Source organism: Parabacteroides sp. AF27-14 (assembly GCF_003635425.1).
Classification (GTDB): Bacteria; Bacteroidota; Bacteroidia; order Bacteroidales; family Tannerellaceae; genus Parabacteroides; species Parabacteroides distasonis.
Window position 1 is genome coordinate 113476 of record NZ_QTLZ01000005.1, and the last position, 57671, is coordinate 171146.

Consider the following 57671-nt stretch of genomic DNA (forward strand, 5'->3'; position numbering starts at 1 on the left):
CTTTGTTATTTGTTTATCTACTTGCTCTATTTTCCCATCTAACTCCTCCATCCGTTTCTTTACAATAACTACATCATCTTTTATCCCCATCCAATTAAAAATTTGCCATCCAATAAGAATCGTTACCAAAAGAGATAATATCGCAACTATCCAACCATAAAAACCATTTGGATCAAATTCCGTAGTACCAATTCTAGCTGTAGAAATAGCTATAGCCGCTATAGATAGCGGTATAGAAACTATACCACATATTGTACAAACCCAGAAGACAAATTTGTATCGATACATCTCCTCGCAATTATTTGTTCAATATTTGTACAATACGTTCTTTCAAATTCAACTTAATTACATCCTCGGTATTAAGCTCCACTTCAACTAATACTTTTGCCTTTTTAGGAACAAAATCAAAATTTGCCTTATCACAATCTGTCTGATCTTGTTTTAGTGAATACAATTTGGCAAAGTCATAATCCAATGCCTCTGAAACATTATACAAAGTGTTTGTATCAATACTCGATCGACCTAAAAGATAATCCACACTCTGAGGCTTAACATCCAATCTTCTAGCAAGTTCTGCTTTTGTGATGTTTTGAGTTTTCATCACATCTGTAATGATCTCACCTATATGTATATCTAAATTCTTCATATATACTAAGTTACATATTCTAATTTTGCAAACAGGGATCTTGTTATCAAAATTTATATGATATACACCTAATATTTTATCATAATTTCTTTGTTATATCAAAATATATCTGTTTATTTGCACCTGTAATAATTAATAGTAGTTGCAAAAATATAAAGTACAACACATATATAATAATGTAAGGAGGCAAAAATGGAAAAATTAAACCTACAAGGTCATGAGACTGGTGCTCGTTCGTTCAGAGAGATCTACTTCTCCATGGACAACACGCCGCCCAAGAAGGCTTTCATCCAAAAGATAGCTACCATTACCAAACGATCTGAATCGGCCGTCAGATGTTGGGTAGCGGGAGTCTACCAACCGGATGCGTTAGCCCAAGAAGTGATAGAAAGAGAACTTGGCATTCCTGCCAGTGAGTTATTCCCAAAGGAGGATAAGGTATGCGCGCAATAGAATTCTATACCACCCCCTCCGGCGAAGTAACTATCAAAGAGCAGGGACAGCCGGAACGCCAACTGAAAGAGTCCGATACGGATTTCATTCAAAGTTTCCTTGAGATTTTGGAAGAGTTCTATCCGGAGGCTTATGCGGCACTCCGCAAGTATTACGCCCGCTACGACGGGAATAAATGCTACCGGGATTTCTTGGCTGTACGTAGGTTTATCAAATGCAACTTCGGGCTGTACGATAACATGATAGACGTGGATGAGAACTGGAATTTCAAATTCGAGTTTGTCGGCTGCCCTCTACGAGGAGAATGTGACGGGTTTAAGAAAATCTGTGAACCGAAGTTCAACAGTACATTATCAGACAGCCAGCTTCGGGTGATGGAGCTTTGCTACTATGGCAAGAAAGACGAAGAGATCGCAGAAACGCTTTTCATCTCGTCCCACACCGTAAAGAACCACCGGAAGAACGTTTTCCGGAAACTCTCAATACACTCCATGGCGGAGTTCATGCGATACGCGAACGAAAAGAATCTATTTAAGGGCGAATAATCATGCCAACCGAAAACACCTATCAAAGCATACCTTCTTTACGAAAGATCGAGATCGAATACCTTGCTTGGCAAATCACAAGGATGCAAGCGGGTATCCGGGAATTTATCGGGCAAAAGGAAGCGCACCTCCGTTTCGGGAGGCAGAACGTGGAAAGATGGGTCTCGGAAGGTAGGCTACAACGTTACAAGCGACCGGGCAAAATCGAGTACAGGCTGGAAAACCTGTATAAGTGCGCCCTGGATCCATACGACTATTAAATGAATCATTAACATAGCAAGGCACCTTGGCAAGGCGTTGCAAAAGGAAGTTTACGATACCCATCCAACTCGCTATTTCACGGACGGTAAACCGCATTGCTAATAAATCATTGACGTATGAAAACAGATTACTGGAAACTCGCCCAAGCGGTGAGGTGGGGATTTTACATCCTTTTCGGAACGCTCGCCATACTTGGAATCGTGGCTATTTGCCTAGGACATTTCCTGCATATCATCACGACGTCCGGATGTGCGGCAATGGCTTACATGATAGCTAAACATTGGTAACTAACATTTAAAAACATAACATCATGTCGAATCTAATTCAGATCAAAGTAGCTGAGTTGAATCAGCTAAACCCGCTCATGATAGCGGAAGATAACAGGGTAGAACAAAAGTTCATCCAAATGTATAACGCGATCTGGGGTACCGCCCAAGGAGCGCAAATCTACGAGAAAGAGAAATTCAACTTCCGGAAGATATTACAAGACAAGCCGGAACTGCAAAGATGCACACCGTTATCCCTCTATGGATGCTTTTTGGATATAGCGGTCAACGGCCTGTCACTTGACCCAACAGGACGGCCGCACTGTTATATTCTTCCCCGTAGCACGAAGACCGGTTATAAGGATAACAACGGTAGCGATATCTACGAACTACGTGCTTATCTCTCCATCACCGGATATGGCGAGTTAGTCATGCGGCAACGTGCCGGACAAGTCCGTTACGTGGATAATCCCGTGGTTTGCTATGAGGGCGATACCTTCTCCCCCGGGTTGATCGACGGCGTAAAGACCGTGACCTACCAAGCGGCATGCCCCCGAAAGTCCAACAAGGTGATAGGTGGTTTCTTACGTATCGTACGCTCCGACGGTACCGTGGACTGGCACTGGATGATGGAAGGCGATATCAAGCGATTGGAAGCGTACAGCTTTAAGAACAACCAGAAATGGAACCCGCAAACCCGGCAGAAAGAAGGGAAGGCCAATGCCCTTTATACCTCTAGCGAAGGAGGTATTGATCCGGGATTCTTGGAAAGCAAGCTTATCAAGCACGCTTTCGACGGATATCCCAAGGTACGCACGGGACAGTTCTCCTCATTCGAGACACAGGAGGAACCGCAAGAGATCGACTACGGACTGGAAGAAACAACCGTTATCCAGCCCAATCAAGCCGGACAGCAACCGCAAGCCCTCCAGCCCCAATCGGAAAATCCTTTACAAGGATTCGGAGAGCAACCGCAAGCGGAACCGGTTCCCGTATCTGGTATAACAGCCCAAATATCACAAGAAGATGAAGAAGCCGGATTTTAAGAGTTCAATATCAACATTCAAAATTTTATCGACATGGATACACAGAATAACAATTTACCTTTCAAGGCTAACGAGGTCATTAGCATCTTACAGACAGCCCCGGATATTCTCGCCCGCAATGAGGCGTCGGTCTCAGCTTGCACGAACGCAGGGAAAACCCTCTTGGACACGATTGAGGGAAATGGAGGTATCGGCACGGACGAGATCGACACTGCGGTACAAGAATACCTTGCGAAGTCAAAGAAGACCGTAGAGAACATGAACAACCGCCGGAAGCCGTTAACCCAAATGCTAACGGCCATATCCAAACGTTTCACGACACTAGAGGGTTCCATAGACGCCAAATCCAAGGGAACCATCCCTTATCTGCTACAGATGGAGCGTAACAAATACGCCGCCAAGAAGCTGGAAGAGCAAAAACGCCGTGAGGAAGAGGCCCGGCAAAAACAGTTGGCGGAGAACGAGAAAGCCCAATACCGGGCCGACATAACGGTCTTGCTTGATACCACGTACGCCGCCTACGTCGAGAAGCATATCAACGCCTTGAACGGGATTTTCAATCGTGCCTCCCTAGCCACGTATGGGGACGTATGCCGGCAGATCACGCAAACAAGCACCGGTTTCTCATGGACGGATTTCGTGAAAAACGTCGTGGATAACAAACAGACATTCTATATGGACGGTGAGACCCGCAAAGCGATCAAGAACGAGATAGCCATCCTAAAGAAAAAAGAATATTCCGATCGATACGCTTTCGAGATCGAGGGACTGAAACAATCCTTGGTCGACCGCCTCCCATCCCTCCGGAAACAACTGGAGGAGCAAGAGGAAATTCGCAAGACCAACGCAATCGAGGCGGCACGGCTGGAGGAGGAGCGCAAACGGAAAGAGGCGGAAGAACGTCAAAAGGCCGAACTGGAACGCAAGCGCAAGGAAGAGGAAGCGAGAGCCAAGGCGGAGGCAGAGAAAGCCACCGCGGAAGTACAGGCGGCCTTCGATTTCAGTGCCGCCAGTATGTCTCCTACCCCTACCAAGGCGAAGATAAAGAAAAAGATCCAAGTCACCAATCCACAAGGATTCATGCAGGTATACCAGATGTGGTTCATGCGTGAGGGTATCAATATGAGCATGGAGGATCTTGAGAAGATCCATAAGAAGATGATCTCCTATTGCGAGAAAACAGCCAATAAGGACGGTGAGCGAATCCAATCCGCATTCGTGAAATATGTCGATGATATAACGGCCAAGTGATATGAGAAAGCTATATCTGTCCTCATGGATAAACTTCGGGAAATACAGGCGTACACCGAGTAACCTAAAAAAGATCCTCGATACGGAAGAGGGCCGCAAATGGTTCCGGTGGCTGATGGATAACACTTACGATTTTGAATTTGACTTCGCAGTCATTGAATACTTAAAACTCAAGGAAGAAGATGCAAGATACGTATTACCTACGGTCTGAGGTCAGCAACTCAGACCTGACAGAACTAAAGAACCTCCTCTATCCCCGTACGCAATACGGGGATAAGGAGAAGGCGTTCAAGTTCGGGAGTCTGGTGGATGCGATGCTGACAGAACCCGAACGGGTAAGATATGACAAACATACGGTAGATGACGTATTGTATTCCGGGGAAGATTGGGAACTGGCACAAGCCATGATCAAGTCACTCCGTATGGAAGCCCGACACGATCCCTTATTGGCGCAAGTGCTTGCTAAAGCGGAGACGCAACGGTTCATGGTAAACAAGGGGCAACGTTTCCAATACGGCAACTTTGAATATACGCTCGACACTCGTTGCAAATGGGACTGGTGGCTTCCCACATTCGGATTCGGCGGAGACTTGAAAACTACCTTCGCCAGTTCCCAGAAACAGTTTGACGAGGCGATTGATTTTTTTGATTGGGATCGTTCCCGTGCCTGGTATATGGATATCGCCGGAAGCCGTCAAGATTTCATCTATGGTATCTCCAAGAAGAACCAAAAAGTGTTCAAGGCTTTCATCAGACGGAACGATCCGAGCTACCGGAAAGGGAAAGAGAAATACGAGGAACTAGCCTTCCGGTGGTGGATGCTAATAAGCTAATAGTATGAAGAGTCTAGTTTTAATCCTAATCGACTGGCTAAAGTGCAGGCTGGCAAAGAAATGCCCTATATGCGGAGCTTCCGTACTCGTAAAGAAATTACAGACGCATACGGGAAATACATTCAACGTATATCATTGCGGCAACTGTGGCAACGATTATATCTTAAAATAAAAATCATGAATCTCAATATCACACCGACAGACAAGATATCCAAGGAACTAGCCGCCATAGATGCCTTCCTGAATATCACAATGAGCGAAGACGTACAAGAAGCTGTCCTACGTGGAAACGACCTTGCCGTCTATATCGCCCGAACCGGGAAGCTGTTAGCGGACGCAAAATATCACCTGAACGTGAAAAAGAAATCGGAAGTATTCGACACATTACGGGAAACCGCTTCACGGGCCGGAGCGACCTCAAAGGCCGTAAACGCTATCATCGACAGCCTGTGCAAGGATGAGCAATACCTAGTCGACTGGTGTGATAGATTGAACCGGACTGCGACCCACCAATTGGAATGGTGTCGCACGATAATTAGCAAGGCGAAAACTGAAATGGCCTTAGCGCCTCAGAGTTATAACAATCCTAAATTTTAAAAGAGCATGGAAGAATTAGTAAAAGAGCAACCCGTGTACGAGATCCAGAAAGTGAAGATCAAGAACAACCAGCTCACGGCGGAGTATACGGAAAAGTTCGTGGAAGCGAACTACAAGAACAACATCCTAAAGGAATCGGAGCAGTTTATCCACCCCGATCTACTGTACGCGTTGAACCGGCTTAAGCCACACGTAGTGAAAATCTGTGAGATGCACGAGGCTACATTGGTCAATGTCGCCAATCCCTCCGACGATGACTTGAACGAGAAGCTAAAGAATATCATCGTCACCGGATACAGCAAAGGCGGTAATGATGAATCAGCCGGCGTATCAATCCAAGCGCAAAAGCTCCTGAAAAGCGGGCAGATCCTTAACCTCTCCGTCCCGTTCACCAAATATGAGGACGAGTCCGGTGACGGGTACCTTTACGGAGCCGAGTTGAAAGAGGCTATCGGTAGATGTAGTTACGAGGTGGACGCTTACCTGTTCGAAGGTAAATATGGCATCAAGCAAGAATCCTTCGATTTCGATACCCCGGAGGAATCGGATATCACGGGCGAGAAGGAAGAGAAGCCTAAGAAACGGGGACGGAAGAAAAAAGAGCAGATCAAGGAGATCGCCGAGGAGGTGAAAGCCTTCGACGAGTTCGCCTAACCAATAATAAAAACAACCGTTATGCAAATCACTTTACAAAACACGGAAAAGGGACAATGCTACGCGGTAAGGTTTGACAGGTACCGCCAGCAGGTCGTTGACAAGCTAAAGACAGCCATCAGCGTCCGCTGGTGGGACAAGTCTACCGGAGCGTGGATGATCCCGGCCAACAATAAGTGCAAGGCGGAGCTAGACCAGCTCACCTATTACGTGAGGCACTTCGAACCCGTCAACTGGGGAGGGAACGAGTCTAAGACCGACGAGGACATAGCCTATCAAATACCGGACATGCCCGAGTTGGACGAGGATCATGGCCTAAAGATACAACCTTACCCCTATCAACTGCAAGGAATCGCACGAGGCTTACAACTAAAACGGTTTATCAATGGGGACGACATGGGACTTGGCAAACAACAACCGGTCAGTAGTTACGTGGCTACTCCAAACAGTTTTAGGAGGATTGGAGAATTACAAATTGGGGACGAGATATTCGGCAGGGACGGAAATGTATATACCGTAAGTGGCGTGTACCCGCAAAAAGAACGCCGCGTGTTCAAAGTGACGTTCTCTGATGGCGTATCCTGTGAATGCGGCCCAGAGCATCTATGGTGTGTCCGGGATGCCAACCGTAGAAGAAAGGGGAAAGGATGGATCACCAAGACAACACAGGAGATCATGGATTCCGGCGTGACCTACAACCTAAAAGGTTTTGGCCATAACCATACAAGACGGAAATGGGAAATCCCAATGTGTGAACCTGTGAAGTACAAGGAGAGATTATACATCATTCATCCTTACATCATGGGGGTACTTTTGGGAGACGGCCACCTTTGCAATGGCAATGGGCGCCTGTCTTTCTCTACACCGGACATGGATACGGCTATTGCCGACAGGGTAAGAAAACTCTTACCTAGCGATATGCTGTTGGTACGGGACGATTACGCCACATGCCCGCGATACAACATCACAAAGAATCCGACAGTCCACGAAAATCGATTTTACCAAGAGATCAAACGACTCAAAGCTGACAAACCAAGTGTAGAGAAATTCATACCATACGAATACATGCACGGATCGGTAGAGCAACGCATCAACCTCTTACGCGGTTTGATGGATACGGATGGATCAGGAAAGAGAAACAGGATCACCTACAGCACCCTTTCCTATGGCATGGCGCGTGACATTGCCCTTTTGGTACGTTCCCTTGGAGGACAGGCGATCATACGCAGATACGATAGGCAAAACGAGGGTAAAGGCGTGGAATTTCAAGTAAACGTGAGGATCAAGGTTTGCCCATTCTATCTTGAACGGAAAGCCGCCGAATGGGACATCAAAAAAACAAACTATTGTTCACGGTATATCTCGTCTATCGAATATATTAGAGAGGAAGATTCCGTATGTATAAGCGTAACCGCTCCGGATCATTTGTATCTGACAAATAATTATATTGTAACGCACAATACACTTGAGAGTATCGCCACAATCAACAAGGCCGGCGCTTTCCCCTGTCTCGTTATCTGCCCCAATACGGTCAAGATCAACTGGCAACGTGAATGGCACAAGTTCACGGACAAGAAAGCCATGGTATTGACCGATTCGGTACGAACCTCATGGCCATTCTTCTGGCAAACGGGCATGAACCATGTGTTCATCGTGAACTACGAGAGCCTACGGAAGTATTTCGTACGCCGAATCAACAAATCGGAGAAATGGACGCTGAAAGACGTAGAGTTCCATAATACGATCAAGTTGTTCAAGAGCGTGATCATTGACGAATCCCATAAGGTAAAATCAACGGCTACCCAACAAAGCAAGTTTTGCAAAGGTATCACCGCCGGGAAAGAGTGGATCATCCTGTTGACCGGTACCCCTGTCGTAAACAAGCCCAACGACCTTATATGCCAACTCGCTATCATGGACCGGATGAACGATCTCGGAGGCTGGAAATATTTCACGAGCCGCTATTGCTCTGGGCCGCACGGGGCCTCGAACTTGAAAGAGCTCAATTTCATGCTCTGGAAGCATTGTTTCTTCCGGAGGGAAAAATCCAAGGTGCTGACTCAATTACCCGACAAGGTACGGCAGATCGTGACCTGCGAGATCACCAACCGCAAGGAATACCAAGACGCCGAGCGTGACTTGGTGGATTATCTGAGACGATACAAGGAGGCCGACGATGAGAAGGTACAAAAATCGCTGAAAGGCGAGGTCATGGTACGAATAGGCATATTGAAGGACATAACGGCCCGGGGTAAGTTGAGAGAGGTGATCGATTTCGTGAAGGATTTTCGGGAGAACGGAAAGAAGATCATCCTCTTCTGTAACCTGCATGAGATCGTAGACCGGCTCCTACAGGCGTTTCCCTCGGCGGTGTGTGTCACCGGACGGCAAGATATGCAACAAAAGCAAGCGGCCATAGACGCTTTCCAACGGAATCCCAAGACGGACGTCATCATCTGCTCCATCAAGGCCGCAGCGGCGGGTATCACGTTGACAGCGTCAAGCAATGTCGCTTTTATCGAGCTACCGTGGACATACGCAGATTGCGACCAAGCCGAGAGCCGGGCACATCGTATCGGCCAAAAGGACTCCGTGAATTGCTATTACCTGCTTGGCCGCAAGACCATCGACCAGAAGCTCTACAGGATCATCGAGGAGAAAAAACATATAAGCAACGCCGTGCTTGGCGCGGAGGACAATATACAAACAAACATCGTCGATATGATGGCCCGGATATTCGACGAGACCGAGGAGGAGGAATAACCATGGCAGAGGAACACATAGGAATCAACCGCTTGAAAGAACGGGAGGACGCTAATAAATATCCACGAAGGAAATGCGTAAGATGTATCCGTTATCCATGCTTCTCCGGACAAGGAATAGGTACGCACGCCATTAATCTCGCCGCTTATGGATGTAAGGATTATAAAAGTCAAACAAGATTAAAGAATATGTCGCACAATGTAAACAAAGGAGGTTCAGATGCTTAAAATATCATTGTTAATAATCGGAATGATCTCGCTAATATTCATTCTCACGTCTGGAATATCGATCCAGTTCAAGCCATTCCATATATCCCTAGCTTATCCATACTTTGGAACAGGGATGGTATTGATAGCCATTGGTTTCGCCTTGTGCTTCGGCTCGGCTTACTATCATGGAATATCAAATCATGAGTTTAAAGATGGTTTCAGTAAAGGATTCAACGCTGGTATTGAATACATTATCGATTGGGCTAAGAATAAAAAAGAAGGCTAAAGATAACATTTTTATAGCGAGAGATAAAGACTAACAAAGAGAATAAATAAAAAGGCAGCGCCTCACAGCGCCACCCCATTACAACCTGCGACAAATATATCAAATAAAGACAACTATGGCAAGTGAGGCATTGAATAAATATATTGAGAAACGTTACGACAGGTGGCTGGATTACGCTAAGTATCACTGCTCACTTGCCGGAATGAGTAGTGAAGCTATTGACGTATTGAACGAGGTAATGTGTATGCTACTTCAAAAGCCTCTGGAACACCTCTCCCGGCTTATGGAAGCCAAGCAAGGTAAATATACCGAACTTGACTGGTATATCCTGCAAATGATAAAGCTGAACGTTACCTCGGACACGTCTCCCTACCGGCATAAATACAAGCCTATCCCGGTAGATGAGAATGTGGATTGGCGAAGACTGAACATTATTGATGAGCCCGATGATAGTATTGACCGTACCGAGTATATCCGGGAACGTATGCAGGATATCCGGGATATGGTCGACCTGTTAGAGTTGTCCGAAAAAGCCAAACGGATCTTCGCTTGGAAATTCTTCGCCGGAGAGTCTTTCGCCGACTGGCCGGGGCCGGAAAGCCGGAAAGAGTTGTACGAAACCTACAAAAGTGTTTTCAATGCGGTGATGGATAAGAAGGAAGGGAGGTTGCTATTATAAACATATCGTGGATTGATTATCGAACTATATCAGTCCACGATATTACGCATACAATTTAAATACACTATCAAAAATGTTGTACAAAACTTTTGAAGCACCAAAATCGTTATGTATTTTTGTCCACAAACAATATGAATATCAACCATGGCACAATTATTATCTCAAATAAGAAAACAAACACTAACAATACTCCTTTCATTGTTTTTAGCACCTTTTGTCCTTATTCTAATCGGAGACATTATTGGTTCAAACATTCCTCTTTATACTTTTGGGCTTAGCTTAAAAGACTTTTTCACTATGTGGACTGCTATTTTTGGAGTATTTGGCATCGTTTATAATATATATCAAAATCAGAGACGGATCTCACAACAAGAAAAACAATTGGATGGACAGTCTAAACAAATTGAATATCAAAATATGCAACTAGAGCTACAAGCCAAGTCTGAGCGTAATTCTAGATTTGCTAAAGGTGTAGAATTATTGGGAAGCAACCAAGAATCTGCCAGAACTGGTGGAGTATACAACCTTATTTTTCTAGCAAAAGAATACCCCAATGAATTTAAAGAGACTGTTTTTAACATTCTATGTTCTCATATAAGATCAATTACAAGTATCAATGATTATAAAAAGGAATTTAATTTGAATCCATCAAATGAAATCCAAACATTGATGTTATTATTATTCAATAGTGACGATAATTTTTTTTCTGATTTAGAAGGTGACTTATCTAATGCATATCTAGCTGGTATAAAACTAACTGGAGCAAACTTATTCAGAGCAAATTTGTCGTATACCAATCTAATTAAAGCAGATCTATCCGAAGTAAATATGTCAGAAGCAGATTTGTCTAGGGCAAATCTTTCTAACGCATTATTAATAAATACAGATATGTCTAGAGCGAACTTACACTACACAGACATATCTAGAGCAGTACTAAGTCAGGCAAAATTGATAGAAGCTGACTTATATAAGGTCATACTGTTTAAGGCGGAAATGTTTGAAGCAAATCTATTAAAAGCGACGTTGGAAAATGCGAATATATCTGAGGCAAATTTAATCGAGACTATCTTCTGTCAAGCAGACCTAACCAATGCAAACCTAACAAAAGCAGACTTGTTTAAGGCTAACTTATCCAAAGCAAAATTAATCAAAGCCAACATGTACCAATCAGATCTATCACAATCAGACCTTACATTCGCAAACCTTAGTTATGCTAACTTGCAATATTCAAAGCTTGATTATTCAAATCTTAAAAAAACGGTCTTACTCAATACAAATTTACGGAATGTTGATCTAAAAAACGTAGATCTATCCGTTACAAATAGAGAACAAGCTATTCTGTAAATCCCCCTTCCAACAGATCTTTAACCCTAAAGTTCATCTACGTTTCTTTATCAACCAAACAATCACATAACCAATACTAACTATCAAGAATCCATATAAGATCCCTATCGCCCACCCTCCTACCTCAATCTTTATTTTCTCCCAACGAGATAGCTCTTTTTCCACAAAGACCGGAACCTCCACCTTACGATCCACGTAGATTTCTTTCGAAGGCAGATATAACGTATCTCTAGGAACTCTCATATTGGCGATCACGTTACCGAGACTATCCAGCTTGAACATGAGTTCCACGTTCTTCGTGTTAGCCATGTCCAGCCAACGAAGGACTACCTTACCGTTCTCATCGCATTCCATCAACGCACGGATAGAGGCGCTATCGGCTGGCATTGGGTAAGGTACCAACTTATCTATGTAGATCGAGTCTATACGATTCTCGATAGCGACAGGTTGAATCTTGGTTCGACACCCAAACAGGGAGAGGATACCTACCATTATTAATACAATGCATCTAGGTTTCATTATTATAAAAATTTGATTGTACCCGTATTTGGATGCCGCCCGGATACGAAAAAGGCGACTAAACCATGATGATGGGATAGCCGCCAAACTCTCCAATAAAATGTAAAGTTATATGCTATTTAGGAGGGTTCTTTTTTCTTAGACTCCTTAAATCCTTATCCAATTCTTTTATACTATTCAAATATTCTTGCTCCTTTTGAGCCTCTTTATATAAAGCATACTCGTTCTTTGCCTTTTTCTTAGCCAGTTCTTTTGATATTTTACCTAAATCAGTCAAGATGCTCTTACGGTTCATCGTTAAGATAATATTAAGGTTGTCTTCCCAATCTTTCATCCTCATCGGTATATGGTTGATAGCTTGGGCCTCTGCGAAAGATAGGTATTGCTCGACTATTAATTTCAAGTTGTCAAGCTCATCTTTCGTTAAGTAGTTCTTACCGATATTAATATCTGAAGACTTAACAATACCTTCTTTCTCCGTAGAGGTAAGTCCCATCATCGGTAACTTTGCGTTCGCCCTATAATAAATCAATTCCGCTGCTGTTTTTCCACTTACCGCCCAAAGAAGCTTGTTTTGTACGGACGCAAAGAAATCAAGTGTTGTCTGGTCATTTTTATCGTAATCTATACTTAACATATAGATATCCTTGATTTGCTGGTAAAACACTCTTTCGGATATACGTATCGACCGAATTCGATCTAACAGTTCCTTGAAATAAGTCAACGACTGGCCTTTTATGAATCTATTATCATCAAGAACATAACCTTTTACCAAGTATTCACGAAGTGTTTTTGTAGCCCAAATACGAAACTGGGTCGCACGTTTACTGTTAACTCTGTAACCGACGGCTATGACCATATCAAGATTGTAGAACGTCACTTCCTTCGTTTGAGTTTTCCCGTCAATAGCTCCATGCTCAGTGGTTATTGCATTTTTTGCAACAACCACTTTTTCTTCAAGCTCACCATCTTCAAAGATATTTTTAATATGCCTGCTTATTGTCGATACACTAACATCAAACAATTCGGACATTCCTTTTTGAGTCATCCAAATAGTTTCGTTAATGGCATCTATTTGCACTTTCACATCACCACTATCTGTATTAAAGATGACTATTTCACCTAAGTTTTTATTTTCTTCCATAACATATAACTTTCACATCACAAATGTAAAAATTATTTGTTATTGGCTATCCCATCCTGTCAAAGAACCCATTGTTAAAACCCTAATTCATCGGATATCATAACAAGCTCCACCCCGTTATCACATCCGACATATCAGCCTCTCTCCCATTCTCCACCTTGCTCATCCCGGCCACAATCCGGATCATTTGCTCACGATCGTTGATGTTGATCGGATCATCGGCAGGGATACCGGCATAATCAGATACGGCCTTAATGTAAGCGTTCGTATTATTCTCGTTTTCCGGCGCCCATCTTCCTATTATCTTGCGGATCGTATCCAGCTTATAGTTCCGGTAATAGTTAGACAGGATCTTGAAGATCGCCCTATACCCGTATGCCATCGATTTAAATTGCTTGAACTCTTTGTCTGAGCTTGTCTTCTCGCCTTGGAAGACATCGCTATTCCTTCTGATGTTCCCGGGGTTGTTGTTACGTAATCCCCGAGGTAAATTGTTATTTCTCATTCCTTATCCTCCCTCATTAATAACCGTTCTGCGGCTCACGATCGCCGCATTTCTTTTTCTCGCACCTCTTTAAAGCCAGTTCTAGCTTCACGTCCGAATAACTCTCCTTCAAGGTGAAAAGCTCGTCCTGCACCTGCCGGAGCCGTCCGGTCTGCTCAACGAACCGTTCCTCCTTCTCAGACAACTGCTTTTGCAAGAACTCGTTATACTCACGCAGGGCCTTGAACTCCTCCACGTCAGCTTGAGCATCCGCTATACGTGCGTTCGTCTTACGGTTCGCCCACGCACGGATGCCCCATTTTATCCCCTCAACCCCGCCCATCGCGCCGATTATCGCCAATATCGTATTCAAATCAACTCCCATAACTCGTTTTCTTTTAATATATACGGGGGCTTTTATTTGCCCGCCCCCGATAAGGCCTATAATATTTTCTATCTATTCTCCAACTCTTCCACCCTCTTCTCAAGTGCCTTGACCTTGGCGTAAAGCTCCTTGATCCCGTTGATCCCGAAGGCGGTCAGCATCTGGATATAATCGACTCCGTAATAGGAATCCCCGTTATCCGGTGTTATGAGTTGTACCGCCTCCGGAAGAACCTCTCGGACGGCTTGCGCCGACACGCCGATGCGAAGGAGCTTGTCCTCGTCCTCCTTCATCGTGTAGTAGAACGCGGAGATACCCTCCAGCTTATCCAGCACGTCCGGGATATCGAAGAAGACGCTCTTCAGGCGGATATCGGACGAGGTCAAGCCTTGGTAATTGGTGATATACACATGGGCCGTGCTCGCGGCGTCCTTGTTGATATACAGGTTGGCTATATTCCCGGGACTGTTCCAGCCATAGATACCGTTGCCGTTATCGATCCGTACCCCCAAGAACGGGTATCTCCCGCCCGGGGCGTTAAACACGACCCCCGTGCCCTCCCTGTACAACACTTTCTCTACCCCCATGTCGTAAAAATAGGGACCGAATCCCTCGAAGAACACACCGCCCCACGAGCTACGGTTTCCGAACTTCCCGGCGAACTGCGTGGTCTTCCCGATGGTCAGCATTCTCGGGAACGTTATCTGGGTACGATCCGCAACGGAAGTATCCACGTTCAGGTTCCCGTTCGTGATGGTGAAGTTTCCGATCCTTGCCAAGTTTGCAAAGATCTCCTCCACGTCAATCTCCGAGGCTGCTATCTTCCGTGCCATCAGCAAATCGGTCGCCACGCTGGAGAAGTTCGCCCCGAAGGTGTCCCAATAGGCGGTATTGGTCGGATGTTTCCCCTTGAAGGTAGGCTCGTTATCATCCACCTTAGCCACATAATACGAGCGGGTGCCATCGCTATTCTTGATCGATACGATATCGGTAATCTTGGAGCTGGCGTTATAGGTAGCGCTTGAGTCGTAATCGCCACGGTAGGTGCAGCGGGGGCCACGATCGCCACGGGGACCGGGATCGCCGTCTTTCCCGTCCTCGCCATCCGTGCCGTCTATCCCGTCCTTTCCCGGTTTGCCTTCCTCTCCCTTGATCTTGGATACGCTCCATGCGCTCCATACCCCGTTTCTCTTGGCGCTGGTGGCCATCCAGATCGTGTCCGTACTTTGGGTGTCGCTCCACTGGGTATTGGTATTAGGATGACCGTTTGGGGCCGACGGGTTCGCTACGGATGAGAACTCCACGTCGAAATCGGCCGTGTCCGTCATTTGCCTCGGGGTCGTCCACGCCGCTTGCTGTGGATCCTTCCCGTCTGACGAGAAGATCCGGGTGGAGGCCCACAAGATAGCCTCACCGGACGGGATTCCGTCGCTCCATCCCTCCGTGGTCGGTAACGGGGAGGCGTACGAGCCGCCAACGGGGACGGCGGGCGTGGCGTTCGTGCGGATGAACACCGTGCTCTTGAAACTGTTCGAGCCTTTCGCCACGAGTTTTTTCCAGTGCCTCGTGTCATCGGGGGTTATTCCGGGCGTGGTTTGGGATATACACTTATACACGTTACCATCGTAAGATACCTTGTCGCCGGGGTAATAGACGGACTTATCGGAGTAAGCGCCCCGATCCACCTCCGGATAATCGATCTCGCCGGAGGGCGATTGGTAGATACTGCCTTTCAACACGAGACCGTCTCGCTGGTCGTATGAGAGGAAAGCGTTGTCATCGCCGATCCGGAACGCCTTGGAGAGCATGTCCCAATATTGCGTGCCGTCCATGTTAATGATCTTGTTCAGCCGCATCCATCCCGGGCCTATCTCGCTGAAGCCGTAAAGAGTGGAGAAACTGCGCTGGCCATCCACCTCTGTACTCAAGGCTCCGCAAAGGAGGTTGTAATACGAGCCGTCATCCAAGTCCCTCGGCTCCTTGCTCAACAAGAACGTGCCCGCCGATCCCGACTTGGCGCAGCGGGCGTACAGGTACATGGCCTCCGTGTCATCCCCCAGATAGGGAGACGTATAGGCCGCCATGTTCCAGTACTTATACTCGGTCACCTTGTGGGAGGGGGCGAGAGAGTCTATACCCAACGTCATGTGCTGCAAGATCCCGGAGGGGGTGGCAAGCGTACGTCTCTGCCCGTCATACGTGAAGGCGTGATCCACCTCGGTGACCGTCTGCCCGTCCGCAGTGGGAATACGGTTGACGAAACGGAACTGCAACGACTCATGCCCCACCAATACCGACATGGTGCGAAGCCATGACATCGCCTGCCCCTTGCCGTAATCCTTGAAGGCCCGTTCAAGCATCCCCTGCATCTCCACCGCGTCACGCCAACGGCGAAGGGTGAACGATACGGCCTGCTTGTGCCGTGTCTCGTTCGCCACCTCCTCGCTCTCCAGCTTTCCCAGCTCATCGGACAGGAAACCGCCTACTGGTGTGTTGGATAGCTCAAGCTCCGGACTGTGGGGCCTATTGATGTAATCCCTCACCCCGGTGATCCGGATCAGGATACCGTCCGGCTGGAACTGGGGATCGCTGAAATCGACATAACCGCCGGGTACCAGCTTGGCGCCGATCGCCAACCAATTCCTCTTGGCCCATATGCCGTCCAGTTCTCCGCTGAACGCGAATTGCCGCTCCTCACGCTCGTACAGGTAGCGTACCGCCTCCCGGAACATGTCCCAGCTCGCCCCGGTCTTGGTGGCGTTGTCGCATACGTAGGCGGCGGGAAGGGATATGTTGAAAACGGCGTACTTGTCGCCGACCTCCGGATACAGGGAGGCGTTCGGCAGCGTCATGCCATCCTGCTCGGACGAGACGATCTCGAATTTACGACCGTCATGCACGTACTTCACGTCGAACTCACGGCCCGCAAGACGGCCTGTCTGGAAGATCACGGTCATGGTCTGGCCGGCGATCAGGCAATCCTCGAAATTGAGGTTGGCGGGAACCGATGAGTCATAGAAGTTGTAGAACGTGACATCGTTCCCGTCCGTGTCCTCGCCCGGCTCCGTGTCGGTCTCGCTCACCGTGCCGACCCGGGATGGATATATATCGCTGGCGTCGTAGCTGTCCTCATTATAAGAGGCAAGGGGCCTGTCCGCGCGAGTGACATACATCCCATCCGGATCGGTCTTGTACCGTCGGCCTTGGTACTCCAGCTCCTGTGACTTGGGTAACAACAATGTCTGGCTTCCATAGGCCGAGTAATCGATATTCCGCTCGCCGCCTTGCACGTAAAGGATCTCAACGGGGAGGTTGTCGCCTTGGTTCGCACGACCTACACCGGGAAGGAAACCGTTTCCCTTGCCATAGCTGAGAGCGACCGGTGCGTCCTTGAAGTACTCCACCTTGCGCAAGTGAACTGTCTTTCCGGCGATCTCCAGCTCGGTATCGAACTCCTGCGTGAGCCGTCCAAGGACAGCCCAGCATTTCTCGTGGTTGAACGACAGCAGTTTCTCCGGGGCCTCGATCACCGTACCGACCGTCCAGCCGGAATCATAAAGATTCAAGTTGTCCACCAGCAGCTCCATGAACATCCTCGGCGTGGCCGTCATGACGAACTTGAGCTTGTACGGCTTGTCGGACAACAGCTTGTACTTATATTTTTTCAGGATCTCCTCGTTACCGCCGAAGGTGACGGTATAGTCGAGGACCCTCGTGCCCTCCTTCTTGAAATCCGAAGGGTACCACAGCGTGTACCTTTCCCCCTGGTACTCGATATACGCCCCGGTGGGCAGCTCCACGTGATCCACTAGGGAGTAACGCAGCTCCACCTTCTTCGCTTGCGCTATCGCCCGGTAACGATAGCTGTCATCGTCCACCGGGATGTCAAGCAATACCTCGCCCGTCTTGTCGTAGATACGCATCTCGAACGGTATTTAAAGGGTGTTCGAGACGCTTTCGGGCATACCCAGCAAGGCACGTACCCTCGTCTTACAATCGCTTCTGTAACGCTCCAGCTCCGCGAACTCCGCCTCGAACTCGGCCATCCTTGCCGTATCCGAACCTAATTTATTGAGGGTGATCGCCTCCACCCTGTCAGCGGAATATCTCGCACGTACGAGCCCGGACACGAACCGCTCGTACGTGGCATCCGCAGCCTCTATCAGCGTGCCGCCATCCTCGCACGTGCCGGTATAGGCGTAAGCCACGCGGGGCTCCGGTTCCGGTTCGCCCCCGTGGCCCTCCGGAACGTGGTTCTCCAAGACCTCCTCGTTCAGGTATAGCAGGTAATGGTTGTCATCGTATTTTACGAATGTCTTTCTCTCCGTGTAAATCGCTCTTGTCTCCATATATTTAAATGTTTTTTAGCCGACCCGGGAGGATCGGCCAAGAGCGATCCCTACGGGTCAAGTGAACCTGAAAAATTTCTTACCGAACTTGTTGGTGAGCACCTTTATCACGGTATCCACCGGCAAGTCCTCGTGAGAGAAGTCCGTGAGCGCCTGATCAATCAAGACGGCGGAACCGGTGAAAGCGTAACGCTCCTCGCCTTTCCATCGGAAACGTATGGCGAGGCACTTCTTTGGCGTGCCGTCCTCGTTTTTCTCGATCTTGCTATCCTCGATTTTATAATCAATCAACTCTATGAGTTTATCATCCTCCAGCCCTCGTTTATCCTCCGGTATCCGGGTATCATAAAGTATATCCTCGAATCTCATTTTCCGGTCGGCCGGGAGATCCTCCCACGGACTTTTTTTATTCCTTATCACCTGTCCCAGTCTTTTCCTTGGTGTTTCCATTCCTAATTTATTTAATAGATTACTCGTATCAGCGTGTTGGATGAAGCCTATACGGGAAGAGGCCCTCTTCCTTATCTCCTCGTCCGGCAAACCCTTCTTTCTCAATCTAGCTATCTGGCGGCAGAGAGCCACCTTGTTACGTTTCCGGACACGGACGTGATCCGGGAAATGCACGTATCCCCCCGTATCGACACCGTCCGTCACGTGCCCGATCTTCCATCTCGGGTTAAGACCGATCCTAAGCTCGTTAGCGTAATAAAGACCGATCCACTCGATGACAAGGTGCAAAAATACGGTGTCCTCATGCAGTATCAAGACATCATCGGCGAGACGGTAACAGAAGTCCAGACGGTTCAGATATCCCTTGAACCTGTCCGAGAGATATTGAATCCCTTTGGATAACTCCTCATAATCATGTTCTGTTTTGGCCGTTGCGATACTTTCCTCGATATACCTTTTCGTGTAGTACTCAACCAAAGCCGGGCATTCCCCGACATGGAAGCACCGCTTCAAATCGTGATCGAAAAGATAAAGATAGACAAGCGAGAAGAACTGCGCCAGCTTCGTGCCGGGAAACATACCGGTATCCCCCTCGACGCTGTCAATGATCTCATCAAGCCTTCGCAATAAATGATTATCCTTGATACGTGTCCTGAGCTGGCTTTTCAGTACCGGGTGATTGACGGTCGGATAGAAGTGGTGGATATCGCACAGGAGATAGTCGGTGGTACGTTCCGGATATTTTCTTAAGACCTTCCGGATCATCCTCATGTAGGCGTGGGGACCGCGTCCTCTCACCCCTCCGTAGGTATACGCGGAGAAGGATCTCGTAAAATAATCCTCCACCTCATTGAGCATCGCCCAGTGCTGGACATGATCCGGAAAAGGGAGCATCCCGATAAGACGTTTTTTCGGCTCATGGACGGTCATGAAACGATACGGGGAGGTTACGAACGTCCCGTTTTCAAAAGAGTATAGGAGATCGGAAAGGTTCTTTTCCAAGTCCGCCTCGAACTTTGTTATGGCCTTTTTGCCATGCTTGTTCTTGCTGGCATGATCAAAAGCCTTGTAATAGTTTTCTTTCCGGGCTATATCCCCGGAAAAGTCACCTTTTCTCCTCATGGTGTCCCAAGTGTCTTTTAGTGTCCAGTGTCTGCAATCGCCATCAGGTCATGAGCCGTCGGTTTATCAACCTACCGGGACTATACCCTTAGCCTTGATTTTTTGTCCAGTGACAGGGTCTCTCCTCCACTTCTTCTTACTGAATAAATCAGCGGCGTATCCTAGGGGCGACGACCAGTTCACGTTAGCGTTCGAGACCGCATTGTTACCATTGAGGTACGCTAAGCCAGCATTAGCACCGTTGTTCGCATGACCACGACGGAACGGACAGCGAAGGCCGGAACAGGACGTCAGAGAAGACAACCCGCCCAATCAATAGGCGGAACAAAGGTAATATTTAATTTTTCAAGTGCGACCGCCTTACGGCGGGAAAAATAAAACAGGAACGGAAACAACATGTCAAAGAACTAAGATGCGGCACTTACGTGCCTTGGGTGCTCGGGCGCTTCGCACCCTGATGGACACAATGGACACCCGAACACAATGAACGCTAGTACTGCACGGGCACGGGGCTTACGTCCTCTGCAAAATAGCAGAGGGGCGACGACCAGTACACGTAAGCGTACGAGACCGCAAAGTAACCATCGAGGTACGCTAAGCCAGCATTAGCACCGCTGCTCGCAAGACCACGACGGAACGGACAGCGAAGGCCGGAAATAGCGTTGTCGTTATACCAACCGTCGCAATAATAGGTGCTGGAGCTGCCGGAGGCGACAGTCGGGGCGGAGCATAGGTTCTGCATACTGAGCTCAGTGATATATTTCCAGCCACTGGGATCGTTCTTAGGAACCCTCGCCGCCTTTATCAGGCCCTCGATCGAGTTGATGTTGAAAGCCGAGTAAAGGGACGGGGCTACATAATAATCTCCGCTACCGTCGGACAGCTTGTTTATCAAGGAGCCACGCTCGATCAGACCGATATGCCCGTAGAAGTTCTTCAAGCCTAGGAAGCAAGGGACGTGCGCTTGGTGGACGGTACCACCGTCCGAGCCCTTCACGGCGTAGTCGCTCACGCCGACTGAGTCCCCCAACTCGATCCCTACGCTCGTCGGAATAATCGGATAACCACCGTTATGGCTCGACCAAGGATCCCAAGACCACTCGGTAACACCTTTACCGGTACCGCCCTGATATAGGCCATTGGAGTCCTTTACCGGGTTCAACGCGGACTGACAATCACGGGTACCCATGATAAGGCGGTAGAGATAACCGACGACGCTGTTCGCGACGAACCAGCCGGATTCCCAGCCCTCACCCTTCTTGCGGGCGGCCGTGCCGAAAGCCGCGGCGTTCATGTTCGTGGCAACCATGCCTAGCTGCGTGTTGTGCTTCCCGTCCCTCGTCGCGTCGTTGTTCCCGCCACGATAACGGGGATCGTCGCTGACGACGGAGACCAACGTGCCGCTCGTACGATCCATGACGCCGGCTCCCAAGGCCGACGTACCCCCGGCCGGGATATAATAGTTCAAATGACCCTCGATCGGGGTCGGGCTCACGGCCTCGTAATAATAGGTGGAGTCTACCCACCAAGAGTAGTAGTGGGCGTTCCAGCACCACAGGTAATCGCCCATCGTGCCGTCCAAGGCGGCGGGACTGCCGTCGGCGAAACGATGGTGGTTCGTCGGGTCAAGCTTACGCCGGCTACGGTCAACGGACACGAGGTAGCAGCCCAGACCGATCACGGAGGGAAGATCCCGCAGGAAATCGATATTACCGTAGGACTCGCCGACTGGCGTGCCCTGACCACGTTTCCAGCGACGGATAGCGATGTGCTTGTTCACGATCGATACCGCATCGGCGAAAGGGATCCTCACTGACTCGCCCGTTTCCTTGGACACTCCCTCGATCAAATACTTGGAGGGCTGGTTCGTGTCGGCCAAGGGCAGCTGGTCGATTGTCTTGCCGTTATCGAAGGCCGTGATGATAGCGCGTACCTTCTCCTCCTCTGCTGTTGTTAATGACATGATTCTGTATATTAAAATGTTAGACAATTATACCTTTCGTATCCGGCTACCGGATAAAAATCTCATCACGCTACCGGCCTTACGAATGACCGGGGCAGTAACCTCAATGACTATCGTTTGGGACAACGAGGTGTTATGCGACGGGATAACGTGGATCGTGGCCGTGCCGGTCTTACGGACAGTCAAGTTTCCACGTGGGTCCACGTACAACGCATCACCGGAATAAAACGCCTGTTGAAATATCACATTAGGTAATACATAAGCTGGAAAAAGACTCACGGCTATCTTCTGGGCGACGGCATTCCCTAACGTTATCCTCTTGACATATTTCAGCTCCATACGGGTAGGGGCAAGAAGCGCTTGACTCATCAACGATTGCTCGGCCGCTTTCATGGAAGCGATCTGCGCATTGCCCTCGGAAATCATCGCCTCAGCCTCGACAGCGGCAGCCAAAGCCTCATCAGATGCTCGACCGGCCAAATCAGCCTGTTTCCCAGCCTCCAACGCTTTAGCGTTAGCCAAACCCGCAGCAGAGATAGCGTTCCTCGTGGCCTCGATAGCCTTATTCGCCTCCGCAAGGGCGGTCTTGGCCGCTTCCGTTGCCTGCGTACCACGGGCGATACATTTCCACCAAGCCGTATCGGTCAAGGGGTGGTTCTTGTTTCCGTCCTTGACACAGAGGTAGCAGCTATCATCCGTGACGACGAAATCGAAGGTGTTATACGTACTCGCCGTGGCATAAACGCCCTTATCGACGAACGCCACCTTCCCCAATACTATCTGACTCATTATATATTCCTCCTTCCTTTTTTTGGTCATACGTTCAAATACAGCTCACCGGTCTCTTGGTTGAGCTTGACAAGGTTTGGTGACACCTCGTCCTCGTAGGACATCACCAGCGTCATGTCGGCGGGGTTGATCGTGAAGGTCGGGTACAAGACGCCTCCCTTGGCGAGGATGCCCGTATCGACATACCTGTCCCCATCCAGATCCCATTTCCACCAGTTGCCGTTATCGCCAACCTTCCACGGGTGGTCGGCCAGCTCTTGCGCGCGGTCACCCTGTGTCTTGGCGAAGTTACCCTGCGTGTTGGCGTAAACGGCCTTATCGTTGGCGAGATTCGCCGCGGTGTTGGCGGCTCGCGTCGCCTTCTCGGTGTTCGCTTTCAAGGTCTCCAAGCCTACACGCGCGTTATCGGCGTTCGTGGCCGCCGTATTCGCCTTCGTGGCGGCGGCGGTAGCGTTGGTGGTGGCCGCTTTCGCCTCGTTCGTCGCGGTGATGGCGTTCGCCGTGGCCGTATTGGCCTTTGACGTGGCCGCCTCGGCGTTCAGCTTGGCGGTGTTGGCGTTGGAGGCCGCCGTATTGGCCGCCTTGGTGGCGGCACGGGCGTTGGAGATCTCCGTGAGCATGTTCTCGTAAGCCGTCTGGATGGTCCCGAGGCTCACCTTCACGCTGGTTTGTATACCGTCTATGATCTTGCAACCGATCGTGTACAGACCGGTGAGGCTGTCGGCCAACGCGAGCTCCGATATTTTCTTCTTCTTTTTAGGCATATGTGTTCAAGTCTATGTAATATTCCCCGTCCTCCGTGACCACCAGTTCCCCGGCCTCGGTAGCCAGCAGGTAATCGATACCATCCATCCGGAACACCGTGAACTCCAGCGTGAGGTTGAATGTCACCACCACACGCCCCCGGAGGCTCTCAAGCTTCCAGCCGGACGTCCTCTTGTAGTAGCAGGGGTATTCCTCCACGTTGTAATCCACGTACAGCGAACGCTCGCCCGGCTGGATCAAGGCATCCAACAGGGCGTCGTAACAACTCCAGAATGTCGTCATTGAGCCGGCGATGAGACAGCATTTAAGAGTGACCTCCTTGCTATTATACACCACCTTGCCAGCATCGTAGATCCTACCGTCAACGTCCAGTACCGTACGGGACAGGTTAGTCTTCACGGTCGGAGATCTCATGATCTCGTCCCGGCCCACCGTCACCATCACGCCGTATCGATCCAAGGGTACGCCGTCCAGCTCGTACTCGGATGGAGGAACATACGCTCTACCCTCCGGGATCGCCACGGACAAGGGTCTTACGGGCTGATCCTCGGCGAACCGTAACGTGAAGGCCTCCAACGTGTCCCAATCCTCATACGCCGGGCTCTGGATGAGTCGCAAGCTCCACTCCCTGCCCAGCGAGGGGATACGGAAGAGGTGATACCCAGACTTCGATAGGTGCTCGACGAGAGCGCCGGTGGATCTTCCGTCCACGCTGCGGACGAACGTGATGTTGAGCTCCCGTGGTTTCAAGGTGGGCTTTTCCAAGTCCGGCTCTATGCCGTCCTCGTCCGGCCAGTCGTTCCTATCCGGTTCCACCAGCTCGGGGAACGGGAGAAGGCCGTCGTAACCTCCCTCCGTGATCCATACGCCGAAATCGGTGTAGGCGTCCTTGCCGTCTATGTATAACTCACCCCTCATAAGATCACCACGGTATTATCCTTGTTTATCTCAACCTCTCCCCCAATATTCACCAGCAGGATCACGGCGTAGTCGCTCGCCACGACCCTAGCCTTGCCGCCGTGCATGAGGATCACCTTGTGAACACGCTCGTTATCGTCTATCGTTATCACCGCATCCGTATCACCTATCACGGCGATATTGCCGGGATTGGTTACGTCCACGTGGCCGGAGTCAACGTACACCCCGTAGGGCATCACGTGACCGGCCATGCCACGGAACATGTCTAACGACGGGAAATCATTCTCCGCGCAAAACTCACGCCCCTGCGGGCTGAAGAACAGCCACACGAGGCTTCTCCAGTCCGTCACCCCGTTAGAACCACTGCACGCCCCAAGCGAGAGGGCCGATTTGATTATGTCGTTAACCGTCTCCATCATTATCTTGATCTCATTAATATACCCTTGTCGTTAATAGTCTTTATACCGGAGGCCGCCGACTTGGTATTCGCCTCTATCTTCTCGGATAGGGCCTCTATACGCCCGGAGATCTCAGCTACCTTGGCCGTGTTCTCCGACACCTTCCCAGACAGATCCTTGATCGCCTCCACGTTCTTCCATCCCCTTGTCTGGAGGTCATATATGAAGCGCATCTGGTCGGCTATACCCGTCACTTGCACCAACGTCCTATCTAAAAATATAAGTTGCGTTGACATCTTACCGTCTATCACGTTAGCCGAGTCCTGCGAGATGGAGGCGATGCCCTTCGAGGAGGCCACACGGGTATTATCATCCTCGGGATCGTCAGGCTTGAAGTACTTGTCGGCCCAGCCGAACTTACGGTTGAGGTCGTCGGCCAGCTCCTGCGCCTTTTGGTCGAGGTAGTCTTGCTCCCAATCACTGATGTAATTATCAGACCAGAACTCAAGCAGCTTCTCTCGTATGGCTTTCATGGGATCGGAAGCGGCGGCCTTGATCGACTCCGTGACCATGTTCCTTATCATCTTCCTCATGAGATCCTTAGCTGATTGGGCCTTGTCTTCCCCAGCTGACCATGCCTCGGCGTAAGCGTTGGCGAAATCGTCGATAGCGGATTTTATGTCACTACCGAAAATGGCGTCCTTGCCGGCCTCCTTGTTATCCGCTATGGTATTATTGATCTCGTCTATCTGGTCCCGCCACTCCTTGATACGGTCATTGTCGGTTTTCTTCTTGTCCTCCTCCTCCTTGATCTGGTTTTGGATAAGCACTTTTTGCTGTTCCAATAGCTTATTCTGCTGGTCGATAAGCTTGGAGGCATCCTTGGAATAGGCTTTCTCGATGGACCTGCCCAGCTTGTCGTACGACTTGTCCAACGTGTCGATCTGATCCTGCAAACGCTGGATACGACTCTCGTTCTTCTTGTCATGGATCTTGGCGATAGAGGAGGCAAGGGATGTGACCACCCCGATAGCGGCACCGGCGGAAGCACCGATCGGCCCGAACATCGCGCCGGCTTTCGCCCCGTCCATGGCGGAATTGACCGCGTCCATGGCCACATTCAAGCCTTCGGCAATACCGGACATAAGGTCACTACCGAAAGCGTCACCTAACTTGGAGAACGTGTCGGAGAGGAACTGTCCGGCTTGCATGATATCACTCATACCGGCATCTATCTCAGCTAAGCCTTCTTTTAGTCTCTTTGTATCATCCCCAGCTGAGAACACCTTTTTAAGGCCGTTCGATACCTTGTTGAAAGACGTGTCCATCTGATCGGCCTCCTTATTGACGTTGGCGATCTCGTCCTTTATGGCCTGTAACTTCTCCGGGGACTTGGAAAGGATATCAAATTGCTCCTTGGTCAGGCCGAACAAGCCTTTTCCGTCGGAACCGGTCTTGAACTCGCCCTCATTGATATAATCAAGCATGGCCTGCGCCTCCTTGGAGATAGACCGTATATCGAGCACCGTCCTCTTGCTCATGTCGGAGAATAGCTTCGTGATGATGGACGTTTTCTTCTGGGCCTCGTCATCGACGGCAGCCAGCTCTTTCTTCATCTCTTCACCAAGGGACAGCTTCTCGCCCTCGGTAGTGGCCTTGTCCATCTTCTCGTTATAAAGTTCCGTGATAGCCTGACGCTTTTCAAAATATGAGCCATATTCTTTCAGATACTCGTTCATGGCACGTTTCTCTTCCTCCAGTTGTTCCTTATTCACATTAGAGGTCGATCGCTCCCGTTTGACATATGAGTTCACCAAGGCTGTATGAATCTCCACGGTCTGTTCCTTAGTCAGTTTGCCGCCTTGAGCGTCTTTCCACTCTTTTTCCTTTGTAAGTATGGCGGCGATCTCATTGTCATAGTCTAGGTTTATCTGGGCGATCTTCTTTGCGGAGCCTTCTTTCATCAGGTCGATCTCGGATTGCTGGTTTTGACGGCGAAGGGATAGGAGTTCGCTTCGGAGCTTCTCTTGTAATTTTTTTTGCTTTTCAAGTTCTTTTTTATCTTTTTCCGTAATGCCCGATAATACAGATTCCTTTTTAATTGGAATAGTAACCGGATTATTTTCAACTTGTTCTTTAGCAAATGATAAAATCTCTTTTATTTCTTCTTCAATATTCGCTTTTTCATTTTTTAAATCAAATAATTTTCTTTCAAACAAATGTTTTGATTCTGACCCAGATATAGCCTCATCGTAACGTTTTTGCATCTCATCGATAGCTATATTCAATTCATTTATCTTTTTATATCTATCAGAAACCATATCTTGAGAAGCTTTCATTTTAGCACTTTTTTCCAATGCTTTCGTATAAGCCTCTATCGAATCTGTAACTTCTTTTGTTTGAATATTCTCCAACGATAAATTACCTAAATATTCAGGAGAAATATCATTCAATCGTTCTATAGCTTTTATCCTTTTATCCTTAATAATAGTTTCATCTTTTGCTACTGCCAAAAGGACTTCTAATTCGGCTTTCTCGTCAGCCATATAATTGACAGTAGCTTTTTGTAGCTTATTCAATCGATCCTGTGCAGTTTCTGTCTCTCTGATTTTATCAGCAAGCATGGCATAAGCAGTTGTTGCCAAACCAACAGCCGTCAATATCGTACCCAAAGGATTTGCTTTCATTACCTTCCATAAAGCAATTGTAGCCAACTTTAATCTGTTTTTTGCCGAAGTAGCCACATTGGCCACAGCCGTATCTGCAGCCGTTGTTGCAGTATTCAAACGAGTTGCAGCGATTTCCTGATTTGTTGTTGCAACTGCCAACTTCGATTCTACAGACCTTAGTTTTTTCGCAGTTGTACTAACATTCGTAGCTGCCGCTTCCTCACGTTTCGCCGCCGAATTCAGTTTGGTCTGGGATACTTCTAAAGCAGCCAAATCATTCGCTTCAAACGCAGCGTTAAATTCTTCTTTTGCAACTTGCACTGCTTTTCTAGATATCTCCAAACCCTCTTGTGCAGAAGCTAATTTTTCTCTATTTGCTTTTACCTGCTTAGTCAAAGATTCCACAAGTCTATCAGCTGTATTCTTTTCTTGAATAGCTTGTGCCGCAATAGCCTTTACATATTCTTCTGAGCCTGCAACTAAGTTCAATTTAGATAGTTTCGCCCGTTGTTCTTCTGTGATCGTTTTTTGCAATGACAAATTATAGGCATCCTGATATGTACGCTCTTTTTCTTTAGCAAGAACCGACTCTCCTGTCAGTTTATTTTGAATTGACCTTAAACTATTAGATATAGCAATTTTTGCGGATAATGCCATTTCTGCAGCAGTCGCTCCTATAGCTGAAGATTTATAGGCTACGTACGCACCTGAAACCCCTAAAAGCAACTTTTCCAAATTTTCAATATTGCCTTTGATATTTCCTGTCTCAAATCCCTGATTAATAATTTTAGCTGCTTCTGATATATTTTTTAATATCACCTCTCCCATCGGTCGCAAAGCCGCTTGGATATTATTCGACAGAAGCGTCATTTGATTGCCGGCTTCATCCGCCATCTTCTCAAACGCTGCTTCCGTAGCTCCTAAAGAGCTTTGCAACTCGCCAAGGTCATTTGCTGCCGCCTTTGCATTCTTTCCAGTCAAAGCCAGTGTAGCGGCCAAGCCTTCATCCGTGCCAAGCATTTCCTTCATCTTGGAAGCGGAACCACCAGCCTTCTCATAAATCAATTGTAATGCCTCTTGGAAAGTACGACCTTGGAAAGCGGCGTCTCCAAGTTCTCCAGCGGTTCCTTGGATAGCGGCACGGATCTGTGTCATAGCCTGCGCCGTTGGCGTTCCTTGCTTGGTCAATGAAGCGACAGCACCCAACACTTGGTCGATACTAATCCCATATGCGGCCGCAATAGGAGCAACTTGGGCTATGGAGGCTCCCAATTCGCCAAATGTAGTCTTACCCAACCGGACGGTTGTAAAAAGCTGGTCCGAGACCGTACCGGCTTCCTCCGCAGACATCTTATAAGCATTCAGGATCGTTGTAATAGCATCGGCTGCCGTCTCGGTTTCCGTAAGCCCTCCCACGGCAGCTTTAGCCGAAACTTCTAGGATCTTCATGCCATCCGCCCCGTCATGTCCGGCGGAGACAATGCTATATAACGCCTTGGCGGCCTCCGGAGCCTTGATCGGTATCTCTTGGGTTATGGATATGACCTGATTCATGAAACCGGTCATATCATCCGTTACCTGCGTGGAAATGGTCGCTACTTCCAGCATGTTTTTCCGGAACTCCTTCTCGAAGTCGTATGAGCTCTTCGCGGCCTTGGCGAACGCCGTCGCCGCACTGATACCGATACCTCCGAATACGTCAAAAGACGTGATCTCACCGGCCAAGGTCTTGATAATTCCCATAGCCTCGCGTGTTCCCTCGTACATGCCGGAGTTATCAAGACCAGTCGCAATATACAGCGCTCCATCCCTATTCCTTATTCCCATAATGCGTTTATGGTAAAATATAGGATAGCCTTTCATGTGAGACTGTCAACCGTTAAAAATTCACTTATAAGTTATCTTTTTCGACATTTTCTTTTGCCTTGTCGCTTTTTCTTCGTTTTTTTGTAAAAAGAAAAAATTCATCGTGGAACTTGAGATTGTCAAAATAAAGCAACTGTCAGGAAAGAAGACTCAAATATATTCTGTCATTCTCAATCAAGAGGATCAGAGCGTTTTTGAATAATTTCTTCAGAACAACTATTCTGAATACCCAACCGAAATAGAAGATATCGTATCTAAATTGAAAATTATGGCTACAAAAACTGGGGCAGCCGAACATTTTTTCAAGCTAAACGAAGGGAAACCCGGTGATGGTGTCTGCGCCCTATTTGATAGTCCTGATAAAAAATTAAGAATCTATTGTATTCGATTTGCTAACGTTGCTATCGTTGTTGGAGGTGGAGGATACAAACCCAAAAACATTAGAGCTTATCAAGAAAGTTCTTCCTTAAAAAAAGAAGCTGAAACAGTGGTTCGAATATCCAGAATCATATCAGAAGCCATCAAAAACAAGGATATACATCTCGATGATAACGGTTTTTTCTTAGGTAATTTAAAATTGAAGGAGGAATAAATATGAACAATACATCTATTTTGGATACAGTACTTGGCAATATAGACACGAAAAGAGCCAAGAACATGGAAAGACGTATGATGCTTGCCGTAAAAATAGCAGAAGGTATCAAAAGGAAAGGTCTATCCCAAAAGGAATTTGCCGAAAAAATGAGTAAACGTCCCTCTGAGATATCCAAATGGTTAAGAGGTGACCACAACTTTACAACCAGCACTCTTTTTGATATTGAAGATGTTTTGAATATCCATCTTATAGATATCAACGAATATTCTCATGCAGCTTGTCCGGCCTCGATATAATAAAAAAATGAATGGAACACCCCCTGTGGGAGTAACAATGATTAATGCACGCGGTATCCTCCTTTTCGTAGGAGGGAAGGAATATTATCTATCGTATGACAGATACCCTTGGTTCAGAAATGCAAAAGTATCGGATGTATTGGACGTGACCATGCCGGACGAGGATTCGTTGCGTTGGGACGCAATTGATGTGGATCTTGAGATTGACAGCATAATCCATCCGGAGCGTTACCCAATTACTTTTCGCTAGAAGACACCGCTCTGGTTATCGAGCAGACACTCTGAAGATCTTGACACATTTACAGAGAACAAAAACCGACCAGCCTCACGGTTCGTCGGTTTTTTTACAACCAAAATCACTATGACAAACGTTCTCTACGCAAAGTAATATATATCATACCGGGCTCATTCTTCGAACCCTTTTCTTTTTTCCCGTATCGAAATCGATTACCTCGACCCACTCGCCATGATTATCCCCGGATTCATCATCGTCCATGAGCAGTGATTTGTTCCGGTCGTTCACCAAGTAACCATGTTCCCGTAGCATGGACATGACAAGCGCCAGATCGCTGTCCAATGTCCGCTCATGCGTATACCCGAACGCCTCGTTACATAGTACAAGGAACATGAAGCTACTTTGCGTCACCGGCTCCGACCTACCCAAGTCTCGTTGTTTTCTTGAAGGGCTATTATCTCCTCTTCGCTTAACGGGCTCACAGCTTCCAAAGCTATGATAGTACGAGAAAAAGGGTTACAACCCAGACGAAAGAGAATAGCGTTCAAAAGGATATACAGGTCTTCCCATGTACAATTATCCTTCAGTACCTCCCGGAACCAAGCGGGCATGTCCCCTTTCTTGTTATGGATACCCAAACATACGATCTCAAAGATCAACTCGTCATATTTCGCCATCAACTCCGACAGTACACTATCAAACGTAACATCCTTATGAGCCACGATAGCATCCTTGTCCGCCTTGTCAATCCGCAAGAGTAACGGCCGTATCCTAAACCCGGTCCTTACCGTGATCGGGGTGATAACGATACTATCACCAACGTTCTTACCCGCCGGGATCGTCTCCGGCTTGAACTCGAAAGGAATCACGACTGACCGACTTGTCACCACGTCGCTCTCAATCTGTAGTGCTCGCTTTACGCTCATGATTTTCCTCTAAAATATAAGAGCCCCGGCAAAAACCGAGGCTCTAGACAACCTAAACAAAAAACATCATTCCGTGTCTTCCGATACGGCCTTCACCGCCCTGCTATACGGGGACGCTTGTTTGCCAGCCGCAGATACCGGTGTCATGATCGTGGCCTTTACCAATAAGAGATCGCAATTCTCCTTATCCGGGGCTTGGCTGATCTTCCCGAACACAGAGCACTTGACAAAGACATATTCCGTGAACTTACCTTGGTACGGCAGGCTCTGTAGCCTGATCGTCTTCAATATCGAGGGCGTAGACAAGGGAGCCTCCCATTTATCACCGGAAACGGTTCCCCCGCAAAACATTTTCATCTCGTCGCTCGTGGGAGAAGGGATAGTGAACTCTATACTGGAAGGATCTCCTTTCCGACTCACCACCGCCCAAGGATCCTCATGTCCCATGGACGTAAAACTAAGCTCCTTGGCATCCGAGAAATTGAACGTCACCGTATCCACGTCAACGCATTGGGTGAACTCGGTACCGGCCACGCCATCCCCGGGTTCCGCAACTCCTAAATACGCCACATCCAGCGCTAAACTTCTTTCCATATCACTAATCTAATTCTGTTATAACCTCTAATCTAATATTCGTACAATCGAAGCCATCCTTGGCCTCGCCCATAGGCTCAGACCAGACGATCCGAGATTTCCAATACATCCCCAACGGCGGCTTGATATCCCGCAACACGAACCTCACGCCTCGTACGGTCTCTATCATCAACTGTCGATCCGATACGCCTTTCGAGGGTCTCTTGACGAAGATATTGATATTTATCGATCCCTTGTTGACATAATCTTTCCCATTCAAGGCCAGAGAGCGGATCGTGATATGATTTCTTTTCTCGCCATCGCCGGATTGATCCTTATACAGGATAAAGCCCGTACTCGCCGGCTCAACCGCATTATATACGATATCCACTATATCAAACTGATCTGCCATGTTCAATATCCTTTCTCAGCGAGTTTATCAAATAACGTTCGACTCTGTTTCTTGATCCAATCCTCGGCATGTTCCGTGGCGACAGAGATAACATCCAGATTTTCGATTGCTTCCACATACTTGGCATAAGGCATAGCGGCTACACCAATCAATACCCAGCCCCTTTTATAAAGAGGGATCAGCTCGGAAACCAAACGTTTCGCTTCCCTGATACCGGTCTGTTTATCCGTTCCTTCCGTGGATTGCTCATAGTTCTCGGTCAATATATCGCCATCCTTAACGATCACATAACCGATTGAGCTACGGAGGTTACCGGTATGATCCTGATAGTTCCCTTTTTTTCGAGCGATCTTCACGAACTCTTCCCCGGCACGTTGCAATAACTTGTATATCCGCTCTTCCGCCCGATCCACATAGTAATCGAACCAACGCCCTACTTCCCTATCACTCCACATTGGAGTCAAACCACCTTTCCTTGCCATAAACTACACATAGATTACAGAGTGAGTCTGAAACGGTTCCCAGCTAATGATATCCACATCGAGAGCGATACTGTCAATCCGGATATGCTTCGCGTTTTCCACAGGACGGGCTTTGGTCGAAAACTCACCATGCACGATGAACTCTCTTCCATCGACGTTCCGCTTCAACTGCTGTCCACTATTGGACGGGTAATATTGCCCAGTGACCTCTATTTCCGTCGGTTTACCGGCAACCAATTCCCCTTTGACCAATTGACAGGATTGAATCGTCACTATCGCAGTATGTGAATATCGCTTTACCATCTGTTTCTCGCCCTTCCTTTGGGTACCTCGATCTTATTGCCTATCAATTCCGCTTTCTCCGGTTCTCCTCCCTCCCGGTATAGTCGTTTCGCCGTAGCGTCATACCATGCACGGGGATACGTGATGGAGAGCTTGTTTTCCGTGAAATCCGGCAGACCGCCGACCATGGAATAAAGGTCGGCGGCCACCAGCTTTTGTTTTTGGATATCGATCGTCTTACTATCTTCTGTACCTTCAAAACCGCGTCCCGGCAAAACGACGTTATCCAAAAAATCTTCACAGTCAGCCAGACCGGGATAAGCGAGTATCGTATCTCGAATCGTCTTAGCCATGATTGTTATTCTCCGTTTTCAGTATCCTGAATCGTTTGATCCTCCGGTTCGATGGTTTCACCCAAGAATGTCGCCGGGATATCATCCGTACCCTCGGTATCCTCGGAAGCGTTCCAATCCTTCCCATCCACTTTCATGATGAACATGGCATCCGGATCATTCACGACAGGAATAGCGTTCGCTTCCGCTTTCGTCCATTCCTTGAACGGTTCCAGCTCAGACCATTTGGTTACCAAGATCCAATCCTGCTTAACCATGAGAGCGATTTTCTGCAAGGTAGCAGAAGACTCGGCGGCGATCGGCCCATGCTGAATGTCACCCACCTTCAAATCCTCCAAGAAGCATACACGCTTACGCTCCCAAGGATTGATCGTCTTACGACGATGGGCACTATCCTCGATACGGACAGCCGGGTTCACGGTAATGATCTTCACCGGGATCTCCTGCTCGGCCAGATACTCGTTGATGAGATTCTTTGTCACCAATATCTTGGAGGACGAATTAACCCATGCCTTTAACGTGTCGAACGTGGATTTCTGTTTCTTCAGCAAAGAGAAATCAGCCACGTGCATTACAACGTAACGGATCGTCACCCCTTCGGCAGAAGCGGCCACAACCGTATCCTCAATATCCTGCAATCCATTGGCCGTTGTAGCGTTACTCCAGTCCGTAGTAGATTTACGCTGGTTCTTCTTCGGCATACCGCAACCGACAAACTCAGCCGTAACGACACCGCCATTGTTCTTTGCCGACAAATGGAAACCCGCACGGCTCATGAGCTGCATACACCACCATTCGAAACGGGCACGGACGGAGTTATACACGAAATCCTGATCCTTGAAACCCAGATTCAACAATGCCAACTGGTCCGCGTCACCTTGCGCGTCACGTTCCAATTGCTTGTACTCGTTGTAATCGCTCTCGTTCATGCCACGCTTGACGGCTGTCTTCGGGATATCGCCGGACAGCTTGCTGATCACCTCACGGGTCTTCTGCGGAGCGGAAGCGTCGAAAGAGATCACGTCTGCCATTACCGGAGCGCCTTTCTCTCCGGTCAGAGTCTCCCACTTCAACGAGGTCTTTCTTTTCACCCCGAAGAAGTTCGGGAAGACAACCGGTTTCACATGACGGGTATTCAAACGGGCCGCCATGTTCTTTTTATTCACTTGCTTAATTAAACTTCTTTCCATATATCTGATTTTAATGGATTACACAAAACGGATAAACGACATTAATGCCTTCAAGTCCTTATCTACCGGAAACGGCATACAGGATTCGTTTACCGTACCTCTTACCAATAACCCAGACTGCTGGTTGGCTACAGTCAAGTCGACTTTATTCATCGTGACAACCAATTCGCCATCATAAGGCAACTTGGCGGCTTTCGCAGCCTGTTTGTCTTTAGCCTGAACCAATACCTGACCTTTTGCGGCAGCACCGATAGTCGCTTCCAACGTGATCGTATCAAACTCCGCATTACTCTTATCAATAGCCGTGATCTTATCGGACGCACCTGTCAAAGCTCCACCAATCGTCACGAAGTCACCCACACCAAACAGATGATTCTTGGTTACCTTATACGCTGTCGCATCGGCAGCAGCCGCTTCTGAAACCAACGCTGTTTTCAACACATGATACAATCCCGTTTCCGGATCTTTCACCACGATCACGATCGGAGGAAGCTCGTCCAACGACTTGCCATTGAACAAAGCGTTCCGCAAATCCCGGCGGTCAATCGTCCCACCGCCGATCACATCCTCAATAATCTTTTCAATTCCGGGAGGATACTGGAATTCTCTTTCTCTTTTTCTGTACATAACGTTACACTTTTCTTGGATTATTCAATACCCAGGTTCACCACACCGGGATTATTCGTGCTCTTGTCGGCATCCTGATCCATCAGCTTCGCCCAATCCGCCTCGGAACGCTCCGGAAGATTCACGGAACCGGGAGCGTAATCACCACGGGCCACGGCATCATCGATCGCCTTTTGCTGGATTCCGGTAAACTCTTCGGAAAGCGCCTTGATTTGATCCTCGATAGAGGTTTCCGAAGCCAAGTCCACACGTCCCAGCCAGCTATCCGGAAGACCGGCATCCTTCAACTGCTTACGGACTGTTTCTTTCTTAGCCTCGTTTGCCGAGTTGGTAATGGAATCGCCCACCTTCTTAGCCATATCATCGACGCTCTTCCTCATACTTTCCAGATAAGCTTTCAGTTCCGGGCTAAGATCCTTCAACAGCTCTTCTTCCGTTTTCTTGTTCTTATCCGGATCTTCTACCGGTTTACCATCCTTCAACCCATGCTTGGCTTCATAAGCGGCGACAGCGGCCGTTTCAGCCGTAGTCTTAGCTTCATTCTCCGCTTCTTGGATTGCCGGAAGAATATTATCCTTGAACAGGTCCACGAAAGCCTCCATCCCCTCGGCTTTCTCAATCTTGAACGTCTTTTGAATACGTTCCGCATACTTCTCCGGCACGCCTTTTGTCTTACATGCCGCCTTGATTAAATCTAAAATTGTCATAAGAGTTTTCTGTTTAAAATATAAGGGAGGGGAAGAAAATTCCGGGTATAAAAAAAGCCCACCGGACAACCGGCAGGCTTTCATCTCTAAATTATTCCTATAAGAATCTATCTTGTCAAATCATGTGATTGGATCTAAGCCATTGTTTGCCAGAAGGCGTAAGGCAATAGATCAAAAATGCGGCACAAGGTATGCCTATCACGGCGAATCCAATTATAGCTCCCATTACTTATCCTCCTTTTTCTTATTCGTTAATACCAATCCTGCTATTAAGGCTAAAATAGAAGACGTAAAGCCTAGGCCATAAATCAGCCACTTATTATCTTCCATATCCTTGAATAAAGACGCTACCACTACACCTGTAAAGATATATTTCGAGACATCAATCAAATAGTTTCCTAATTTCTCTTTCCACATAACGCAAAAATAGCACAACAAGATGAAAACGCAAAGGTATTTCTATTTTTTCTTGTGGGATTCAGAATTAGTGCTCATCTTTGTGGTGTCGTACATACTGAAAGGTGGGTAACTCGCCAAATCTTATCGCTTAGGGTATTTTTGTCCATAAGTGAGGATATAGATATAACGGTTCTGTAACCCCGTGTGGAACGTTAATGCGTCCACTGCCTTTCAGGTGTACGACAACGGGTAGTGCAGAACCGTTGTCTTTTCTGCTTAACAAACAAATATATCAGTAAATGTCGTACACTGAAAAAAATTGTTTGTCGGTAAATAATAGTACCCAACAACCAACGGCCCAACCCTCCGAAATGGGTAAATACTCCACTCCAGAACTGCAAGCCGCATTCAATACCGGTCGAGAAATCGGAAGAACCGAGGGAATGCTATGCTACATCAAACATGCTTCCGAAAATATGCAAAAGGAGGCTGAGAAGTTAAATTCGAAACTACAGGAACAAAAAGCGAAAGTATAGAAGGTATCGCCATCTGCCTCCGGAAAAAGAAAATCTGACTTATATATTACTTCAGAACGTTCTAATCCGGAGCTCGTGGCTGTTCTCCAGAGAAAGATATTAATAAAGGGCATTGATTGGAATTGCAAACAGCCACAATAGGCAATTCCGGTCTTTGCCCTTTCACTTTTAAATACGACTCATTATGGAAGCGAAGATACAATATTTCCAAAGTCCGGTATTCGGACAAATCAGAGTTACGGTTATAGATGATAAACCAATGTTTGTGGCCAATGATGTGGCAGCGATGTTAGGGTATAGTAATCGATATGATGCTATCAATAGACATTGTAAGGGGGTCGTGAAACACGAGGGGGTCTCAATCACAACAAACCAATATGGTAAAAGTACAGAACAGAAAGTAGAAATCTCTTTCATCCCAGAATCCGATGTTTACCGCTTAGTTATGCGCTCCAAATTACCCGAGGCAGAAAAGTTCCAAGACTGGGTATGCGAAGAGATCCTCCCCGCCATCCGCAAAACCGGCGGTTACATGATTGCCAAAGAAGACGAGACACCGGAGGAGATCATGGCTCGTGCCTTATTGGTTGCCAAAGACACCATGAAGCGCAAAGAAGAACGAATCCGGCAGCTGGAGAAAAAAGTTGAAACCGTAGTAAAAGAAAACAACAAACTACGTCCCAAGGCAGACTTTATGGATAAAATAATGGATGCGGACGAACGTATCGACATCGGCCAGTCCGCAAAAATCCTGAATCTCCCATTCGGCAGAAATACCTTGTTCCAAAAACTTCGTGATATGGGTGTATTCTTCAAGAACAAGAACGAACCGAAGCAGGAATATGTGAAGCGTGGTTATTTCGTCCTAAAAGAGAAATGGATTGACCGGAACAATCACGATGGATTCATGGTCTTAAAAGTGCTCGTTACTCAGAAAGGGCTGGAATTTCTCGCCAACCTCTTTAAGGTGGTAGAGCAACCTAAGGAGGAAGCAGAAGTAATTTGATTAATTCCAACCATTATGCCGAGCGTAACAACTGGGGTCATCAGCACCCCAGTTCAACCACGGTGTTCAGCACCGCAGTTGTTCAACTATTATGCTGGCGCCAACAGTTGATTTTACGATTAAAATTCCTAAATCGCTAAACAATTAGGAGATTATTTATATTTTTGCAAAAAGAAGGCGGTTTATAAGCAAGTCGTGGATTGTAGTTCCACGGGGCTACTTATGAATCGCCTTTCTTCTTTTCCAATAATCTCAATATATTTATGCTATCAGAGATACTATATAACGATGTGCTACCATCCGCCTGCTCTTTCACAAGAATCCAAGACTTTTCGTTTTCCACTTTTGTCTCAAACAAATGAACAATAGCATTATATCCATGCTTATCATTTCCGCAACCAATATATTCCGCATCCTTTATCACAGAAGCTATATCCAAAAGCATTTCATTCTTTTTCTCGTAATATTTATGTGGCTGGTTCAACCACTCTTTTATACCACGACCGGTAATCTGTATATCTTTCCGAAAATCTTTATTCCGAATAACAGTTTGTTTTAATAAAGAAGCCTTTTCCTTGATCTCCTTAAATCTCACTTTATCGGACGCTACATTAATCGAATCCTTTGGCTTTCCATCACCCAGTAACCATTCAGCGAACTCCTCATGATCCATCATAATCGGCGTAGATATGCAAATACAAAACGGGTGCCATCCTGTAAACTTGAAATCCTTCGGGTATTGGCCAGCCTTGGCGTCACACACAGGACACGGACCGTGATTCGTTGGTGAACGTTCCACCTCTATACCGATCACGAAGTCCATATTCTGCCAACGTTCATAATCGGCAGTTCGAAAAGCCTCGTTTGTTTTCGTTGCTGCTAGTCGAAGGGCGTTTTTATAAGATGAACGATAAATACCCTGCCCCGGATGATAATCTTTCATCGGCTGGGATGGGACCAATTTGCCATTCGCGTCCCTTACACGGCGGAAACGACGGTTGGGTTCGTTTAGTAATTGCCGTATATCTTGGCTGATCAACGCAGCCGGACGGCCGGAAGACAAACCCGAAGAAAGATAATACTCCAGATTATCCATAGCTCCGTCCGTTATATCCCAGACACGGGAGGATATGGTTTTACCAAATTCATCCTTACGTTTCAACAGGGTATTCAGCGCATCTGCACTTCTGGAAAACATCTTATCCTTCAACGTACTGGATATGGCCATATCCTTGATATAACCTGTTACCAGTTCATCCGCTTTCCTATTGCCTAAATTCCATACATCGGTAACTGTATTGGATATATTGCTTACGAGCTGCGTATGCAGGTCATCCAACAGACGTTCGATTTGCTTCTCTATGGTAGCGTTGCCTATCCATACACGGTCACCGCCATGATCCGACCATTTAGCCAGAAGAGGTCCTACCCTACGGACAAACTCGTCAAACGAATACTTTATGCTACCTTGTTGCCGGAACAGACATTGCAGGAATTGTCGCTCATGAAATGATAGTTCTTTCATTCTCCATATCCCATTGTTAAGCCGATCATATTATTGCGTTGCGCTGCTGTATCTTCCTCTTCCTCCATCAGCTTCATTTCTTCGTCCAAGTCTTCTGTTAGCGGAGAATGAGCCGTAACCGTGCGCTGAGCGTTAATCGGTTTGCCTCCATTGGCAACAGAGAGTGTTTGCAAGGTTTCAGCCAAATCTTCCGGCAAAATGGAACCAAATTCCACATCGATCAGGTTGTTTACCAGCTGGGGACGATACTTGATGTTGGTAATATTGCATATTCCGGCCAACACGACCGACACACAACGTTGTACGACCGGACCGAATGTTTCCATGTTCTCACTCGCCTTGATAGTGGCATCCATCAGCATGAATTTACGAGCGACACCGGACAGGTTGCCAATGCCTTTCAAGTTATCAAAGGAAAGATCAGGCGTGGATGTACCGGAAAACAGCTCGCATTTGGTTTCTTCCAACTCTTTATCCACAGATGGTTGAGAGCCGTTCCAAGTAAGGTATTCCGCATCGCCATGATACAATTGTTGCGTTTCCGGATGTACTTTAGACGTAAAAGACAATTCTTTGCCGACAGTGTCTTTAGTCGGCAGGTCAGCCACATCGAATGTCTTCAACATCGGATCACCATAGTAATCATTTGTATCCACCATGCGAGAAATACGCATTTCACGAGCATCCATCAGAAACGCTACTTCATCCCATTCAGGTTGGAATACATCGGCATACACAACCGGAATTTTCCCAAATAGATTGGGAACCTCTTTTATCACCCAGCCACCCATTTCATCGATAGCCGTAATAATCTTATCCGCCATCCAAATCGTGCAGCTGTTCCGGATCATACCATTAGAGTTCACTTGGTAACGATGGATAAAGGCATCCATATCATCGTTATCGTCGAAATGGGGATAAAATTCAGAGAAAGTATTTTCATTACGGGGAACAGAAAGTGTTTTTACTTTTAACTCCGTAATCAATTTGCCGTCTAATCCTTTGGAGGTATACGGATAGAACACAAGAGCAGCCTTACTTTCAGAAAGCACCTTGCGAGCGAATGACTTCAAGACGGATTGCATCTTCAACCGGCGTTCCCATACACGCTTGAACTCTTGAAAGCCATCGTTTTGATCAGCTCCGGTAATCGTCATTTGCCCGCCGAACAGGAAAGCGACAGAGGTACGCACCTCCTTCTTCGGAAAGTTGGTTACGATACGGGCCACATCTACGATCTTATCAGGAAGGCGTACTGGTTCACCATTTTTATCCACCAAAGTATCCGAATAGACTTCTAAACGCTTAGGCTCACGCCAGCCAACAGAAGTTTTACGTCGCCGGCGCTCACCGTGGTATTCTCTGTAATATTCTCTTGGTTCCCGGTATTCAATCGTATCGACACATAACGTACTGACTACCTGCCCAAAATCTTCATTCGCAAGAATTTCGCTTATACTTGGCATAATTGTTTTATGCTAAAATATAAAAGCAAATAGTTTTTCGCTGTCAATACGACCAGTCTAGACAAGTTCACTTTGAAATGTAAAAACCAAGAACACATATCAAAACGCAAGTATGTGGCAGAAAAATATCGGGATTTTATCTAACATGTGTCACAAATATCAGAAAAACACTTTCATTTTGCCAATTATCGTCCTCTTGCTACCCGACGTACAGAGTTAGCCTTGCACAACCCAATAAACTCTACATTCTCGGCAAGGATCGTCATTCCGTCAGGTGCGTCGTCATGCTTATTGCCTCCCTCTTTCTTGTAACCGGTAAGCGCTTTCATAAAACGGTCGTAGTCCGAACCTTTCTTATACTCGCTTTCTTCCAAGAAATAACAATGCTTCTTGATCCAACCAGACTTCAACAAGATACGTGTATCCTTATTGGCTGTTGTCGGTTTCGCCTGAATGATACATTTTTCATTCTTTGCCTTTACAGCCTTACGGACATTGAGGGCGAACAAACGACCACCGTTGTTACTCTCGATACGCATATTGTCGCAACGAGTATCAAGGATCAAGGAAACCAACTTCGGTTCGGTGATCTCGACATTATCTTTCGTAAACAGCACATCGGTAATGAAATACTTCGTACCGAATACCTTGGCAATCGGAGCACAGAAATCATCGTCTCCCTCGTCAGCCACATCGGTAGCTCCGATAACACCGTCCGGTTGCTTGCCCTCAATATCAGCCAATTTAAATCGGTTAAGCTCCGATTTCGGGAACAACAACCCGATTGCCTCGATTGGATCTTGCATATACTCGGCACACCAAATGGAATCGTCCGTTTCCTCACGCAATTCGTGATAATACTCTGTCGTATGTACCTCCTCACAAAAAGAACGGTCGTTCTCATCCAAGGCGGCGATACGAATGATCTCGTCATACTTTCCCATCTCCTCCATACGGCCGAGCACGTCAGTGGCAGACCAGCGGGTACCGATGTCGATAGAGCTACAATTTCCTTCGATACGGGAATCATGCGTTCCCTGCTTCCACGACCAGACCTTTTCGTTATTGGTGTCAGATAGTGCATCCTCCAAACTCTTATACAAGTCGTCGGTCATAGCCAACATAGAAGCACCGAAGCCGATCACCGTACCGCCTACACCAGCCCCGAAGTAACTCACCTGCCGGGCAGCTTCCAAGCTCCAGCCATGCACGTTCTGTTTATCACCACGCAATTGTATATCTGGGAAGATTTCCTTAAACCGGGAAGAACGGACGATGTCGCGCGTGTCGTAAGACAGCTTGTTATACAGCGTATCGGAACAGCAGTTGCGCATGACCGACTCTTCCGGGAAGTGACCGAGCATCCAAGCGATGAACAACGAGGATATATAGGACTTACCGGCACGTGGCGGCATGGAAACGGCCAACCTGCGAATAACACCATCTTGATAAGAATCATACACACGAGTAAAAGCGTCCGCCACATGTTTCAAAAATAAGCGTCTGGAAAAGAATTTCGGGTCATAATATAAACAATATGACCAAAAATCATTTTTCGCTTTCCGGCGTCTCAGCACATCCGCCGCCTCTGCCATCAACAACAATATCTCTCTTCTGTTTTTCTCCATAGATAAAATCCTCTAATTGCTCATCGGTCATCCCCTCAAACTTACTTACGGGAGTAAGCCCACTAATGTTAGAATCCTGCCTGTTTTTCCAACGATCTGGATTACCATTTGTCAAGGTGAAAATAATAGCAGCGGTATCCGGCTGGATATGCTTCTTGACTATAGTTTTCTCTTTGATCTTAGGTTTCTGTTTCTCTTTTCCATTCTCATCAACCACAGGTTTACCACTATCGACATACGTGATCTTCGACTCTTCCACCTCATAACCTTGAATCTTCTTTAATAAAGACTTCTGGGCCTCGGCAACAAAGAATTGCATCCGTGCGTCTTCCGCTTTTTTTATAGAGTCGGAAAAGTCGGATTTTGTTTTCATCCAAGTATAGTAAGTATCCTTGTTTATACCGACCAAATCACAAATCTCGGCAATAGTATAGCTATCCTCCCGAATAAGAGAACAAATTCGATCCACCAATTTTTGACTATACTTTGCCATTAAATACTACTCTCCTTTTTCTTCCTTACTAAATTTAAACATAGAATCCGCCATATCAAGGCAATTCTCCAATTCATTCACGATAGCTTTCAACTCAATATATTTACGCTTATCCACCGATGAAGAAACACCTTCACTATTTATCTGTCTCTCCAACTCCGCAAGTTGCAAGCGTTTACGTTCTAATCTCTTCGCTAAAACCTCACGATAAATCATACATAATTTTATTTTCATGGCGAATATCCTTTTCTCTAGTTATTCGCCAAATTTATCAATCTTCCTTAAACAAATCATCATTCGAGAAATCAAGTTCGGGAAAATTTTCCTTAATCTTACTCAGATCCCCTTTATAGAATACAAGCACATTTTGATGCTGCTTACCAATCTTTCGGCTATTACTAAACTGCTTTCCGGCTCTCATAGCCAGACTACCTATGTTGTTAACCAGTATCATCTCATTGTAATAATGCAAGCCTGCCTCCTGGAACGCAGCGATCGTATCAGGAACAAAACTCCGATACACACCACTCTTATCGCGAACCTCTCCTACTACAAACACGGCGAATCGATTAGGCTTCAACAGCGAACAACTCTTCCTAATGATTTCTTTATACGCTTGCAGGAATTCAGGATAATCCATCGTCGATAGGTCTGCCGGATCGTCACTATACACTTCTAGGTCCGCATACGGAGGACAACTAAAAACCAAGTCTGCCTCATAACCTTCTGCCAGGGCATCTATCTCTACACTATCTCCACAAAGCCACAGAGGAGCAAATTTATGACCGCCTTTCCCGCCGAACTCCTCCCCTAATACTTCAACTGCGTTTTTACAGTTGGCTTCGACCTGTTCCGGCCTTAGATCAACACCAAAATAAGTCATATCCAACATAGATGCAACAATACCACGAACGGAGCCACCAGCAAATGGGTCCAGGATACAACCATTGGGAATATTAAACCACCGGTAGGCCAGCTCGCACAGTACCGGGTCAAAGATCGAGGTTCCATCCATAAACGGGATACCATGATCCCGGCAATACTTCTGCAATTCGTTCCACGACGGATCGGCACCTGTTTTTTCACGAATTACGTTACGGGCTTCGTATACTCGGGGTGGTTGCGCTGATCGGCTAAATGTAATCTCCTTCTCCCGGCCATCATCACTCTTTATACCAAGATCAAGCCAGGCACGTTTCCGGTCTTGCCAGTTTCCAAGTTTAGAGTCAAGTACTGAGAAAGGAGGAATAATGAAACGTTCTTTCAAGCTGCCGACACGCTCCTTGTCCGGCATCACATCGTCGATGGAGATATCATCAATATTCAGATCATCGATTTTAAATTCCCAAGCATCCAACTCGTCTGCACCGAAATCTTCAACGATCGCGTCAAAGTCAAATACAGACGTATCAGAGGTATAATTGTCAGCTAGGGCAAGCGCCTTACGCCGAGAATCCTCAGTTGAGAGATCTGTACGCTTGATAGCAATCAATTCCGTACCATCAGACTCCACAATTCGAACCGGTAAGCCTAATTCCAGCGCTTGCTCGTACACTCCGTTCCCTGCAATGATGCAATCATCCTTATCGAAAAGGATAGAACGCCCCGCTCCACAATCCTCCAAACTTTTACGAATCAATCTCTTGTTCTTATCTGTGTGGATGCGATAATTCCGAGGGTCATACTTCAATTCTGTCATAACTTTTATTCTAAAATATAACAGGGGTAATCAATTAACACAAATACAGTTGCAGTTCCCGGATAGCCTGTTCCACGCTCCGAACAATCACATACTTACTACCTGCCATTTCAACTTGGCGTTGGTATTCTTTTTGATCGGGAGATTGTTTTCCCGTCGATGTCTTGAACTCCAAACAAAGGGAAGCATACCCCTTTTTCGGTATCTGAAGGATCACATCAGCTACACCTCGTTTAACGCCTTGGCGCTTCATATTAGCCGCTTCTATTTTATGCCGGCTACCACCGTTCGGGACTGCAAAAAGGAGCCGATCCGGTAGGTTCGGGAAGAATAAAGGAACCTTATTGAAAAACTCCGACTGAATCCGAGCTTCTTCGTTGTCATGATGTTGCTTCTGTTTTGGAGGGTTCTTTTTATCAGAGTAGCAGTTATAACAAACTGGTCCTTCTTCTGTATTGATTACTGATACTGTTTTCTTGTTACAGATGATACAACAATGTTCCTTCATATCCTATTTTAACTAAGATATATAAGAAAAGAAAGATGTTCCTCAAAATAGAAGAACATCTTCCGAGAAATAAAATATCTATTAACTATTTAGTCCTTAGATATCTCCTTTCATCATTAAAGCTATTTTCTCAAGTTTGTAGGCAAATTGATTTATATCGCCGATTAGATGTCCGGACAATAAAAAGCTGTGGCAGGCACGTAACGCGAGGATAAACCAAATGCGCTCTATTGGCTCATACTCACCAAGGAAATCACGTTTGAAGCGAGGCTTGCGATATTTCAAAAGTTCTTTGTAGCAGGTATCTGACAAACCTTTCTTGTTTTTCTTGAATCCATTAGGATAATACTTCGTCAGGAATAGCATAACCTTGTGCCTAAAGCCGTCACGATAACAGGCCATATTATCCAACGAATTTTGCCGAGTCTTCAAGCAATAGTTGTAGGCAATAGACATGAAATCGAGCAAAGTGGTGCTTTGATAAGGTAAATAGGTTTGCACGTCTTTGGCAAAGCTCTGCATTTGGAAGAATTGCTTCACGCTAAGAGGATCCGGATTATAATTGGGAACTAGTATTCTTACATATTGTTCTCTCATGACCGGCCTCCTTTCTGTTCCTGAAGTTTCCGATTGAGCTTCTGATTCTCTGCAAAGAGCTGGTTCATGATGTGGCGTTGGTAAGAGAGCATACCTTCAGTTCTACCGAGAGCACGGCCGGCATCGAATGCGGCTTGCAGTTCTAGTGTGGAGTACTTACCCATTTCGGAGGGTTGAGCCGTTGGTTGTTGGGTACTATTATTCCCCGACAAATCAATGTTACGCTGTTTGGACATAATACAACATTGTTTGTTATAAGTGGATAGACAAAAACGGTTTCGCCTGTCCCATTGTCCTACACCAGCGCGGCAGTTACGGCCATTAAGCCGTATCATGGGGGTACGAAACCGTTATACTTTATAATACGTTCATGTATGGGCATAAAAAATGCCGACACAAAAATTATGTTCGGCGGTCACCCGCCACGCTGATAAATTAGGACATTGCAAAGATAGGAAAGTTTTTTGGAATTTTGTTTGTTGATGTAGAAAATGTAGATAACTTTGAGAAAAATAAAGATATAATTGTAAAGTATGAAGTTTTCAGAATTTTTTAATCCAAAAACAGGGGAATACTTTCAAGCATTTGAATCAGGTGATTTTGAGTATGAGAAACCTATAGAACATTACAAGAATGATTTTATTGTTTATAAGATGATTGATGGAGGAATACCCATCGATGAACTATCCGGGGAAAAAGAGCCTTCAATAAAAGGGTTAGAAACATTTAAGCAAGCCCTTATCGCATGGGATAATTTGTATAAAGCCATGACATCAAATCCCATATCTGCCTCTTGGGTAATTTTATTAACAAAACCTGATTTAAAAAAGAAAGACCAAATCAATTTACTGAAAGAAGAAATGTTATCTCCTGAAAGTTTACTGTCGTTGTATGCTGAAGCAGAGAAGGAAGGTTATACATTGAGCCAATATACTTCAGAATTACTCCCTAATGGAACTGATGAATACTCATTACCTATTGCCATTCATAAAAAAGACGATGGAGGCATTGAGATAATAGGAAAATCGGGGCTAACAGATGGACAGCTAAAAGAAATCGTGGAAAACAGGAAATGCTTGATTGCTAATTTTCTTGATAAAGGGGAAAAATGGCATTGCCTAATCACGACATATGATAGTCTTAAAGGTAAGGAAAAATGGAATAATAATCAACCTCATTTTCATTATATATCAAGCAATTTTGGTATTTCAAGAGAAGAAGTTGTATCACAAATTAAGTCGGGCAAATACAAATTAAACAATTTACCACATATACAATTAGAAGGTTATGGAAAACAACCCAAATAAATTTTTACAGTATCGTAAAAGTCGGTTTTCCAACCTCGATCTACTGCCCTTATATGCGGCAGTAGATCGAGGTTGGAAAACACAGCTGGGTTTCTTATATCAGCTATAGAAATCACCAAGGTGTATATTCTCTTGATCAACATCCTAATAATAGCAAAATAACACTCGAATTCCCTATCGAATTCTGAATTCAATCATCAAAATCAAGAATCAATTGTTTCCCGTTGGCCTTCCATTGCTCAAACGAATAATCGACAGTCATGTTCATTTGCTTTGTTGCCTTGGCCAGCTTGTTCTTCGCTTCATGAAATTCCTTTTTCAGAATTTGGATACGTGCCCAGTCTTCCGCTTGTCGTTTTTGCTTTTGGTTGACGAAGCTGGCGTAAGAGGAGAAATGATCATATAATACATCGTAGCACTGCATTTTGTACTTAATGACTGAGGGTCTTGCTTCTTCATCAACACGGTTTGTGTCAATTGAAAATAACCACCCAAAGACATATCGAAGTGGAATACAATACATCTCACGTTCTTTCCCATCTGCTGCAACCGAGGTCATAATGACCCCGGTTGAACTTAATATTTCATCACGATCAATTCTATTACGTTGAGCTTTGGCGTCTATGCCAAGAACATCACAAATAGGTTTGATAGGGACCAACTGTTTAGGATCATTACCGGCCATGATAGCGACATTGTTTACTTTCGCAATTTCTCTCGTGTTTAATGTTAAATTTGCCATAATTGTAACTTTTAATGATTTTTTATTCAAGGATTATATTCATTCCGCATTTTGTATTTCCTCCACAAACGCTTTCGCCAATTTCAAATACGCTGGGCAAGGAACAGACTTCCTCTCCCATTCCGCCCATTTTTCCTCCCGTATTTTGCGTTGTATTTCACGGTCGTAGATCTCCCGCTGATGCCGACGATATGCCTTGAATTCGATCAAGGCTGCCATAATCACCATCGGATCGACCACACCATAGAACGTACCATATTCCCCTGACTTGAGCTTGAAGAAAAACAACAGCAGTTCAGAAGCTTTAAAATAATAATATTCAACCCGTATCATCACAGCTAGTTCCAAGACTTGCTGAAACGAAGGCTTCTCCTTAACCCCTGCGAATTTGTATAAGTCCATCAAATGGGCAATAATCCAAGTGTTTACCTGCTCATTTGGATAAGTTTGCGACAGCAATGCCAATGATGGAGCATCGCCCAAAAAGGACCGTTCTATGTTTTGGGCACATATCGTCTGTAAAGATGGGTTGAATGTCTTCGCAAAGCTTTCCCCATCCCCATATCTACGAATCACCGAATACGTCTTTTCTGAAGGCACTACGGGCATATTCCATGATTTCTCTATCGGTTTGTTGTTCACGGGCTTTCGCTCCGTCTGTATGTTTAGTATTTCCATGTTCTTGTTTCCTTGCCATTATCTGTGAGACAATTTCATTAAACTTCGAATTAATATTCGTCACACTGAAGTTTTCCAATATCCAACCGTCAGTGATTGAATCCAATAAGTACTTCAAAGCATTCAACACGCCTTGGTCGTCAATAGGTAAATTCTTCTTCTCCCGTTGAAATTTCAACTTCTTGAGCAAAGAAGACATATTTCCCGCATCTTTCGCACTCCAGTAATAGTTGGATGAGAAAAGAGCCTGATAGCGTTCCTCGAAAAGTTTCCTTGCTTCTGAGTTCAACGGATTAGGACGCTTTTTCGGTTTGGATGGTGGATTGTCCGATTGTGCACCCAGTTCCGCCTCCCGTTTCTTCAACTCTTCTTCCAAAACACGTAAAGCCTCCTCCTTTTCCAAAAGCTCTTTTTCTTTTGCTTTGTCAACCCCCTTGGGGGGTGTGGGGGGTATATTAATATTCTTAGTCTTTATCTTAGTCTTATTAATATATGGTTGCGGTTTAGGTTCACGGTTAGGTATAAGATTAGGTTCATGTTTAGGTTGTAGTTTAGGTATCAAATTTTGACACCTAACGATATACCTCGTTTTATCCCGCTGTCCATTTCCTCCCGATTTAAATTCTATCAGACCTGCTTGAACTAATCTATTACGGGCTGTTTTCATCGAATTGACTGACACTCCCACGTCAGACGACACCTTTGCATCGCTACGCGTCCAGCTATCCACCCAGCCTAAACGATTCGCTGTTTTCAACAAATAAAAATAAAGCCTCGTTTCACAGCAGGTAAATTGCCAGTCTTCATCCAATTCCCAAAAATTATTTATAAGTTCAATGTAAGTCATCCTTGTAAATTTACGCTATCAATTTCTGACGAATCAGGTTCATATTCTTCTTCACCAGTTTTACTATCTGGTCGTGATACTCACTTACGCCATTGCAAACGGCCCGGGACTGGACGATATTCAGCGTCTTCAAGTTCACCTCTATCGTCTCGATACGCTTGCCACCGGTGTCCTTTGCGGACAGTATCAAGCGATCCGGCCGTCTGTAGTATCCGTTCTGATATACGCAATGGTGCATCGCCTTTCCTTCTTGATAAAACTGGGTAATACTCTCCAACGGGCAAATGACTATGTTGCCATCCGTGATTTTCATTCCGAAAAACTTTTCCATCCGCTCGTAGAAGCCGGCTATATCCTTCATGAGCTTTTCACGCCTACGGATAGCTGCTATACGATCCCTTTCCTGTCTCAACTTAGCTTCTATTGCCGTTTTCTTTTTCAAAAGCCCATCATGTGCAACTTTCAGGTTCTTGGGACAGACATAATGCGCGTTACGCAAGTCCTTGCCGAAATAAGATAGTAAATACATATAATCTTCCCACATGGACGCATCCTTGATAACATAATGGTTACGGTTGCAGATATTGAATGATGGCTTATAGCGAAGTTGACAGAAGCCGTTTTTATACATGTGCTTCAGCATGGATATTTGCCCGGTCTTGAGACACAGTTCCGCATCGTTTCCGCCTTTCAACAAGTCACGTATCAACTTAGACGGGGTTACATCCGGGAACAGTCGATTCAGCCCCCGTTTTTTCAATTCCGGAAGTAATTCTTTCCTTGGATAAAGCTCTCCAAATATCGCATATAAATCACCGTAATAATTATATGGGTTACTTCCATATTCACCCTTGATACTAAGAGGGGAACTATACGCAAATCCGTTACGTCCCATATTTATTGGACGGGCTATGATCGTACGTTTTCCGTCTTCACGAATCCATTCTTGAACAACTTCAGTAAAATCATAATACACCGGGGAAGTTCCCCTACGGGCGTTTTTCCAACATAGTATATGCCGGATCACCTGAAACCCGCCTCTCACTTGCAGGATGGACATATACGCCTCCTCATGGTTCTTCTGCTTTCTGCTGACCTTTACATCTAATTGATGGTGGCAATAAGGGCATTCGGTCTTGTCACCCAATTTACTATTACCCGTATTAACCCATATCTCGCCACATTCAGAGCACCACAACTCATTCTTACATTTGTAAGCTACATGGTCGAACACGTGTTCCTTGGCCCATTCCTCCTGCGCCTTTGTGATGGCGGGAAGCTTTTCGCTCAATCCCGCCACCAACTTTTCCAATCTCGTTCTCGGCTTCATATCAAAACAGGCTCATTTGTTGGACACTCTCATCAACCTTCTTCTTGGCCGGCCTTTTTTTAAGCGATCGGTATTGCTCTTCGGTCAACCTTTTGATGGCCGCCTGACGGGCAGCGTTCTTTTCTTCCTCCGTAAGTTCTACTTTATGGGAAGAAGAAACGGAGCTACCGACAGGAACTTTTCCGACCTCGATATTCTCCTCATCATAATAATGTACGGCCATACCAAAAACCTCCGTATCACTCATCACGACAGAGGTTCCACGCTTACGGGCCTCTCCCAAGATATAACGACAACACTCGTCTATACTCTTTTTAGGATTGGCAAGTCTCGGGGCAAACAGAAGATCTTCCGCCGCCCTCTCCTGCAAATATTTCTGGATTGTATCTTTGAACTCTTTCATAACTTACGGGATTGTCATGGGCATTAATAAATAGGTAAGTTCCTCGTTCCCGGATTGGTTCTCCGGAGTTATCAAGATAGCGCGGCTAGGCTCGCTAAAGGAAAGCCTCGTACGCCCGTCATCGATACATGAGAGTATCTCAAGAAGCAACGATCCCTTAATCCCGATCGAGAACTCATTCCCGTTAAAATCGACCTCCAACGTTTCCTCCGCGGAAGTCGAGAAATCTATATCTTGGGCGAATACGGTCAACTTATCACGAATGATCCTCAAGACGATAAGGCATGAGGCCTTATTGGAGAACACCGATGTCCTTTTAATAGCCCCGATCAGTTGTCCGGTGTCAACAAGTAGTTCCAGCTTATTCGCCTTGGGTACCACAGCTTTCCAATTAGGATATCTCCCCTCCACATTCCGGAACGATATCTCATAGTCATTGAATATGACATCGGACCAATCCGCACCGACCCTCATTTCCATGTTATCGGAGGAAGCCGGAAGTATCGCCTTCAATACCGAGGCTATAGGACGGCTGATTATAACTGAGATCTTGCCAACCTGTCTATCATTGCCCTTTCTCAAGAATCCCATACCATGCCCGTCCGCACCGACAAAGCATACGGTCTCCGGTTCCGTCTCAATAAAGACAGAGCTTAGGACCGGACGGATATCATCATTCCCGGCCAAATTTATGACCTTGGATATCCCATTGAATAAATCCTCCGCGCTCAATGACACAGAGTCCAAGACCTCGATCGATCTTTTTCCCGGATAGGTAGATGGGGCATAACCCACCACCTCGAACTTTCCACCATGGTACTTGATCCTTATCTCACGGGTATCCTTGTTGATGATTATATCAATTGGTTGCTCGGGCAGGTTCCTCAGTCCTTCTAATAAGGAAGTCGGGACACAAATAGATATCTCCTCGTCGAAGATGCACTCAAGGCTGGTGGTTATCCGGCCCTCGCTATTCGATCCGGTGATGAATAACCGGCCTTCCCTCGTCTCAAACAAGAAATGACAAAGGATCGGCGTGGATGATTTGGCGGGTATGATCTTCGCCAAAAGCTGCAATCTTGATAGCAGCGCTGTTTTAGAAATAGAAATCGTCATAGTGCCTGTTTTTTTAAAGGCACCCGGTAAGTCATTGTTTTATGGAAGTTTACAGAAAGAAGAGACCAAACACACATAAACACAAAAAGTTGGATCTCAAACTTTCGTCTAAAATCCAACTCGCTATTTCAACGGCAAAGATAGAGTCATTTTTTTAATCCGCAAATTATTTCCATCTTTTTTTCGTTTTTTTCTTCAAATACATAATCAAGAATCTTGGCATTCAAGCGGTCGATAACGCTAAAATCGGTCTTAACATACCCAGATGTCACCCTATGGGAAGAAGCATGGTTAAGGCAAAAGCCTACTAAATCCAAACTTGCATCGAAATCGTTTTGAGCGAATGTAGCCCAACTATGCCGAAACGAATAGACAGAAATATGAGGAAGGTCGTTTTTTCTTGTTATATCACTTATTCCCTCATTTATACATTTATTGAAATTCTTACTTGATCCATAAGTCTCACAGAAGTTAAACAGCCTTTTTTCTCCAGCATATTTCTCAAGCAAATGAGATAGCCTATCTGGTACGGCTATCTCTATATACGCCTTGTCATCCCTCCTATTAGTAGTCTTACGTCTGCAGTAACACATCTTTCCGTCTCTAAGGTTCTCTTTTTCCATATAATACAGGTCAGCGGTGTTAATTCCGGCAAGACAAAAAACGATCTCGCACACATCCCTAGCACGATCAGCTCTTGATCCATACTCCGCGGATACCGCAAAAAAATCTCGAACGGTTCTAATGTCCAATGCCCTTTTCTCTGGAACTGTAGGTCTAGGTACCCTCACTCCCCTAAACGGGTTATTCCGTATAAGCATCTCGCCGGTATCATAATTATTATACCGCTCGCATCCAGCCATAAACATTGTCTTGATCCGCTTCGGATAGCCATGTTTCTTGTACAAGCTATCTTTCATCGAATCTATCCACTCCTTGAATATAGACGATGTAAGATCAGAGAAGAGAATGTCGTCTTTCCCCATATATTCCTCCAAGCGCCTTAACGCAAGCTTATAATTTATCGACGTGGATTCTCTTCCCTCGTTATCCATCTTAGAGGTAAACCCCTCACAAAATTCAGAAAAAGAAGGTGCGCTAGAATCCCTCCTCAAGAAGTCCAGTATCTTTCTGATATCCCAACATTGTATATCTTCACGATTAAGCCGGGACATATACCCGTCAATAAGAATAGAAATATCCTTGATGATGTAATTATCTATTACCTCACCCTTCCGAACAGACTTAGCCTTGCAGACTTTATCTGTTTTTATATATCCTACCTGTCCGTGATGGGTTACACGAATATAAACAGGATACGTATTGTCTTTTCTCTTAGCTCGTACGCAAATTTTGAAATATGCCATAATTTTTACTGTAAACTATTTGTAAATCATTTATGCTATTCATGCAAAAAAAGCTTGTATGAATAGGGATGTAAGGAGGCTAAAATGAACAAATCCCCTACAGTATCATTACAACAAAGAGCTAATAATCAAGCGGAAAGACTGGGATTCGAACCCAGGGAGCGGTTACCCGCTCACCGCATTTCGAGTGCGGCCCGTTCGACCACTCCGGCATCTTTCCTTGTGGTTGACGTGTACAAAAGTACATAAAATATAGTATCGTTATTCTCTTGAAAGGCTAAAATTACTTTATCAAATACAAAAAAGGGCATTCTTCACAGAACGCCCCTCTTTAAAACATATAACTAATACCTCTAAATTACTTGAAATAACGATTATATAAACCTTCAAATCCTTTGCCATGACGTGCCTCGTCTTTGCACATCTCATGTACGGTATCATGGATTGCGTCCAAATTCTGTTGTTTAGCCAATGTAGCGATACGTTTCTTGTCCTCGCATGCGCCAGCCTCAGCTTCCATACGCTTTTTCAAGTTAGTCTTCGTATCCCAAACTACGTCGCCAAGAAGCTCTGCGAACTTAGCAGCGTGCTCAGCCTCTTCCCAAGCGTAACGCTTGAATGCCTCAGCTACCTCAGGATAACCCTCACGGTCTGCTTGACGGCTCATGGCCAAATACATACCAACTTCGGTACATTCTCCCATAAAGTGAGCGTTCAGACCTTCCAAAATCACTGGGTCTACACCTTTAGCAACACCTAGTACATGTTCGTCAACGAACTGCAACGCACCTTCTGTCTCTACTAATTCCTTAAATTTGCTTTTCGGTTGTTTACATTGAGGGCAGAACTCAGGAGCCTCATCACCTTCGTGTACATAACCACATACTGTGCAAATCCATTTCTTTTTCATATATCGCAAAATTTTTATTGGTTGTATGGCACAAAATTAACTAAACTATCCGATACTACCATAATTCATCGATAGATTAATTCTATGTGTTAATCGATAAAAACTATGGAACTTATTTTTGACAGCGATTGTTTACTAAGTAAATATTTATTTATATGGATACATCAAAGATTATTAGTTTATTAGGAGACAAAAGTGATTATTATTTAAATCACGTATGTAAGACTATTGATAAATCGCTGCTTCATCTTCCATCACCCACTTGCGTGGACGATGTGTGGGGCAATTCAGATAGAAACATACAGACTCTCAATAGTCTGCAAACCTTGTTGGGGCACGGAAGATTAGCTAACACCGGATATGTTTCTATCCTCCCGGTAGATCAAGATATCGAGCATACCGCAGGGTCTTCCTTCGCTCCAAACCCCATTTATTTCGATCCGGAGAATATCGTAAAATTAGCGATCGAGGGTGGTTGCAACGCAGTCGCTTCTACGTTCGGCATACTAGGGTCAGTCGCACGAAAATATGCTCATAAGATTCCATTCTTGGTAAAACTAAATCATAATGAGCTTCTTACTTATCCGAATTCTTACAATCAAATCGTATTCGGTACGGTGAAGGAAGCATGGAATATGGGCGCCGTAGCTGTAGGGGCCACGATCTATTTCGGATCAGAGCAAAGCCGACGTCAGCTAGTCGAGATTGCCGACGCATTCGAGTATGCCCATGAACTAGGTATGGCGACCGTATTATGGTGCTATTTACGAAACAGCTCTTTTAAAAAGGATGGCATCGACTATTCCGCGGCAGCCGATTTGACCGGACAGGCTAATCACCTTGGTGTCACGATCAAGGCCGATATCATCAAGCAGAAGCTACCGGAGAACAACGGAGGTTTCACCGCTATCAATTTCGGGAAGATCGATCAAAAGATGTACACAGAGTTAACGACAGAACATCCGATCGACCTCTGCCGTTACCAAGTAGCCAATAATTATATGGGACGTGTCGGGCTTATCAACTCCGGCGGGGAATCTCATGGCGCCTCAGATCTTAAAGACGCTGTCGTCACTGCTGTCATAAACAAACGTGCGGGTGGCATGGGGCTGATTAGCGGAAGAAAGGCGTTCCAACGTTCGATGAAAGACGGCGTGGAGTTACTTCATTCAATTCAAGATATTTATTTGGATAAGGATATTACTATCGCTTAGTTTGTTATTGCGTTGAGAAAAGAAGGCCGTCCATCAAAGCTATATACTTTGGGGACGGCCTTCAAATTTTATTTCTTCAACCACATATCCAACCACTCAAAGAATGTGCGTTGCCATAGAACGCCATTCTGGGGCTTCAATACCCAATGGTTCTCATCCGGATAAATCAGCAACTCGGCCGGTACACCCCGAAGAACCGCGGCGTTAAACGCTGCCATTCCTTGATTAGCCAAGATCCGGTAATCCTTCTCTCCATGGATACAAAGGATAGGCGTATCCCATTTGTCCACGAACTTATGCGGGGAGTTCGCGAATGTACGCTGAGCCGTAGCGTTTTGCTTTTCCCAGTACGCTCCACCCATATCCCAATTGGCGAACCACATCTCTTCCGTTTCCAGATACTGCATTTCCATATTAAAGATACCATCGTGGGCGATAAACGCCTTGAAACGTTTATCATGATGACCTGCCAACCAATATACGGAGAATCCACCGAAGCTGGCGCCTACACACCCCAAGCGATCCTTATTTACATACGGTTCCTTGGCTACCTCGTCAATAGCGGTGAAATAGTCTTTCATGCATTGTCCGCCATAATCGCCACTGACAGCCTCATTCCATTCCAAGCCAAATCCGGGAAGCCCCCGACGGTTCGGTGCCACGATAATATAATCATTAGCCGCCATGATCTGGAAATTCCAGCGGTAAGACCAGAACTGGCTAACAGGGCTTTGCGGGCCACCCTCACAGAACAACAAGGTAGGATACTTCTTATTCGGATCGAACTGAGGCGGATAGATAACCCACGTTAGCATCTGCTTGCCATCTGTCGTCTTCATCCAACGCTCCTCCACCTTACCCATCGTAAGCTGGTCGTAAATATGCTTGTTCTCGAACGTAAGTTGAGTTACCGTATGATCCCCTGTCAAATCGATCGAATAGATCTCGTCTCCCATGCTCATGGAATGACGTTGAGCGATCAGCTTATCGCCCAGAAGAGCGACAGAGGCGTAATCGTACATACCTTCGGTCAGCGGGGTAATCTTATTGCCATTCGCCAAGTCTATCTGATAAACCTGCGACTCGCCATGCCAAACGCCCGTGAAATAGATACGCTCGCAATCAGCGCTCCAGCAATAAGAGTCCACGTTGGAGTCAAAATCCTTGCTTACGAATGTTTTCTCACCCGTCTCCAGATTCATTACCATCAAGCGATTTTGATCCGCCTCGTAACCATCCCGTTCCATACTTAGCCAAGCGATGCTCTTTCCGTCCGGAGAATAGGTGGGATTCGTATCATATCCCTTGTTCTCTTCCGTTATATTGGTCGTTTGCTTCGTATTCAGATCATATACATAAATATCCGAATTCGTGGAGATCGCATATTCTTTACCCGTCTTTTTGCGGCTGGTATAGGCAATCTTGTCCGAGGTAGTGTTCCAAGCCAATTGCTCGATACCGCCAAACGGCTTCATCGGGCTCTCAAACAACTCGCCCTCCATCACATCCACAGGATTGCTGATCGATTCGCCATCGAAATCGGCGACAAAAGGATGCGGAACGGTAGT

Annotated in this window: 67 protein-coding genes and 1 tRNA gene (2 of these 68 only partly in view); 23 read left to right on the plus strand and 45 right to left on the minus strand. The window is 46.2% G+C overall.

The features are described 5' to 3' along the window. Positions 1-288, minus strand: partial view of a hypothetical protein gene (locus DWY79_RS07425; protein WP_122369119.1) — the 5' end (the start) only. Its footprint begins 414 nt before the window's first position; only the first 288 of its 702 coding nucleotides appear in the window; its start codon is at positions 286-288; the stop codon falls past the left edge of the window. Positions 289-298: 10 nt separating this feature from the next. Continuing rightward, positions 299-646, minus strand: coding sequence for a helix-turn-helix transcriptional regulator (locus tag DWY79_RS07430; protein WP_122369120.1), 348 nt, complete (start codon positions 644-646; stop codon positions 299-301). Between the two features lie 192 nt (positions 647-838). On the opposite strand from DWY79_RS07430, the gene DWY79_RS07435 reads away from it, so the two are divergent. The 16 genes from DWY79_RS07435 (at position 839) to DWY79_RS07505 (ending at position 11833) form a co-directional block, all read left to right on the plus strand. Then, positions 839-1099, plus strand: coding sequence for a hypothetical protein (locus DWY79_RS07435; RefSeq protein WP_008780397.1), 261 nt, complete (start codon positions 839-841; stop codon positions 1097-1099). Continuing rightward, complete coding sequence (locus tag DWY79_RS07440) at positions 1087-1644, plus strand: helix-turn-helix transcriptional regulator (RefSeq protein WP_057316516.1); 558 nt, start codon at positions 1087-1089, stop codon at positions 1642-1644. The genes DWY79_RS07435 and DWY79_RS07440 overlap by 13 nt, the downstream gene beginning before the upstream one ends. Before the next feature lie 2 nt (positions 1645-1646). Next, entirely contained in the window at positions 1647-1904 is a 258-nt protein-coding gene (locus tag DWY79_RS07445) for a hypothetical protein (RefSeq protein WP_057316518.1), read from the plus strand. Positions 1905-2021: 117 nt separating this feature from the next. Continuing rightward, complete coding sequence (locus tag DWY79_RS22555) at positions 2022-2192, plus strand: hypothetical protein (protein WP_008780394.1); 171 nt, start codon at positions 2022-2024, stop codon at positions 2190-2192. 23 nt (positions 2193-2215) lie between these two features. After that, complete coding sequence (locus tag DWY79_RS07450; protein ID WP_057328716.1) at positions 2216-3217, plus strand: recombinase RecT; 1002 nt, start codon at positions 2216-2218, stop codon at positions 3215-3217. 33 nt (positions 3218-3250) lie between these two features. Then, a complete protein-coding gene (locus tag DWY79_RS07455) occupies positions 3251-4468 on the plus strand; it encodes a hypothetical protein (protein WP_057316520.1) in 1218 nt (405 codons plus the stop codon). Between the two features lies 1 nt (position 4469). Further along, the gene (locus tag DWY79_RS07460; protein ID WP_057328718.1) at positions 4470-4679 is read left to right on the plus strand and encodes a hypothetical protein; all 210 of its coding nucleotides are present in this window, start codon (positions 4470-4472) and stop codon (positions 4677-4679) included. Further along, a complete protein-coding gene (locus tag DWY79_RS07465; RefSeq protein ID WP_122369121.1) occupies positions 4651-5301 on the plus strand; it encodes a PD-(D/E)XK nuclease-like domain-containing protein in 651 nt (216 codons plus the stop codon). The genes DWY79_RS07460 and DWY79_RS07465 overlap by 29 nt, the downstream gene beginning before the upstream one ends. 4 nt (positions 5302-5305) lie before the next feature. Then, a complete protein-coding gene (locus tag DWY79_RS22560) occupies positions 5306-5473 on the plus strand; it encodes a hypothetical protein (RefSeq protein ID WP_154395621.1) in 168 nt (55 codons plus the stop codon). A gap of 5 nt (positions 5474-5478) precedes the next feature. Then, positions 5479-5898 carry a hypothetical protein gene (locus tag DWY79_RS07470; protein ID WP_122369180.1) on the plus strand — a complete coding sequence of 140 codons (420 nt, stop codon included), beginning with the start codon at positions 5479-5481 and terminating at the stop codon, positions 5896-5898. A gap of 6 nt (positions 5899-5904) precedes the next feature. After that, complete coding sequence (locus DWY79_RS07475) at positions 5905-6552, plus strand: hypothetical protein (RefSeq protein ID WP_008780389.1); 648 nt, start codon at positions 5905-5907, stop codon at positions 6550-6552. A gap of 1065 nt (positions 6553-7617) precedes the next feature. Then, entirely contained in the window at positions 7618-9315 is a 1698-nt protein-coding gene (locus DWY79_RS22720; protein WP_334311982.1) for an SNF2-related protein, read from the plus strand. Positions 9316-9317: 2 nt separating this feature from the next. Next, positions 9318-9542, plus strand: coding sequence for a hypothetical protein (locus tag DWY79_RS07490; RefSeq protein ID WP_057316523.1), 225 nt, complete (start codon positions 9318-9320; stop codon positions 9540-9542). A gap of 22 nt (positions 9543-9564) precedes the next feature. Beyond that, positions 9565-9810: a hypothetical protein gene (locus tag DWY79_RS07495; RefSeq protein ID WP_229040517.1), complete on the plus strand. Its 246-nt coding sequence runs from the start codon at positions 9565-9567 to the stop codon at positions 9808-9810. A gap of 115 nt (positions 9811-9925) precedes the next feature. Then, positions 9926-10489, plus strand: a complete 564-nt coding sequence (locus tag DWY79_RS22725; RefSeq protein WP_172718864.1) for a hypothetical protein — start codon at positions 9926-9928, stop codon at positions 10487-10489. A gap of 144 nt (positions 10490-10633) precedes the next feature. Then, positions 10634-11833, plus strand: a complete 1200-nt coding sequence (locus DWY79_RS07505; RefSeq protein ID WP_122369122.1) for a pentapeptide repeat-containing protein — start codon at positions 10634-10636, stop codon at positions 11831-11833. A 33-nt stretch (positions 11834-11866) separates the two neighbouring features. Here the strand turns inward: DWY79_RS07505 and DWY79_RS07510 are convergent, their stop codons facing one another. From DWY79_RS07510 to DWY79_RS07570, 14 genes are all read right to left on the minus strand, one after another. Continuing rightward, the gene (locus DWY79_RS07510) at positions 11867-12352 is read right to left on the minus strand and encodes a hypothetical protein (protein ID WP_122369123.1); all 486 of its coding nucleotides are present in this window, start codon (positions 12350-12352) and stop codon (positions 11867-11869) included. Positions 12353-12467: 115 nt separating this feature from the next. Beyond that, positions 12468-13496, minus strand: coding sequence for a RhuM family protein (gene rhuM / locus DWY79_RS07515; RefSeq protein ID WP_022192591.1), 1029 nt, complete (start codon positions 13494-13496; stop codon positions 12468-12470). Positions 13497-13593: 97 nt separating this feature from the next. Continuing rightward, positions 13594-14001, minus strand: a complete 408-nt coding sequence (locus tag DWY79_RS07520) for a structural protein P5 (protein WP_122369124.1) — start codon at positions 13999-14001, stop codon at positions 13594-13596. A gap of 16 nt (positions 14002-14017) precedes the next feature. Then, positions 14018-14365 (minus strand): hypothetical protein, encoded by a 348-nt coding sequence (locus DWY79_RS07525; RefSeq protein ID WP_122369125.1) that lies wholly within the window; start codon positions 14363-14365, stop codon positions 14018-14020. Positions 14366-14433: 68 nt separating this feature from the next. Then, positions 14434-18288 carry a tail fiber domain-containing protein gene (locus tag DWY79_RS07530; protein WP_122369126.1) on the minus strand — a complete coding sequence of 1285 codons (3855 nt, stop codon included), beginning with the start codon at positions 18286-18288 and terminating at the stop codon, positions 14434-14436. A 12-nt stretch (positions 18289-18300) separates the two neighbouring features. Next, positions 18301-18714, minus strand: coding sequence for a hypothetical protein (locus DWY79_RS07535; protein WP_121963019.1), 414 nt, complete (start codon positions 18712-18714; stop codon positions 18301-18303). A gap of 57 nt (positions 18715-18771) precedes the next feature. Then, positions 18772-20286, minus strand: a complete 1515-nt coding sequence (locus DWY79_RS07540; RefSeq protein WP_122369127.1) for a hypothetical protein — start codon at positions 20284-20286, stop codon at positions 18772-18774. A 66-nt stretch (positions 20287-20352) separates the two neighbouring features. After that, positions 20353-20589 (minus strand): hypothetical protein, encoded by a 237-nt coding sequence (locus DWY79_RS22485; RefSeq protein WP_128617008.1) that lies wholly within the window; start codon positions 20587-20589, stop codon positions 20353-20355. A gap of 187 nt (positions 20590-20776) precedes the next feature. Beyond that, positions 20777-22249 (minus strand): hypothetical protein, encoded by a 1473-nt coding sequence (locus DWY79_RS07545; RefSeq protein ID WP_122369128.1) that lies wholly within the window; start codon positions 22247-22249, stop codon positions 20777-20779. 27 nt (positions 22250-22276) lie between these two features. Then, complete coding sequence (locus DWY79_RS07550) at positions 22277-23038, minus strand: hypothetical protein (protein ID WP_022192586.1); 762 nt, start codon at positions 23036-23038, stop codon at positions 22277-22279. Between the two features lie 26 nt (positions 23039-23064). Further along, entirely contained in the window at positions 23065-23802 is a 738-nt protein-coding gene (locus DWY79_RS07555; protein WP_122369129.1) for a hypothetical protein, read from the minus strand. Then, complete coding sequence (locus DWY79_RS07560; protein ID WP_122369130.1) at positions 23795-24721, minus strand: hypothetical protein; 927 nt, start codon at positions 24719-24721, stop codon at positions 23795-23797. Before DWY79_RS07560 ends, DWY79_RS07555 begins: the two co-directional genes overlap by 8 nt. After that, positions 24718-25050: a hypothetical protein gene (locus DWY79_RS07565; protein WP_134915162.1), complete on the minus strand. Its 333-nt coding sequence runs from the start codon at positions 25048-25050 to the stop codon at positions 24718-24720. Before DWY79_RS07565 ends, DWY79_RS07560 begins: the two co-directional genes overlap by 4 nt. 89 nt (positions 25051-25139) lie before the next feature. Next, positions 25140-29615 (minus strand): phage tail tape measure protein, encoded by a 4476-nt coding sequence (locus DWY79_RS07570; RefSeq protein WP_158593842.1) that lies wholly within the window; start codon positions 29613-29615, stop codon positions 25140-25142. Between the two features lie 307 nt (positions 29616-29922). Here DWY79_RS07570 and DWY79_RS07575 point away from each other — a divergent pair, with 307 nt between their 5' ends. Genes DWY79_RS07575 through DWY79_RS07585 form a run of 3 tightly spaced genes read left to right on the plus strand, consistent with a single transcriptional unit; the run spans position 29923 to position 30795 of the window. Then, on the plus strand, positions 29923-30246 hold the full coding sequence (locus tag DWY79_RS07575) for a hypothetical protein (protein ID WP_057316552.1): 324 nt from the start codon (positions 29923-29925) through the stop codon (positions 30244-30246). 2 nt (positions 30247-30248) lie between these two features. Further along, complete coding sequence (locus DWY79_RS07580) at positions 30249-30545, plus strand: helix-turn-helix transcriptional regulator (protein ID WP_057316554.1); 297 nt, start codon at positions 30249-30251, stop codon at positions 30543-30545. A gap of 7 nt (positions 30546-30552) precedes the next feature. Continuing rightward, the gene (locus DWY79_RS07585) at positions 30553-30795 is read left to right on the plus strand and encodes a DUF2442 domain-containing protein (RefSeq protein WP_121963012.1); all 243 of its coding nucleotides are present in this window, start codon (positions 30553-30555) and stop codon (positions 30793-30795) included. Between the two features lie 144 nt (positions 30796-30939). Here the strand turns inward: DWY79_RS07585 and DWY79_RS07590 are convergent, their stop codons facing one another. The 11 genes from DWY79_RS07590 to DWY79_RS07640 all read right to left on the minus strand — a co-directional run bounded on the left by DWY79_RS07590 (position 30940) and on the right by DWY79_RS07640 (position 36749). Next, complete coding sequence (locus tag DWY79_RS07590) at positions 30940-31209, minus strand: hypothetical protein (protein WP_121963011.1); 270 nt, start codon at positions 31207-31209, stop codon at positions 30940-30942. Next, complete coding sequence (locus DWY79_RS07595; RefSeq protein WP_057316556.1) at positions 31188-31706, minus strand: hypothetical protein; 519 nt, start codon at positions 31704-31706, stop codon at positions 31188-31190. Before DWY79_RS07595 ends, DWY79_RS07590 begins: the two co-directional genes overlap by 22 nt. Before the next feature lie 66 nt (positions 31707-31772). Continuing rightward, entirely contained in the window at positions 31773-32300 is a 528-nt protein-coding gene (locus DWY79_RS07600) for a hypothetical protein (protein WP_057316558.1), read from the minus strand. A gap of 4 nt (positions 32301-32304) precedes the next feature. Then, complete coding sequence (locus DWY79_RS07605; RefSeq protein ID WP_057316560.1) at positions 32305-32691, minus strand: hypothetical protein; 387 nt, start codon at positions 32689-32691, stop codon at positions 32305-32307. 2 nt (positions 32692-32693) lie between these two features. After that, positions 32694-33173 carry an HK97 gp10 family phage protein gene (locus DWY79_RS07610; RefSeq protein ID WP_122369132.1) on the minus strand — a complete coding sequence of 160 codons (480 nt, stop codon included), beginning with the start codon at positions 33171-33173 and terminating at the stop codon, positions 32694-32696. 3 nt (positions 33174-33176) lie between these two features. After that, positions 33177-33476, minus strand: a complete 300-nt coding sequence (locus tag DWY79_RS07615) for a hypothetical protein (protein WP_122369133.1) — start codon at positions 33474-33476, stop codon at positions 33177-33179. Continuing rightward, the gene (locus DWY79_RS07620; protein WP_008780361.1) at positions 33470-33808 is read right to left on the minus strand and encodes a hypothetical protein; all 339 of its coding nucleotides are present in this window, start codon (positions 33806-33808) and stop codon (positions 33470-33472) included. The genes DWY79_RS07615 and DWY79_RS07620 overlap by 7 nt, the downstream gene beginning before the upstream one ends. A gap of 5 nt (positions 33809-33813) precedes the next feature. Next, the gene (locus tag DWY79_RS07625; protein ID WP_122145146.1) at positions 33814-34998 is read right to left on the minus strand and encodes a major capsid protein; all 1185 of its coding nucleotides are present in this window, start codon (positions 34996-34998) and stop codon (positions 33814-33816) included. 18 nt (positions 34999-35016) lie between these two features. Beyond that, a complete protein-coding gene (locus DWY79_RS07630) occupies positions 35017-35625 on the minus strand; it encodes a hypothetical protein (protein ID WP_122369134.1) in 609 nt (202 codons plus the stop codon). Positions 35626-35645: 20 nt separating this feature from the next. Beyond that, positions 35646-36332 carry a hypothetical protein gene (locus tag DWY79_RS07635; RefSeq protein WP_122369182.1) on the minus strand — a complete coding sequence of 229 codons (687 nt, stop codon included), beginning with the start codon at positions 36330-36332 and terminating at the stop codon, positions 35646-35648. 225 nt (positions 36333-36557) lie between these two features. Beyond that, positions 36558-36749, minus strand: coding sequence for a DUF6722 family protein (locus tag DWY79_RS07640; protein ID WP_008780357.1), 192 nt, complete (start codon positions 36747-36749; stop codon positions 36558-36560). Between the two features lie 281 nt (positions 36750-37030). Between DWY79_RS07640 and DWY79_RS07645 the strand changes: the two genes are divergently transcribed. Then, on the plus strand, positions 37031-37267 hold the full coding sequence (locus DWY79_RS07645) for a hypothetical protein (protein WP_122369135.1): 237 nt from the start codon (positions 37031-37033) through the stop codon (positions 37265-37267). A gap of 184 nt (positions 37268-37451) precedes the next feature. Then, a complete protein-coding gene (locus DWY79_RS07650; RefSeq protein WP_057316570.1) occupies positions 37452-38273 on the plus strand; it encodes a BRO family protein in 822 nt (273 codons plus the stop codon). 220 nt (positions 38274-38493) lie between these two features. On the opposite strand, the gene DWY79_RS07655 is transcribed toward DWY79_RS07650, so the two are convergent. The 8 genes from DWY79_RS07655 to DWY79_RS07690 all read right to left on the minus strand — a co-directional run bounded on the left by DWY79_RS07655 (position 38494) and on the right by DWY79_RS07690 (position 46189). Next, positions 38494-39798: a hypothetical protein gene (locus DWY79_RS07655; protein ID WP_057316572.1), complete on the minus strand. Its 1305-nt coding sequence runs from the start codon at positions 39796-39798 to the stop codon at positions 38494-38496. Next, positions 39795-41264, minus strand: a complete 1470-nt coding sequence (locus tag DWY79_RS07660; RefSeq protein ID WP_122369136.1) for a phage portal protein — start codon at positions 41262-41264, stop codon at positions 39795-39797. Before DWY79_RS07660 ends, DWY79_RS07655 begins: the two co-directional genes overlap by 4 nt. 185 nt (positions 41265-41449) lie before the next feature. Continuing rightward, the gene (terL, locus tag DWY79_RS07665) at positions 41450-42892 is read right to left on the minus strand and encodes a phage terminase large subunit (RefSeq protein WP_172718852.1); all 1443 of its coding nucleotides are present in this window, start codon (positions 42890-42892) and stop codon (positions 41450-41452) included. Beyond that, entirely contained in the window at positions 42813-43385 is a 573-nt protein-coding gene (locus DWY79_RS07670) for a phBC6A51 family helix-turn-helix protein (protein ID WP_057316578.1), read from the minus strand. Before DWY79_RS07670 ends, terL begins: the two co-directional genes overlap by 80 nt. A gap of 6 nt (positions 43386-43391) precedes the next feature. Next, the gene (locus DWY79_RS07675) at positions 43392-43619 is read right to left on the minus strand and encodes a hypothetical protein (RefSeq protein WP_128616836.1); all 228 of its coding nucleotides are present in this window, start codon (positions 43617-43619) and stop codon (positions 43392-43394) included. 37 nt (positions 43620-43656) lie between these two features. Continuing rightward, a complete protein-coding gene (locus tag DWY79_RS22980; RefSeq protein WP_122369138.1) occupies positions 43657-45084 on the minus strand; it encodes an SAM-dependent methyltransferase in 1428 nt (475 codons plus the stop codon). Between the two features lie 34 nt (positions 45085-45118). After that, on the minus strand, positions 45119-45592 hold the full coding sequence (locus DWY79_RS07685; protein WP_122369139.1) for a VRR-NUC domain-containing protein: 474 nt from the start codon (positions 45590-45592) through the stop codon (positions 45119-45121). A 96-nt stretch (positions 45593-45688) separates the two neighbouring features. Beyond that, entirely contained in the window at positions 45689-46189 is a 501-nt protein-coding gene (locus DWY79_RS07690) for a hypothetical protein (RefSeq protein WP_122369140.1), read from the minus strand. Between the two features lie 533 nt (positions 46190-46722). On the opposite strand from DWY79_RS07690, the gene DWY79_RS07700 reads away from it, so the two are divergent. Further along, a complete protein-coding gene (locus DWY79_RS07700) occupies positions 46723-47496 on the plus strand; it encodes a hypothetical protein (protein WP_122369141.1) in 774 nt (257 codons plus the stop codon). A 190-nt stretch (positions 47497-47686) separates the two neighbouring features. On the opposite strand, the gene DWY79_RS07705 is transcribed toward DWY79_RS07700, so the two are convergent. The 9 genes from DWY79_RS07705 to DWY79_RS07745 all read right to left on the minus strand — a co-directional run bounded on the left by DWY79_RS07705 (position 47687) and on the right by DWY79_RS07745 (position 54889). Beyond that, complete coding sequence (locus DWY79_RS07705; RefSeq protein WP_122369142.1) at positions 47687-48238, minus strand: phage antirepressor N-terminal domain-containing protein; 552 nt, start codon at positions 48236-48238, stop codon at positions 47687-47689. Positions 48239-48277: 39 nt separating this feature from the next. Further along, positions 48278-48814, minus strand: coding sequence for a DUF6633 family protein (locus tag DWY79_RS07710; RefSeq protein ID WP_233563946.1), 537 nt, complete (start codon positions 48812-48814; stop codon positions 48278-48280). After that, the gene (locus tag DWY79_RS22985) at positions 48804-49763 is read right to left on the minus strand and encodes a hypothetical protein (protein ID WP_229040511.1); all 960 of its coding nucleotides are present in this window, start codon (positions 49761-49763) and stop codon (positions 48804-48806) included. The genes DWY79_RS07710 and DWY79_RS22985 overlap by 11 nt, the downstream gene beginning before the upstream one ends. Positions 49764-49773: 10 nt before the next feature. Then, entirely contained in the window at positions 49774-51093 is a 1320-nt protein-coding gene (locus tag DWY79_RS07720) for a PcfJ domain-containing protein (RefSeq protein ID WP_122369144.1), read from the minus strand. A gap of 1 nt (position 51094) precedes the next feature. Next, positions 51095-51496 (minus strand): PcfK-like family protein, encoded by a 402-nt coding sequence (locus DWY79_RS07725; RefSeq protein ID WP_008780338.1) that lies wholly within the window; start codon positions 51494-51496, stop codon positions 51095-51097. Between the two features lie 3 nt (positions 51497-51499). Beyond that, positions 51500-52612: a DNA polymerase III subunit beta gene (gene dnaN / locus DWY79_RS07730; RefSeq protein ID WP_057316599.1), complete on the minus strand. Its 1113-nt coding sequence runs from the start codon at positions 52610-52612 to the stop codon at positions 51500-51502. A 146-nt stretch (positions 52613-52758) separates the two neighbouring features. After that, complete coding sequence (xerC, locus tag DWY79_RS07735) at positions 52759-53979, minus strand: tyrosine recombinase XerC (protein WP_008780336.1); 1221 nt, start codon at positions 53977-53979, stop codon at positions 52759-52761. 133 nt (positions 53980-54112) lie between these two features. Continuing rightward, a tRNA-Ser gene (locus DWY79_RS07740) sits at positions 54113-54199 on the minus strand. Positions 54200-54337: 138 nt separating this feature from the next. After that, complete coding sequence (locus DWY79_RS07745) at positions 54338-54889, minus strand: NADH peroxidase (RefSeq protein WP_005856013.1); 552 nt, start codon at positions 54887-54889, stop codon at positions 54338-54340. 155 nt (positions 54890-55044) lie between these two features. Between DWY79_RS07745 and DWY79_RS07750 the strand changes: the two genes are divergently transcribed. After that, positions 55045-56103: a class I fructose-bisphosphate aldolase gene (locus tag DWY79_RS07750; protein WP_122369145.1), complete on the plus strand. Its 1059-nt coding sequence runs from the start codon at positions 55045-55047 to the stop codon at positions 56101-56103. 68 nt (positions 56104-56171) lie between these two features. On the opposite strand, the gene DWY79_RS07755 is transcribed toward DWY79_RS07750, so the two are convergent. Beyond that, a protein-coding gene (locus DWY79_RS07755) for a S9 family peptidase (protein ID WP_199705202.1) crosses the window boundary here: on the minus strand, positions 56172-57671 show its 3' portion. It continues 612 nt past the right edge of the window; 1500 of the gene's 2112 nt are visible here — the last part of the coding sequence; its start codon lies off the right edge, out of view — the gene reads right to left on this strand; it ends in the stop codon at positions 56172-56174.

Coding starts and splice junctions, on each gene's coding strand:
- DWY79_RS07430 (WP_122369120.1), bottom strand. CDS start 646: ATGAAGAATTTAGATATACATATAGGTGAGATCATTACAGATGTGATG.
- DWY79_RS07435 (WP_008780397.1), top strand. CDS start 839: ATGGAAAAATTAAACCTACAAGGTCATGAGACTGGTGCTCGTTCGTTC.
- DWY79_RS07440 (WP_057316516.1), top strand. CDS start 1,087: ATGCGCGCAATAGAATTCTATACCACCCCCTCCGGCGAAGTAACTATC.
- DWY79_RS07445 (WP_057316518.1), top strand. CDS start 1,647: ATGCCAACCGAAAACACCTATCAAAGCATACCTTCTTTACGAAAGATC.
- DWY79_RS22555 (WP_008780394.1), top strand. CDS start 2,022: ATGAAAACAGATTACTGGAAACTCGCCCAAGCGGTGAGGTGGGGATTT.
- DWY79_RS07450 (WP_057328716.1), top strand. CDS start 2,216: ATGTCGAATCTAATTCAGATCAAAGTAGCTGAGTTGAATCAGCTAAAC.
- DWY79_RS07455 (WP_057316520.1), top strand. CDS start 3,251: ATGGATACACAGAATAACAATTTACCTTTCAAGGCTAACGAGGTCATT.
- DWY79_RS07460 (WP_057328718.1), top strand. CDS start 4,470: ATGAGAAAGCTATATCTGTCCTCATGGATAAACTTCGGGAAATACAGG.
- DWY79_RS07465 (WP_122369121.1), top strand. CDS start 4,651: ATGCAAGATACGTATTACCTACGGTCTGAGGTCAGCAACTCAGACCTG.
- DWY79_RS22560 (WP_154395621.1), top strand. CDS start 5,306: ATGAAGAGTCTAGTTTTAATCCTAATCGACTGGCTAAAGTGCAGGCTG.
- DWY79_RS07470 (WP_122369180.1), top strand. CDS start 5,479: ATGAATCTCAATATCACACCGACAGACAAGATATCCAAGGAACTAGCC.
- DWY79_RS07475 (WP_008780389.1), top strand. CDS start 5,905: ATGGAAGAATTAGTAAAAGAGCAACCCGTGTACGAGATCCAGAAAGTG.
- DWY79_RS22720 (WP_334311982.1), top strand. CDS start 7,618: ATGCACGGATCGGTAGAGCAACGCATCAACCTCTTACGCGGTTTGATG.
- DWY79_RS07490 (WP_057316523.1), top strand. CDS start 9,318: ATGGCAGAGGAACACATAGGAATCAACCGCTTGAAAGAACGGGAGGAC.
- DWY79_RS07495 (WP_229040517.1), top strand. CDS start 9,565: ATGATCTCGCTAATATTCATTCTCACGTCTGGAATATCGATCCAGTTC.
- DWY79_RS22725 (WP_172718864.1), top strand. CDS start 9,926: ATGGCAAGTGAGGCATTGAATAAATATATTGAGAAACGTTACGACAGG.
- DWY79_RS07505 (WP_122369122.1), top strand. CDS start 10,634: ATGGCACAATTATTATCTCAAATAAGAAAACAAACACTAACAATACTC.
- DWY79_RS07510 (WP_122369123.1), bottom strand. CDS start 12,352: ATGAAACCTAGATGCATTGTATTAATAATGGTAGGTATCCTCTCCCTG.
- rhuM (WP_022192591.1), bottom strand. CDS start 13,496: ATGGAAGAAAATAAAAACTTAGGTGAAATAGTCATCTTTAATACAGAT.
- DWY79_RS07520 (WP_122369124.1), bottom strand. CDS start 14,001: ATGAGAAATAACAATTTACCTCGGGGATTACGTAACAACAACCCCGGG.
- DWY79_RS07525 (WP_122369125.1), bottom strand. CDS start 14,365: ATGGGAGTTGATTTGAATACGATATTGGCGATAATCGGCGCGATGGGC.
- DWY79_RS07530 (WP_122369126.1), bottom strand. CDS start 18,288: ATGCGTATCTACGACAAGACGGGCGAGGTATTGCTTGACATCCCGGTG.
- DWY79_RS07535 (WP_121963019.1), bottom strand. CDS start 18,714: ATGGAGACAAGAGCGATTTACACGGAGAGAAAGACATTCGTAAAATAC.
- DWY79_RS07540 (WP_122369127.1), bottom strand. CDS start 20,286: ATGAGGAGAAAAGGTGACTTTTCCGGGGATATAGCCCGGAAAGAAAAC.
- DWY79_RS07545 (WP_122369128.1), bottom strand. CDS start 22,249: ATGTCATTAACAACAGCAGAGGAGGAGAAGGTACGCGCTATCATCACG.
- DWY79_RS07550 (WP_022192586.1), bottom strand. CDS start 23,038: ATGAGTCAGATAGTATTGGGGAAGGTGGCGTTCGTCGATAAGGGCGTT.
- DWY79_RS07555 (WP_122369129.1), bottom strand. CDS start 23,802: ATGCCTAAAAAGAAGAAGAAAATATCGGAGCTCGCGTTGGCCGACAGC.
- DWY79_RS07560 (WP_122369130.1), bottom strand. CDS start 24,721: ATGAGGGGTGAGTTATACATAGACGGCAAGGACGCCTACACCGATTTC.
- DWY79_RS07570 (WP_158593842.1), bottom strand. CDS start 29,615: ATGGGAATAAGGAATAGGGATGGAGCGCTGTATATTGCGACTGGTCTT.
- DWY79_RS07575 (WP_057316552.1), top strand. CDS start 29,923: ATGGCTACAAAAACTGGGGCAGCCGAACATTTTTTCAAGCTAAACGAA.
- DWY79_RS07580 (WP_057316554.1), top strand. CDS start 30,249: ATGAACAATACATCTATTTTGGATACAGTACTTGGCAATATAGACACG.
- DWY79_RS07585 (WP_121963012.1), top strand. CDS start 30,553: ATGAATGGAACACCCCCTGTGGGAGTAACAATGATTAATGCACGCGGT.
- DWY79_RS07595 (WP_057316556.1), bottom strand. CDS start 31,706: ATGAGCGTAAAGCGAGCACTACAGATTGAGAGCGACGTGGTGACAAGT.
- DWY79_RS07600 (WP_057316558.1), bottom strand. CDS start 32,300: ATGGAAAGAAGTTTAGCGCTGGATGTGGCGTATTTAGGAGTTGCGGAA.
- DWY79_RS07605 (WP_057316560.1), bottom strand. CDS start 32,691: ATGGCAGATCAGTTTGATATAGTGGATATCGTATATAATGCGGTTGAG.
- DWY79_RS07610 (WP_122369132.1), bottom strand. CDS start 33,173: ATGGCAAGGAAAGGTGGTTTGACTCCAATGTGGAGTGATAGGGAAGTA.
- DWY79_RS07615 (WP_122369133.1), bottom strand. CDS start 33,476: ATGGTAAAGCGATATTCACATACTGCGATAGTGACGATTCAATCCTGT.
- DWY79_RS07620 (WP_008780361.1), bottom strand. CDS start 33,808: ATGGCTAAGACGATTCGAGATACGATACTCGCTTATCCCGGTCTGGCT.
- DWY79_RS07625 (WP_122145146.1), bottom strand. CDS start 34,998: ATGGAAAGAAGTTTAATTAAGCAAGTGAATAAAAAGAACATGGCGGCC.
- DWY79_RS07630 (WP_122369134.1), bottom strand. CDS start 35,625: ATGTACAGAAAAAGAGAAAGAGAATTCCAGTATCCTCCCGGAATTGAA.
- DWY79_RS07635 (WP_122369182.1), bottom strand. CDS start 36,332: ATGACAATTTTAGATTTAATCAAGGCGGCATGTAAGACAAAAGGCGTG.
- DWY79_RS07640 (WP_008780357.1), bottom strand. CDS start 36,749: ATGTGGAAAGAGAAATTAGGAAACTATTTGATTGATGTCTCGAAATAT.
- DWY79_RS07645 (WP_122369135.1), top strand. CDS start 37,031: ATGTCGTACACTGAAAAAAATTGTTTGTCGGTAAATAATAGTACCCAA.
- DWY79_RS07650 (WP_057316570.1), top strand. CDS start 37,452: ATGGAAGCGAAGATACAATATTTCCAAAGTCCGGTATTCGGACAAATC.
- DWY79_RS07655 (WP_057316572.1), bottom strand. CDS start 39,798: ATGAAAGAACTATCATTTCATGAGCGACAATTCCTGCAATGTCTGTTC.
- DWY79_RS07660 (WP_122369136.1), bottom strand. CDS start 41,264: ATGCCAAGTATAAGCGAAATTCTTGCGAATGAAGATTTTGGGCAGGTA.
- terL (WP_172718852.1), bottom strand. CDS start 42,892: ATGGAGAAAAACAGAAGAGAGATATTGTTGTTGATGGCAGAGGCGGCG.
- DWY79_RS07670 (WP_057316578.1), bottom strand. CDS start 43,385: ATGGCAAAGTATAGTCAAAAATTGGTGGATCGAATTTGTTCTCTTATT.
- DWY79_RS07675 (WP_128616836.1), bottom strand. CDS start 43,619: ATGAAAATAAAATTATGTATGATTTATCGTGAGGTTTTAGCGAAGAGA.
- DWY79_RS22980 (WP_122369138.1), bottom strand. CDS start 45,084: ATGACAGAATTGAAGTATGACCCTCGGAATTATCGCATCCACACAGAT.
- DWY79_RS07685 (WP_122369139.1), bottom strand. CDS start 45,592: ATGAAGGAACATTGTTGTATCATCTGTAACAAGAAAACAGTATCAGTA.
- DWY79_RS07690 (WP_122369140.1), bottom strand. CDS start 46,189: ATGAGAGAACAATATGTAAGAATACTAGTTCCCAATTATAATCCGGAT.
- DWY79_RS07700 (WP_122369141.1), top strand. CDS start 46,723: ATGAAGTTTTCAGAATTTTTTAATCCAAAAACAGGGGAATACTTTCAA.
- DWY79_RS07705 (WP_122369142.1), bottom strand. CDS start 48,238: ATGGCAAATTTAACATTAAACACGAGAGAAATTGCGAAAGTAAACAAT.
- DWY79_RS22985 (WP_229040511.1), bottom strand. CDS start 49,763: ATGACTTACATTGAACTTATAAATAATTTTTGGGAATTGGATGAAGAC.
- DWY79_RS07720 (WP_122369144.1), bottom strand. CDS start 51,093: ATGAAGCCGAGAACGAGATTGGAAAAGTTGGTGGCGGGATTGAGCGAA.
- DWY79_RS07725 (WP_008780338.1), bottom strand. CDS start 51,496: ATGAAAGAGTTCAAAGATACAATCCAGAAATATTTGCAGGAGAGGGCG.
- dnaN (WP_057316599.1), bottom strand. CDS start 52,612: ATGACGATTTCTATTTCTAAAACAGCGCTGCTATCAAGATTGCAGCTT.
- xerC (WP_008780336.1), bottom strand. CDS start 53,979: ATGGCATATTTCAAAATTTGCGTACGAGCTAAGAGAAAAGACAATACG.
- DWY79_RS07745 (WP_005856013.1), bottom strand. CDS start 54,889: ATGAAAAAGAAATGGATTTGCACAGTATGTGGTTATGTACACGAAGGT.
- DWY79_RS07750 (WP_122369145.1), top strand. CDS start 55,045: ATGGATACATCAAAGATTATTAGTTTATTAGGAGACAAAAGTGATTAT.